Source organism: Anaerofustis sp. (genome assembly GCF_019420015.1).
In the GTDB taxonomy this organism is placed as follows: domain Bacteria; phylum Bacillota; class Clostridia; order Eubacteriales; family Anaerofustaceae; genus Anaerofustis.
This window is the reverse complement of sequence record NZ_JAHZIA010000008.1, coordinates 87,332-141,165: the sequence shown is the minus strand read 5'-3', so window position 1 is coordinate 141,165 and position 53,834 is coordinate 87,332. Positions and strand designations below refer to the sequence as shown.

The 53,834-nt window shown below is 33.3% G+C and carries 59 protein-coding genes; 37 read left to right on the top strand and 22 right to left on the bottom strand.

Going from position 1 to position 53,834, the window contains the following annotated elements; translation table 11 throughout:
* The 3 genes from QZ357_RS09810 to groL form a co-directional block, all read left to right on the top strand.
* On the top strand, positions 1-147 hold a 147-nt coding region (locus tag QZ357_RS09810; protein WP_366934112.1), incomplete at its 5' end, for an alanine racemase C-terminal domain-containing protein.
* 252 nt (positions 148-399) lie between these two features.
* A complete protein-coding gene (gene groES / locus QZ357_RS02100) occupies positions 400-684 on the top strand; it encodes a co-chaperone GroES (protein ID WP_290771268.1) in 285 nt (94 codons plus the stop codon).
* Between the two features lie 29 nt (positions 685-713).
* Positions 714-2,327 (top strand): chaperonin GroEL, encoded by a 1,614-nt coding sequence (groL, locus tag QZ357_RS02095; protein ID WP_290771266.1) that lies wholly within the window; start codon positions 714-716, stop codon positions 2,325-2,327.
* 103 nt (positions 2,328-2,430) lie between these two features.
* Here the strand turns inward: groL and QZ357_RS02090 are convergent, their stop codons facing one another.
* Positions 2,431-3,294, bottom strand: coding sequence for a putative manganese transporter (locus tag QZ357_RS02090; RefSeq protein ID WP_290771264.1), 864 nt, complete (start codon positions 3,292-3,294; stop codon positions 2,431-2,433).
* Positions 3,295-3,490: 196 nt separating this feature from the next.
* On the opposite strand from QZ357_RS02090, the gene nadA reads away from it, so the two are divergent.
* Genes nadA through QZ357_RS02070 form a run of 4 tightly spaced genes read left to right on the top strand, consistent with a single transcriptional unit; the run spans position 3,491 to position 7,066 of the window.
* On the top strand, positions 3,491-4,399 hold the full coding sequence (nadA, locus tag QZ357_RS02085) for a quinolinate synthase NadA (protein ID WP_290771262.1): 909 nt from the start codon (positions 3,491-3,493) through the stop codon (positions 4,397-4,399).
* Between the two features lie 15 nt (positions 4,400-4,414).
* The gene (locus QZ357_RS02080) at positions 4,415-5,722 is read left to right on the top strand and encodes an L-aspartate oxidase (RefSeq protein WP_290771260.1); all 1,308 of its coding nucleotides are present in this window, start codon (positions 4,415-4,417) and stop codon (positions 5,720-5,722) included.
* Positions 5,694-6,548, top strand: a complete 855-nt coding sequence (gene nadC, locus QZ357_RS02075) for a carboxylating nicotinate-nucleotide diphosphorylase (protein ID WP_290771258.1) — start codon at positions 5,694-5,696, stop codon at positions 6,546-6,548. Before QZ357_RS02080 ends, nadC begins: the two co-directional genes overlap by 29 nt.
* An 11-nt stretch (positions 6,549-6,559) precedes the next feature.
* Positions 6,560-7,066 (top strand): transcription repressor NadR, encoded by a 507-nt coding sequence (locus QZ357_RS02070; protein ID WP_290771257.1) that lies wholly within the window; start codon positions 6,560-6,562, stop codon positions 7,064-7,066.
* A gap of 24 nt (positions 7,067-7,090) precedes the next feature.
* On the opposite strand, the gene QZ357_RS02065 is transcribed toward QZ357_RS02070, so the two are convergent.
* From QZ357_RS02065 to thiS, 5 genes are read right to left on the bottom strand one after another with little or no spacing between them, the layout of a single operon-like run.
* Complete coding sequence (locus QZ357_RS02065; RefSeq protein WP_290771256.1) at positions 7,091-7,660, bottom strand: thiamine phosphate synthase; 570 nt, start codon at positions 7,658-7,660, stop codon at positions 7,091-7,093.
* The gene (thiH, locus tag QZ357_RS02060) at positions 7,644-8,819 is read right to left on the bottom strand and encodes a 2-iminoacetate synthase ThiH (RefSeq protein ID WP_290771254.1); all 1,176 of its coding nucleotides are present in this window, start codon (positions 8,817-8,819) and stop codon (positions 7,644-7,646) included. Before thiH ends, QZ357_RS02065 begins: the two co-directional genes overlap by 17 nt.
* A gap of 11 nt (positions 8,820-8,830) precedes the next feature.
* Positions 8,831-9,607, bottom strand: a complete 777-nt coding sequence (locus QZ357_RS02055) for a thiazole synthase (RefSeq protein WP_290771252.1) — start codon at positions 9,605-9,607, stop codon at positions 8,831-8,833.
* 16 nt (positions 9,608-9,623) lie between these two features.
* Positions 9,624-10,259, bottom strand: coding sequence for a sulfur carrier protein ThiS adenylyltransferase ThiF (gene thiF, locus QZ357_RS02050; protein WP_290771250.1), 636 nt, complete (start codon positions 10,257-10,259; stop codon positions 9,624-9,626).
* A 5-nt stretch (positions 10,260-10,264) separates the two neighbouring features.
* Positions 10,265-10,459 (bottom strand): sulfur carrier protein ThiS, encoded by a 195-nt coding sequence (gene thiS, locus QZ357_RS02045; protein ID WP_290771247.1) that lies wholly within the window; start codon positions 10,457-10,459, stop codon positions 10,265-10,267.
* A 234-nt stretch (positions 10,460-10,693) separates the two neighbouring features.
* Here thiS and QZ357_RS02040 point away from each other — a divergent pair, with 234 nt between their 5' ends.
* Together QZ357_RS02040 and ftsH are read left to right on the top strand one after the other, a co-directional pair.
* On the top strand, positions 10,694-11,119 hold the full coding sequence (locus tag QZ357_RS02040) for a MarR family transcriptional regulator (protein WP_290771245.1): 426 nt from the start codon (positions 10,694-10,696) through the stop codon (positions 11,117-11,119).
* Between the two features lie 19 nt (positions 11,120-11,138).
* On the top strand, positions 11,139-12,956 hold the full coding sequence (gene ftsH, locus QZ357_RS02035) for an ATP-dependent zinc metalloprotease FtsH (RefSeq protein WP_290771243.1): 1,818 nt from the start codon (positions 11,139-11,141) through the stop codon (positions 12,954-12,956).
* A 42-nt stretch (positions 12,957-12,998) separates the two neighbouring features.
* On the opposite strand, the gene QZ357_RS02030 is transcribed toward ftsH, so the two are convergent.
* Both QZ357_RS02030 and mtaB read right to left on the bottom strand, forming a co-directional pair.
* On the bottom strand, positions 12,999-13,880 hold the full coding sequence (locus QZ357_RS02030; RefSeq protein WP_290771241.1) for a PHP domain-containing protein: 882 nt from the start codon (positions 13,878-13,880) through the stop codon (positions 12,999-13,001).
* Complete coding sequence (gene mtaB / locus QZ357_RS02025) at positions 13,877-15,160, bottom strand: tRNA (N(6)-L-threonylcarbamoyladenosine(37)-C(2))-methylthiotransferase MtaB (protein ID WP_290771239.1); 1,284 nt, start codon at positions 15,158-15,160, stop codon at positions 13,877-13,879. The genes QZ357_RS02030 and mtaB overlap by 4 nt, the downstream gene beginning before the upstream one ends.
* A 246-nt stretch (positions 15,161-15,406) precedes the next feature.
* Here mtaB and QZ357_RS02020 point away from each other — a divergent pair, with 246 nt between their 5' ends.
* A complete protein-coding gene (locus QZ357_RS02020; RefSeq protein ID WP_366934106.1) occupies positions 15,407-16,450 on the top strand; it encodes a zinc-binding dehydrogenase in 1,044 nt (347 codons plus the stop codon).
* A 51-nt stretch (positions 16,451-16,501) separates the two neighbouring features.
* Here QZ357_RS02020 and QZ357_RS02015 read toward each other — a convergent pair whose 3' ends face one another.
* From QZ357_RS02015 to QZ357_RS02005, 3 genes are all read right to left on the bottom strand, one after another.
* On the bottom strand, positions 16,502-16,930 hold the full coding sequence (locus QZ357_RS02015; protein WP_290771237.1) for a hypothetical protein: 429 nt from the start codon (positions 16,928-16,930) through the stop codon (positions 16,502-16,504).
* Positions 16,931-17,200: 270 nt separating this feature from the next.
* A complete protein-coding gene (locus tag QZ357_RS02010; RefSeq protein ID WP_290771235.1) occupies positions 17,201-17,446 on the bottom strand; it encodes a glutaredoxin domain-containing protein in 246 nt (81 codons plus the stop codon).
* Positions 17,447-17,464: 18 nt separating this feature from the next.
* Complete coding sequence (locus tag QZ357_RS02005; protein WP_290771233.1) at positions 17,465-18,646, bottom strand: iron-containing alcohol dehydrogenase; 1,182 nt, start codon at positions 18,644-18,646, stop codon at positions 17,465-17,467.
* A gap of 308 nt (positions 18,647-18,954) precedes the next feature.
* Between QZ357_RS02005 and QZ357_RS02000 the strand changes: the two genes are divergently transcribed.
* The 13 genes from QZ357_RS02000 to srtB all read left to right on the top strand — a co-directional run bounded on the left by QZ357_RS02000 (position 18,955) and on the right by srtB (position 30,116).
* A complete protein-coding gene (locus QZ357_RS02000; RefSeq protein ID WP_290771230.1) occupies positions 18,955-19,182 on the top strand; it encodes an acyl carrier protein in 228 nt (75 codons plus the stop codon).
* A gap of 156 nt (positions 19,183-19,338) precedes the next feature.
* The gene (locus QZ357_RS01995; RefSeq protein WP_290771228.1) at positions 19,339-19,782 is read left to right on the top strand and encodes a biotin/lipoyl-containing protein; all 444 of its coding nucleotides are present in this window, start codon (positions 19,339-19,341) and stop codon (positions 19,780-19,782) included.
* The gene (locus QZ357_RS01990) at positions 19,783-21,153 is read left to right on the top strand and encodes an acetyl-CoA carboxylase biotin carboxylase subunit (protein ID WP_290771226.1); all 1,371 of its coding nucleotides are present in this window, start codon (positions 19,783-19,785) and stop codon (positions 21,151-21,153) included.
* Positions 21,137-22,009: an acetyl-CoA carboxylase, carboxyltransferase subunit beta gene (gene accD / locus QZ357_RS01985; protein WP_290771224.1), complete on the top strand. Its 873-nt coding sequence runs from the start codon at positions 21,137-21,139 to the stop codon at positions 22,007-22,009. Before QZ357_RS01990 ends, accD begins: the two co-directional genes overlap by 17 nt.
* Positions 22,009-22,932 (top strand): acetyl-CoA carboxylase carboxyltransferase subunit alpha, encoded by a 924-nt coding sequence (locus QZ357_RS01980; protein ID WP_290771222.1) that lies wholly within the window; start codon positions 22,009-22,011, stop codon positions 22,930-22,932. Before accD ends, QZ357_RS01980 begins: the two co-directional genes overlap by 1 nt.
* Positions 22,933-22,934: 2 nt before the next feature.
* Positions 22,935-23,903: a beta-ketoacyl-ACP synthase III gene (locus QZ357_RS01975; RefSeq protein WP_290771220.1), complete on the top strand. Its 969-nt coding sequence runs from the start codon at positions 22,935-22,937 to the stop codon at positions 23,901-23,903.
* 9 nt (positions 23,904-23,912) lie between these two features.
* Positions 23,913-24,857 (top strand): DUF561 domain-containing protein, encoded by a 945-nt coding sequence (locus QZ357_RS01970; RefSeq protein ID WP_290771218.1) that lies wholly within the window; start codon positions 23,913-23,915, stop codon positions 24,855-24,857.
* A gap of 6 nt (positions 24,858-24,863) precedes the next feature.
* Positions 24,864-25,952, top strand: a complete 1,089-nt coding sequence (locus QZ357_RS01965) for a nitronate monooxygenase family protein (protein WP_290771216.1) — start codon at positions 24,864-24,866, stop codon at positions 25,950-25,952.
* On the top strand, positions 25,952-26,869 hold the full coding sequence (gene fabD, locus QZ357_RS01960) for an ACP S-malonyltransferase (protein ID WP_290771214.1): 918 nt from the start codon (positions 25,952-25,954) through the stop codon (positions 26,867-26,869). The genes QZ357_RS01965 and fabD overlap by 1 nt, the downstream gene beginning before the upstream one ends.
* Positions 26,869-27,612, top strand: coding sequence for a 3-oxoacyl-[acyl-carrier-protein] reductase (gene fabG, locus QZ357_RS01955; RefSeq protein ID WP_290771212.1), 744 nt, complete (start codon positions 26,869-26,871; stop codon positions 27,610-27,612). Before fabD ends, fabG begins: the two co-directional genes overlap by 1 nt.
* Positions 27,613-27,620: 8 nt before the next feature.
* Positions 27,621-28,856, top strand: coding sequence for a beta-ketoacyl-ACP synthase II (gene fabF, locus QZ357_RS01950; RefSeq protein WP_290771209.1), 1,236 nt, complete (start codon positions 27,621-27,623; stop codon positions 28,854-28,856).
* Position 28,857: 1 nt separating this feature from the next.
* On the top strand, positions 28,858-29,286 hold the full coding sequence (gene fabZ / locus QZ357_RS01945; RefSeq protein WP_290771207.1) for a 3-hydroxyacyl-ACP dehydratase FabZ: 429 nt from the start codon (positions 28,858-28,860) through the stop codon (positions 29,284-29,286).
* A gap of 74 nt (positions 29,287-29,360) precedes the next feature.
* Entirely contained in the window at positions 29,361-30,116 is a 756-nt protein-coding gene (gene srtB, locus QZ357_RS01940; protein ID WP_290771205.1) for a class B sortase, read from the top strand.
* Positions 30,117-30,157: 41 nt separating this feature from the next.
* Here srtB and QZ357_RS01935 read toward each other — a convergent pair whose 3' ends face one another.
* The 5 genes from QZ357_RS01935 to trxA all read right to left on the bottom strand — a co-directional run bounded on the left by QZ357_RS01935 (position 30,158) and on the right by trxA (position 32,428).
* Positions 30,158-30,601, bottom strand: a complete 444-nt coding sequence (locus QZ357_RS01935; protein ID WP_290771203.1) for a DUF523 domain-containing protein — start codon at positions 30,599-30,601, stop codon at positions 30,158-30,160.
* 52 nt (positions 30,602-30,653) lie between these two features.
* On the bottom strand, positions 30,654-31,097 hold the full coding sequence (locus tag QZ357_RS01930) for a GatB/YqeY domain-containing protein (protein WP_290771201.1): 444 nt from the start codon (positions 31,095-31,097) through the stop codon (positions 30,654-30,656).
* 16 nt (positions 31,098-31,113) lie between these two features.
* Complete coding sequence (rpsU, locus tag QZ357_RS01925) at positions 31,114-31,293, bottom strand: 30S ribosomal protein S21 (RefSeq protein WP_007050870.1); 180 nt, start codon at positions 31,291-31,293, stop codon at positions 31,114-31,116.
* A 183-nt stretch (positions 31,294-31,476) separates the two neighbouring features.
* Complete coding sequence (gene rbr, locus QZ357_RS01920) at positions 31,477-32,013, bottom strand: rubrerythrin (RefSeq protein ID WP_290771195.1); 537 nt, start codon at positions 32,011-32,013, stop codon at positions 31,477-31,479.
* 100 nt (positions 32,014-32,113) lie between these two features.
* A complete protein-coding gene (gene trxA, locus QZ357_RS01915; RefSeq protein WP_290771193.1) occupies positions 32,114-32,428 on the bottom strand; it encodes a thioredoxin in 315 nt (104 codons plus the stop codon).
* 189 nt (positions 32,429-32,617) lie between these two features.
* On the opposite strand from trxA, the gene QZ357_RS01910 reads away from it, so the two are divergent.
* The 12 genes from QZ357_RS01910 (at position 32,618) to secF (ending at position 44,902) form a co-directional block, all read left to right on the top strand.
* Positions 32,618-33,280, top strand: coding sequence for a Crp/Fnr family transcriptional regulator (locus tag QZ357_RS01910; RefSeq protein ID WP_290771191.1), 663 nt, complete (start codon positions 32,618-32,620; stop codon positions 33,278-33,280).
* Between the two features lie 57 nt (positions 33,281-33,337).
* The gene (locus QZ357_RS01905) at positions 33,338-34,099 is read left to right on the top strand and encodes an SDR family oxidoreductase (protein ID WP_290771189.1); all 762 of its coding nucleotides are present in this window, start codon (positions 33,338-33,340) and stop codon (positions 34,097-34,099) included.
* A 207-nt stretch (positions 34,100-34,306) separates the two neighbouring features.
* Entirely contained in the window at positions 34,307-35,347 is a 1,041-nt protein-coding gene (hrcA, locus tag QZ357_RS01900; RefSeq protein ID WP_290771187.1) for a heat-inducible transcriptional repressor HrcA, read from the top strand.
* A 9-nt stretch (positions 35,348-35,356) separates the two neighbouring features.
* On the top strand, positions 35,357-35,950 hold the full coding sequence (gene grpE / locus QZ357_RS01895) for a nucleotide exchange factor GrpE (RefSeq protein ID WP_290771185.1): 594 nt from the start codon (positions 35,357-35,359) through the stop codon (positions 35,948-35,950).
* A gap of 23 nt (positions 35,951-35,973) precedes the next feature.
* Complete coding sequence (dnaK, locus tag QZ357_RS01890; protein WP_290771183.1) at positions 35,974-37,830, top strand: molecular chaperone DnaK; 1,857 nt, start codon at positions 35,974-35,976, stop codon at positions 37,828-37,830.
* Between the two features lie 71 nt (positions 37,831-37,901).
* Positions 37,902-39,041, top strand: a complete 1,140-nt coding sequence (gene dnaJ / locus QZ357_RS01885; RefSeq protein ID WP_290771181.1) for a molecular chaperone DnaJ — start codon at positions 37,902-37,904, stop codon at positions 39,039-39,041.
* A gap of 244 nt (positions 39,042-39,285) precedes the next feature.
* A complete protein-coding gene (locus tag QZ357_RS01880) occupies positions 39,286-40,440 on the top strand; it encodes a cysteine desulfurase family protein (protein WP_290771179.1) in 1,155 nt (384 codons plus the stop codon).
* 14 nt (positions 40,441-40,454) lie between these two features.
* Positions 40,455-40,832 carry an iron-sulfur cluster assembly scaffold protein gene (locus tag QZ357_RS01875; protein WP_290771177.1) on the top strand — a complete coding sequence of 126 codons (378 nt, stop codon included), beginning with the start codon at positions 40,455-40,457 and terminating at the stop codon, positions 40,830-40,832.
* 67 nt (positions 40,833-40,899) lie between these two features.
* Entirely contained in the window at positions 40,900-41,034 is a 135-nt protein-coding gene (gene scfA / locus QZ357_RS01870) for a six-cysteine ranthipeptide SCIFF (protein ID WP_083781768.1), read from the top strand.
* A 62-nt stretch (positions 41,035-41,096) separates the two neighbouring features.
* Positions 41,097-42,461, top strand: a complete 1,365-nt coding sequence (scfB, locus tag QZ357_RS01865) for a thioether cross-link-forming SCIFF peptide maturase (RefSeq protein WP_290771173.1) — start codon at positions 41,097-41,099, stop codon at positions 42,459-42,461.
* A 55-nt stretch (positions 42,462-42,516) separates the two neighbouring features.
* Positions 42,517-43,803, top strand: coding sequence for a protein translocase subunit SecD (secD, locus tag QZ357_RS01860; protein ID WP_290771170.1), 1,287 nt, complete (start codon positions 42,517-42,519; stop codon positions 43,801-43,803).
* Positions 43,796-44,902 carry a protein translocase subunit SecF gene (secF, locus tag QZ357_RS01855; RefSeq protein WP_290771168.1) on the top strand — a complete coding sequence of 369 codons (1,107 nt, stop codon included), beginning with the start codon at positions 43,796-43,798 and terminating at the stop codon, positions 44,900-44,902. Before secD ends, secF begins: the two co-directional genes overlap by 8 nt.
* A 96-nt stretch (positions 44,903-44,998) precedes the next feature.
* On the opposite strand, the gene QZ357_RS01850 is transcribed toward secF, so the two are convergent.
* From QZ357_RS01850 to QZ357_RS01840, 3 genes are read right to left on the bottom strand one after another with little or no spacing between them, the layout of a single operon-like run.
* Positions 44,999-46,843: a heavy metal translocating P-type ATPase gene (locus QZ357_RS01850; protein ID WP_290771166.1), complete on the bottom strand. Its 1,845-nt coding sequence runs from the start codon at positions 46,841-46,843 to the stop codon at positions 44,999-45,001.
* A gap of 26 nt (positions 46,844-46,869) precedes the next feature.
* Positions 46,870-47,085, bottom strand: a complete 216-nt coding sequence (locus QZ357_RS01845) for a cation transporter (RefSeq protein WP_290771164.1) — start codon at positions 47,083-47,085, stop codon at positions 46,870-46,872.
* A 22-nt stretch (positions 47,086-47,107) separates the two neighbouring features.
* Positions 47,108-47,464 carry a metalloregulator ArsR/SmtB family transcription factor gene (locus tag QZ357_RS01840; protein ID WP_290771161.1) on the bottom strand — a complete coding sequence of 119 codons (357 nt, stop codon included), beginning with the start codon at positions 47,462-47,464 and terminating at the stop codon, positions 47,108-47,110.
* 554 nt (positions 47,465-48,018) lie between these two features.
* Here QZ357_RS01840 and QZ357_RS01835 point away from each other — a divergent pair.
* Entirely contained in the window at positions 48,019-49,386 is a 1,368-nt protein-coding gene (locus QZ357_RS01835) for a TrpB-like pyridoxal phosphate-dependent enzyme (RefSeq protein WP_290771159.1), read from the top strand.
* Between the two features lie 62 nt (positions 49,387-49,448).
* Here the strand turns inward: QZ357_RS01835 and QZ357_RS01830 are convergent, their stop codons facing one another.
* The 3 genes from QZ357_RS01830 to QZ357_RS01820 form a co-directional block, all read right to left on the bottom strand.
* The gene (locus QZ357_RS01830) at positions 49,449-49,913 is read right to left on the bottom strand and encodes a hypothetical protein (protein ID WP_290771157.1); all 465 of its coding nucleotides are present in this window, start codon (positions 49,911-49,913) and stop codon (positions 49,449-49,451) included.
* Positions 49,914-49,973: 60 nt separating this feature from the next.
* Positions 49,974-51,284 (bottom strand): DUF308 domain-containing protein, encoded by a 1,311-nt coding sequence (locus tag QZ357_RS01825; protein WP_290771155.1) that lies wholly within the window; start codon positions 51,282-51,284, stop codon positions 49,974-49,976.
* Between the two features lie 262 nt (positions 51,285-51,546).
* Positions 51,547-52,080 carry a DJ-1/PfpI family protein gene (locus QZ357_RS01820; protein WP_290771153.1) on the bottom strand — a complete coding sequence of 178 codons (534 nt, stop codon included), beginning with the start codon at positions 52,078-52,080 and terminating at the stop codon, positions 51,547-51,549.
* A 250-nt stretch (positions 52,081-52,330) separates the two neighbouring features.
* Between QZ357_RS01820 and QZ357_RS01815 the strand changes: the two genes are divergently transcribed.
* On the top strand, positions 52,331-53,834 hold a 1,504-nt coding region (locus tag QZ357_RS01815), incomplete at its 3' end, for a sigma-54-dependent transcriptional regulator (protein ID WP_290771151.1).

Here is a 53,834-nt window from a genome sequence, read left to right as displayed (position 1 = left end):
GGTGATGATGTTGAATTGTTTGGTGAAAATATAGATGTTTCAGACTTAGCAGATTTGTGCGGTACTATTCCATATGAACTCCTTTGTTGTATAAATAAAAGAGTAAAAAGAGAATATATATTAGACGGGAAAAAGAAAGATTTTTAATCTTTCTTTTTTTGAATGGTATTATGTTATTCTGTTTTAAGAGGTACTGTTTATTTGTATTATGATACGGATATTTATTTTTATGGTATTTTGAGCAAATTAATAATTTTTAAATATAATCAATTTTTTTATAAAATAGTATTGACAATAAATGTAAGTGTGCTAAAATACTATTAGCACTCAAGATAGTCGAGTGCTAACGAAAAATGATTGTAACTATTAAATATAATTCTTAGGAGGAGTGAGTAAGAAATGAAATTACAACCACTTGGCGACAAAGTCGTAATCAAAGTAAAAGAAGAAGAAAATAAAACAGCTACAGGTATTATTTTACCTGATACAGCAAAAGAAAAACCTGTTATGGGTGAAGTTATAGCTGTAGGATCTGGTGAAATCGTAGACGGAAAGAAAGTAGCTTTAGATGTAAAAGAAGGTGATACGGTTATTTATTCTAAATATGCCGGTTCTGAAGTTAAACTTGAAGGTGAAGAATATCTTATTATAAGACAAAGCGAAATTTTAGCTATAGTTAAATAATTGAGAGTGAAAAGGAAAGGTGATATAAAATGGCAAAAGAAATTAAACATGGTACAGAAGCAAGAGAAGGTTTAAAAGCCGGAGTTGATAAATTAGCGAATACTGTAAAAGTAACCCTTGGACCAAGAGGAAGAAACGTTGTTTTAGGTAAGAGTTTCGGTTCTCCTATTATTACCAATGACGGTGTTACGATTGCAAGAGAAATAGAACTTGAAGATCAATTTGAAAATATGGGTGCACAACTTGTAAAAGAAGTTGCGACAAATACAAACGATGCTGCCGGAGACGGTACAACAACCGCTACTATCCTTACACAGGCAATTATAAGTGAAGGACTTAAGAATGTAGCAGCAGGTGCAAATCCTATGGTACTTAAAAAAGGTATCGAAAAAGCAGTTGATAAATTTGTTGAAGAACTTAAGAAAATTTCAAAACCTGTTGAAGGTAAAAAGGCTATTGCTCAAGTTGCGGCAAACTCTTCAGCTGATGAAACCGTTGGAGAACTTATTTCAGAAGCAATGGAAAAAGTAGGTAATGACGGTGTTATTACAATCGAAGAAGGAAAGTCAATGAAAGTTGAACTTGAATTTACTGAAGGTATGCAATTTGACAGAGGTTATTTATCTGCATATATGGCTACGGATGTAGAAAAAATGGAATGTGTATATGATAAACCATATATACTATTAACTGATAAAAAAATCAGCAATATGCAAGAAATTTTACCTGTTTTAACAGAATTGCAACAAGCAGGCGGCAGCTTATTGATTATTGCAGATGATATTGAAGGAGAAGCGCTTTCAACTCTAATCGTTAATAAATTAAGAGGCGTAATTAACTGTGTTGCTGTTAAAGCTCCTGGATTTGGAGATAGAAGAAAAGCTATGCTTGATGATTTGGCTATACTTACAGGCGGTACAGTTATAAGTGAAGATCTTGGTATGGATCTTAAATCTACAACACTTGATATGCTAGGAAGAGCAAGCCAAGTAAGGGTTGACAAAGAAAATACCATTATTGTTGAAGGTCAAGGTGATGCTGATAAGATTGAAGACAGAAGAAACCAAATTAAGGCTCAAATTCCTGAAACAACTTCAGAATACGATAAAGAAAAATTACAAGAAAGACTTGCAAAACTTTCAGGTGGTGTAGCCGTAATTCAAGTAGGTGCTGCTACAGAAACAGAAATGAAAGAAAAGAAATACAGAATAGAAGACGCTTTGAATGCTACAAGAGCCGCTGTGGAAGAAGGTATCGTTCCTGGAGGCGGAAGCGCTATGATTGCTACAATTCCTGCTTTGGATGAATTGGTTGAATCTCTTGAAGGAGATGAAAAAACAGGGGCCGCCATCATAAGAAAGGCTGTAGAAACACCTTTAAGACAAATTGCTTATAATGCAGGTGTAGAAGGAAGTGTAGTTGTTGATAAATTATTAAATGAAGAAAAAGGCAAAGGTTTCGATGCTTACAACTTTGAATATAAAGATATGGTTGAAGCCGGTATTGTTGACCCAACAAAAGTTGCAAGATCTGCAATGCAAAATGCTGCAAGTGTAAGTGCTATGTTCCTTACAACAGAAGCCAGTGTTGCTGATATTAAATCTGAAGACAACGCTCCTCAAATGACACCTCCTATGATGTAGTTTTTAATAAAAAATAAAAACCTCTTTGAAAATTCAAAGAGGTTTTTTTGTTAAGAATATTTTTTATGGCATTGTTAAAGTATGTTTTTATTTTGCATTTTATTTATAATTTATACCATAAGTTAAAAAGATCGATAAATATTCCGCATAATACTCCTATTGTGTAAAGTATAAATACTATTTTGATATTTTCTTTCTTATCTTTATTTACCTTGAAAAGCACGAGAAGCCCCACTCCTGCACTTATAAGAAGTCCTGATATCATTGCACCGAAACCTATACCTCCGTTTAGATATAAATCTGTTATTATTACAGAACCCGCACAGTTTGGTATAAGCCCGACGATACCCGATAATAATGAACCGATAACGGGTTTATTTAATATGAATGTCGAAAGGCTGTCTTCTCCTATAAATTCTATAAATATATTTAATATAAATGTAAAGACAAAAATGAATATAAAAATATTTAGTGTATGTTTTGCTGCGGATATTAAAAAACTTTCTTCTTGTTTGCAATCGTCATGCATATGGTTGTCGCTGTGTCCCATATGCATGTTTTTATCTATATATGTCTTTTTGAAAAGCAAGTCTATTATAATACCAAAAAACATTCCGATTACTACTTTTATCAACAATATTTTTAGTATTAAAGATAATGGTGCGTTGTTTGCTATTAGAATCGGAAGCATTTCATCGGAAGTGGATAGGTATATTGATATCAATGTTCCAAGTGTAATAATTCTTCCTGCATAAAAATTTGAGGCTACCGTTGAAAATCCGCATTGGGGAATTACCCCTAGTATACTTCCGAAAATAGGACCGAGAAATCCTGATTTTTCTATTATATGTACAAATTTATCGCTTGTTTTATGTTCAATGAATTCCAATATAATGTACGTTAAAAGTAAGAATGGAAATATCTTTATGCTATCTATAAAGGCATGTTCCAAAGAATGAATGAGCATGTTTTCCTCCTTATATCATATTAAGTTAGGTTACAGTAACTAACTGATATTAATACATTTTATCATAATTGTGTGAAATAAAAGTAAAAATATTTGAATTTAATAAATATTTTCATTTACAATATTTTTGACAACTGTCTTGTCATATGTCAAGTTTAGTGATATAATTATTTTCAAATTCTTTAAGGAGAAAAATATGAACGATATTGTAAAAAGAATAAATGAGTTGAAAAAAGAGAAGAATGCCGTAATTCTCGCTCATTATTATGTAGAAGACGAGATTCAGGAAATAGCGGATTATGTCGGAGATTCTTTTTATCTTGCTAAGATAGCTACTACTGTAAAAGAAGATACGATTGTATTTTGTGGAGTTTCTTTTATGGGAGAAAGCGCGAAGATATTAAATCCAAAGAAGAAAGTTTTAATGCCGGATGCTTCTGCCGATTGTCCTATGGCTCATATGGCAAGTATAGAGAAAATTCAGGAAATAAAGAAGCTTTATGAGGATGTTTCTGTTGTTTGCTATGTAAATTCCAGTGCAAAATTGAAGTCTTATTCTGATGTTTGTGTAACTTCTTCAAATGCGTTAAAGATAGTTAAAAATATTTCAAGTAAAAATATTTTCTTTATTCCCGATGAAAATTTGGGACGATATGTGGCAGGGAAATTGCCTGAAAAAAACTTTATTTTTAATGACGGATATTGCCCTATTCATAAAGATATGACAAAGAAAAATCTTCTTAGGGTAAAAGAAAAATATCCGAATGCAAAAGTAATGGTTCATCCTGAATGTACAGACGATGTTTTGAAGTTAGCAGATTATATAGGTAGTACCTCAGGAATTATAGATTATGCCACTGAAAGCGATGAAAAGGAATTTATTGTTGTAACCGAACTGGGTGTATTATATGAACTTAGATGTAAAAATCCAAATAAGAAATTTTATGATTTGGGTATCGGACAATGTTGCCCGGATATGAAAAAAATAACATTGGAAAAGGTGCTTAATTCATTGGTTAATAACGAGTCTGAAGTAATATTGGATAAAGAACTTATGAAAAAAGCATATATACCTTTAAAGAGAATGCTTGAGATGGGGAAATAATTCAGGGTTTAAAATATGAAAGTTAAGACGGATATCATAATTGTGGGAAGCGGCGCTGCAGGATTGTTTACTGCCCTCAATCTTCCCAAAGATAAAAAAGTAATTGTCATAACAAAAGATAAAGCGGAGAACAGTGATTCTTTTCTTGCACAAGGCGGTATGTGTGTATTAAAAGACGAAAAAGATTATTCAAGTTATTTTGAAGATACAATGAGAGCCGGACATTATGAAAATGATAAAAAGGCCGTAGAGATAATGATTAAATCATCTCCGGATATTTTAAATGACTTGGAAGATTTTGGTGTTATTTTTCAAAAGCAAAAGGATGGGTATGTTTATACCAAAGAGGGAGCACACTCTTCCGCAAGAATTTTGTTTCATGAGGATATAACAGGAAAAGAAATCACTTCCAAATTACTTGATGAAGCAAAAAAAAGAGATAATATCGACATTATGGAACATTTTACCATGGTGGATATTATAAAAAAAGAAAACGTGTGTTATGGCGTTGTAGCAAAGGACAAAAAAGGTGATATTATTACGTTTATTGCTGACTATACTGTTTTTGCATGCGGTGGAATAGGCGGACTTTATGATAATTCAACTAATTTTCCTCATATTACTGCAGACGCAGTGGCCATTGCGCTGAATAATAATATAAAGACAAAGAATTTGGATTATATACAAATACATCCAACCACTCTTTATTCGAAGAAAAAGGGCAGGAGATTTCTAATCTCCGAATCGGTAAGAGGTGAAGGTGCAATTCTTTTAAATAAGAATAAAGAACGTTTTGCAAATGAACTTTTGCCAAGGGATATTCTTACAAAGAAAATACTTGAGCAGATGAAGAAAGATAATACCGAGTATGTATGGTTATCTTTTGCTCCGATTGATGAAAAGGATATAAAAGCGCATTTCCCGAATATTTATAGGCATTGTCTTGAAGAAGGATTTGATGTTACTAAAGAGTGCATTCCAGTTGTTCCTTCTCAGCATTATTTTATGGGTGGTATTGAAGTTGATTATAATTCAAAAACCTCTATGGAACATTTATATGCGGTAGGGGAAACGAGCTGTAACGGTGTTCACGGAAAGAACAGGCTCGCCAGCAACTCTTTGCTCGAAAGTTTGGTATTCGCAAAGAGAGCGGCAAAAGATATAATTCTTACTTGTGAACAATTACCTAAATTAAATTTTAGTGTTAATTTGGATAAATATGAAGATTTTGCTTGTTTAAAGAATTCTTACAAGGAAATTGTTTTGGAAGAAATTGAAAGGGGTAAAAATCATTATGAACAATCAAAATACAGTAAAGCTTAATATGGATAACTTGATAATGCAGGCGCTAAGAGAAGATATAACAAGTGAAGATATTACGACAAATGCCGTTATGAGAGAATATAAAAAAGGTGAAGTAGAACTTATATGTAAGGAAGATGGTGTTATAGCTGGACTCGAGGTATTTAAAAGAACTTTTGAACTATTGGATGATAATACCGAAGTTGAATTTTATGTTAAAGACGGTGACACTGTGAAAAACAGACAGGTTATGGGTATTGTAAGAGGTGATATAAGAGTACTTCTTTCCGGGGAGAGAACTGCACTTAATTACCTTCAGAGAATGAGTGGAATAGCTACTTATACAGCTGAGGTTGTAAAGTTATTAAATGGTAGTAAAACGAAACTTCTCGATACAAGAAAAACCACTCCGAATATGAGAGTGTTTGAAAAATACGCAGTAAAAGTCGGTGGCGGATATAATCACAGATATAACTTATCCGACGGAATACTGTTAAAAGATAACCATATAGCTGCTGCGGGCGGAGTAAAAGAAGCTGTTGAAATGGCAAAAGAATATGCACCTTTCGTAAGGAAAATAGAAGTTGAAGTGGAAACGCTGGATATGTTGGAAGAAGCTTTGGAAGCCGGTGCTGATATTATTATGCTCGATAACATGTGCAAAGAAGATATGCAAAAAGCGGTAAGTATGTGTAAAGGCAGAGCTGTTACTGAGTGTTCGGGTAATGTAACAAAGGAAAATATAAAGTTATTGACGGATATAGGTGTTGATTATATTTCTAGCGGAGCTTTGACTCATTCTTCAAAAATTCTTGATATATCTATGAAAAATTTACATGCGGTGTAAGGAAGTCGAGAATGGATGCAAAGAGTAGAAGAAAAGAAATATTAAATATAATCAGATATAATATGGAACCTGTTTCCGGAAGTGCTTTGGCTGAAAAGTTGAAAGTAAGCAGACAGGTTATTGTTCAGGATATTGCACTTCTGAGAGCTGAAAATAACGATATTATTTCTACACACAGAGGTTATATTATAAACGGAAAAAAGAACTGTCAAAGAGTATTTAAAGTTTATCACAGTGATGATGAGATTATAGATGAGTTAAATACTATTGTGGATTTGGGTGCGAAAGTTGTTGATGTGTTTGTAAATCATAAAGTTTACGGCAGGCTTATGGCAAAACTTGATGTTTCTTCCAGAAGAGATGTAATGAACTTTGTCGACGGGATAAATCAGGGGAAATCAAAACCGCTTAAGAATACAACTTCAAATTATCATTATCATACCGTAGAGGCTGAAAGTGAAGATATTCTAGATTTGGTTCATAAAGCTTTAAAAGAAAATAAATATTTGGTTGAATAAAAAGGAATGCATACGCATTCCTTTTTATATATTTCCTTTCATAAATTCGGACATGATACATACTCCGTCTGCACCTGCCGATAATGTTTTTTCTATGTTGTTTTTATTTATTCCTCCAATTGCATAAACGGGTATATTTGATGTATCTTTAATATCTTTTAAAAAATCCAGGCCTCGTCCTTTAAGTCCTTTTTTGCAGTCTGTTTCGAATATATGCCCTGCGGTTATGTATGAAGCACCGAGCATCATTGCTTTTTTTGCTTCTTCTTTTGAATGTACCGATATCCCTACAGTATTAAAGTATTTTAATTGTGATTTGTTCTCTTCTGCTTTCTGTAAGGGAAGGTGTATTTTCTTTATTCCCAATTCCATTGCTGCATTTATAAAATTATGAAGTATTAATTCCGTATTGTTTTTATTGGTGATTTTGATGATATTTTCTGCCAGATGTAGATAATCTTTTTCGCTCATATCTTTTTCTCTCAATATTATGGATTTAGGATGTTTTTTGCAAATTTGATTTATCCGCTTTTCAAAATTGATGTTACAGATTTTTCTGTTTGTAATGCAAATAATATTATGATATGTATACATATTCATTCATTACGGGTTGAAGCCCTTTATCCTTTATGGAATTTATTACTTCATCAAGGCTTCTGTTGTCACAAATTTCAAATTGATCGTCACCTTTTTCTTGTACATCGTCAGTATGGCTTCCTATACCGGTACTTACCCCTGCGGATATCTTTGTTGCACACATCCCTATAACGTTATCTCTGAATCCTTTTCTTTCTCTTGTTGATATGGTAAGTCCCGCAAAAGGCATAAAAAGTCTGTATGCGCACATAACTTGCAAAAGTTGTGTTTCATGTACATCTTTAGGGTTTATTTTATCATTGTTTATTATAGGTCTGAGTCTTGGGCATGAAAAAGATATTTCTGCATGTGGGTATTTTCTTTGTAGGTAATATGCATGTAGTCCCGTTGCCAGTGCGTCTTTTCTAAAATCATCTAATCCCAGCAGTGCAGCGAATGCTACACCTCTCATTCCTCCTCTTATGGCTCTTTCCTGTGCATTAAACCTATACGGGAATATTCTTTTATGCCCCATTAGATGCAGCGTTTCATATTTGTCGGAATTATATGTTTCCTGGAATACTGTAACAAAATCAGCCCCGTGTTCATGTAGGTATCTATATTCATCGGTATTCATCGGATAAACTTCTACCCCGACGTTTTTAAAATATTTTTTTGCTATTTCACAGGATTTGGCTATGTATTTTACATCGGACATCTTTCTGCTTTCTCCGGTAAGTATCAGTATTTCTTCTATTCCTGTTTTACTTATTGCTTCCATTTCTTTTTTTATGTCTTCATAAGGAAGTTTTGCTCTTTTTATTTTGTTGTAGCAATTAAATCCGCAGTATATACAGTAGTTTTCACAGTAATTTGATATGTATATTGGTGTAAACAGGTAAACAGAGTTTCCAAAATGTTTGCTTGTTTCTCTTTTTGCTGCTTTAGCAATATCTTCAAGAAAAGGTAAGGCAGCCGGAGATAATAGTGCTTTGAAATCATCTATATCTTTTTCGTCTTTTCCAAGGGCTCTTATAACATCATCTTCGGTAAATATATCAAAGTTTGTGTTATTCATTTCTTTTATGACCTTATTCATGATGTCAGAAGGAATTTGCTCCATTCCTTCCATATATTCCATATGATTTACTTTTCGCATTTCGTTAATGTTCTTCATTTTATTGTCTCCTAGTCTCTTAAAAATCCTGTTAAAGGAGATGAAGACACTGCTCCTTCTTCTATAACTCTGCCGAGACCTGCAAGATATGCATTTCGTCCCGCATTTATTGCTTCCTTAAAAGCTCTTGCCATAAGAGGGATATTTTTTGCCGTTGCGATTGCTGTATTTACCATTACAGCATCTGCTCCCATTTCCATTACCTCACAGGCTTCACTGGGCTTTCCAAGTCCTGCGTCTACTATAATAGGGCGGTCTATTTCGTTTATTAATATGTTTATAAATGCCTTTGTTGAAAGCCCTTTATTAGAGCCTATCGGTGCAGCCAAAGGCATAATACATGAGGCTCCCGCATTAACCATATCTCTTGCTGCATTTAAATCCGGGTACATATAAGGCATTACTGTAAATCCATCTTTTGCGAGTTCTTCGGTGGCTTTAATTGTTTCGTAATTATCCGGAAGAAGATATTTGGATTCGTGTATTACTTCTACTTTTATGAAGTCTCCACAGCCTAATTCTCTCGCCAGTTTTGCAATTCGTACCGCCTCTTTTGCATTTCTTGCGCCGGAAGTGTTTGGAAGTAAAGTAATTTCTTTTGGAATAAAATCTAAAATATTTTCTCCTTTTTCTGTGTTTGCTCTTCTTAACGCCAATGTTATAATTTCGGCATCTGCATGTTTTATTGCCGCATCTATTAAATTTAAATCGTATTTGCCTGAACCCAGTATAAATCTTGAATTGAATTCTTTGTTTCCTATTTTAAGAGTGTCTTTTGTGTCTTTCATTTCTATCTCCTTTAATTTAAACTTCTTCATATCCCAAAATCAGCCGTATTACCATATTTGCTTCATGTCCTGCACATATGTTTACTCTTGGGGACATAAGTCCCATACCCTCATCAATATCACTCGTTTCATCTCCGCAGATGTATAAATTTTTCATTTTTCTTTTCGTCTGTATCAAATTGGAGCTTTTGTAGCCTGCCATTCCGTTTCCTGAAATTATTTTTTTTTCGTTATTTTGTGATAAAAACGTATTTACAAACATGGCTTTTGTTTCTGCTTTATCAAATGCTTCACAGATTATATCGTCGTCTTTGAATATTTGTGTGGCATTTTTTTCTGTTATTTTTATATTATCTGTTTTTATGTTAAGGTATGGATTTATTTCTTTTAAAATATTTTCTGTTGCAGTTGTCTTATCCATACCAAGGTGCTTTATGTAGTAGTTTTGTCTGTTTAAATTGCTTAAATCCACTTTATCAAAATCAACGATATGAATATTCCCGATCCCGCTTCTTGCAAGCATTGCAGCTATGTTTGAGCCAAGGCCTCCAAGCCCTGCTATACCTACCTTTGCATCTTTTAATTTTTGGTGAATTTCATTTGTGAATCTTAAATCCATTATTTTGTTTATATCGTTTTTTGTTGGTATCATTTTTATCAGCCGCCTCCGACAAAGTTTACTATTTCTATTTTATCGTTTTCTTTTACAATTACATTGTCAAAATCTTTTTTGCTTATTATTTCTTCATTTATTTCAACTGCAATTTTTTTTATGTCGTATTTTAGGATTGAAAGCAGTTCTTTTAAAGAAATATTTTCGAAGTTTAAGATTTCTCCGTTTACTTTTATCATATTGCCTCCTTTATTGTCGTTGGTTTTGGATTTTAATAAAAAAATACCACAAGAAAAAACTACACCCGTGGTGGTGTACCCCTTCTTGTGGTAATCACAATCTATTATAAATTATAATAATCAATGTTATTTTTGTCAATTAAAATTACATTAGAATTCTTGAAAATCATTGACTTTGAATATTGTTTTTAATAAAATTATGTAGCATATTACATAATTGAAAGGGGATATGAAATGGATAATATAGAATTTTATTTCAAACGAATAAATGACGCTATGATATCCCGCATAAACAACGAATTAAAAGAGTTGGATTTGACTTTTTCTCAAATGGAAGTACTGCAATATTTATGCGAGAGAGGGGATAAAGAGGTTTTTCAAAAAGATATAGAAAAATACCTAAATCTGACTCATCCCACGGTAATAGGTATACTTAAAAGGCTTCAATCAAAAGATCTCATAGTTATTGAGATAAGCAATAAGGATAAAAGAAAAAGAAAAATTATACCTACAGATAAAGTTATGTGTTTAAAAGAAAAAATGTATAAGAAGAAAGAGGAAACGGAAAAATATGTAAAAAGTTTTTATACGGATGAAGAAGTAAAGGAACTGGAAAGATTATTGAAAAAATTATGCGACAATATTATATGTGATACATAAAAAATTAAGGAGAATATAAATGAATAAAATGGATAAAGGCACAAAACGAACGTTTTCTGTGTATGCGATTTTACTAGTAGTAATTATAGTAATGAATACTGTAATTATTCCGATGATGAGTTCCAGAAGGGTAAAAGAAGTAGGATACAGTACTTTTATATCTATGACGGAACAGAAAAAAATAGATCAGGTGGAAATAACATCAAATAAAATACTATTTACGGATAAATCAAATCCGCAAAATGTTTATAAAACAGGAATAGTAAATGACGCGGGACTTGTAGACAGACTCCAGGCAAGCGGTGCAAAATTCGGAAGTGAAATAGTTGAAAAAAATTCTGCTTTTACAAATTTTTTGATATGGTTTATTCTTCCTATAGTGATAATGTCTGTTTTCTTTAGTTTTATAAATAAGAAAATGGCCGGAAGAATGGGCCCCGGCGGTTTGAATACCATGCAGTTTGGTAAGAGTAATGCGAAGGTATATGTTAAGTCAACGGATGGTGTAAAATTTAATGATGTCGCAGGTGAAGATGAGGCGAAAGAGGCTTTGACGGAAATAGTTGATTTCCTTCACAACCCCGGCAGATATCAGCAAATAGGAGCCAAAATACCAAAGGGAGCTTTGCTTGTAGGACCTCCCGGAACAGGTAAAACATTGCTTGCAAAGGCAGTTGCAGGAGAGGCAAATGTTCCTTTCTTTTCTATTTCTGGTTCGGATTTTGTCGAAATGTTTGTCGGTATGGGGGCTGCAAAAGTAAGAGACTTGTTTAAGCAGGCAAATGAAAAGGCTCCTTGTATTGTATTTATAGACGAAATTGATACAATAGGTAAAAAGAGAGGAAATGCGAATATAGGCGGGAATGACGAGAGAGAACAAACCCTTAATCAGTTACTTACCGAAATGGACGGTTTTGACTCGTCGAAAGGAGTAATTATTTTGGCTGCGTCAAACAGGCCGGATTCTCTTGATCCTGCATTATTAAGACCCGGAAGATTTGATAGGAGAATTCCGGTTGAGCTTCCTGATTTAAAAGGAAGAGAAGAAATATTAAAAGTCCATGCAAAAAATATAAAGCTTGCAAAGGATGTGGATTTTTCCATTATAGCCAGAACTGCGGCAGGTGCAAGCGGTGCAGAACTTGCCAATATGATAAATGAAGCTGCTCTTCATGCCGTAAGAAACGGACGTAAAGAGGTGACACAACAAGATTTGGAAGAAAGTATAGAGACGGTTATAGCCGGATACCAGAAAAAGAATAAGGTTCTTTCTGATAAAGAAAAACTCATTGTATCTTATCATGAAGTTGGGCATGCTTTGGTTGCGGCTAAACAAACAAATTCTGCTCCTGTAACAAAGATAACCATAATACCGAGAACATCGGGTGCTCTTGGGTATACTCTTCAGGTTGACGAGGGTGAACATAATTTGATGAGCAAAGAAGAAATTGAAAATAAAATTGCTACATTCACCGGAGGAAGAGTTGCAGAAGAGTTAATATTTAATTCTGTTACCACAGGTGCTTCCAACGATATTGAACAGGCAACAAAGCTTGCGAGAGCAATGATTACAAGGTTTGGTATGAGTGATGAATTCGGTATGGTTGCGTTGGAAACTGAAAGTAATGCTTATCTTGGCGGAGATACTTCGCTTATCTGTTCAAACGATACTGCAACCGTTATTGATAAGAAAGTTGTGGAGTTGGTAAATGAACAATATGCAAAAGCAAAACAAATATTAAGCGACAATATAATGAAGCTTCACGAAATTGCAAAGTTTCTTTATGATAAAGAAACCATAACAGGTGAAGAATTTATGAAAATACTGAATGAATAAATAAAGACCGTGATAAATCACGGTCTTTATTTTTAATGAGGATTAAATTTGTTGTAAATTTTTTGAGTATTTGTATATATTATTTATTGCTTGTTCATTATTGTCCGTTTGTACACAGCCCAGTTCGTTTTTAGGTTTGAAACTTCCGTGGAAATCGCTTCCGCATGTATAGAATAAATTATTTTTTATTGCATAATTTTTATATGTATCTGTCTGTTTTTTTGTGTGAGATGTATAGTAAGCTTCTATTCCTTTAATACCATACTCCTTAAGTTCATCCAAAATATGTAGGTCTTTTTTAATGTCAACTCCTGGATGTGCGATTACTGCAACTCCTCCTGCATTATTGATTATCTTTATTAAGTGCTTACTGTCAGGCATATATGTAGGTGCATATAATTCCTTTCCGACCCCAAAAGCTTCTCTGGATAAAGTTATTATGTTTTCTATGTTATTTTCGAGTCCGTGAACAAGTCTATGATTTCTGTTTTCGTCATTTATTAATATTGCATGTATATATGCTGATAAAAGAGGGATATCTCCTGTGGCATAACTAAATACATCATCTTCTTTTATTTTAAGTCCTTTGCTTCTGATTAAGTCTATTTGTTTTTTTATCCCTTCTTTTCTTCCTGTCCATATTTTTTCTATCTCTTCGTTTAATTCTTTATTGTTAATATCAATTCCGTATCCGAGCATATGAAGTAGTTTGCCTTTATGATATACGAATATTTCCGTTGCGGGTATAAATGTAATATCTTTGTTTTTTGAATAGTCCAACCCGTTTTTTACATTTGCTATGCTTTCGTGATCTGCTGCTGCAATATATTTAAGTCCTTTTGATATTGACATATCAATTATATTTTCTATACTTACTTCTCCGTCGGCGCTTGCATTTGAGTGTATGTGTAAATCTATTTTCATAATATTTCGCCTTTCAAGTGGGTATCGTTTTTACCGGTGATTTTTACCTTTACGATTTTATTGAATATATCTTTTTCACTTTCTAATTCGACATATATATAGTTTTCGCTGTAGCCTTCGTATTTTTTATTTTGCAGTTTTTTTTCTATAAGAACATATTGTGTGGTTCCTATCATTTTATCTAAAAATTCTGCTCTTTTTTTCTCCATAATTTCTTTAAGTTCTTTTGCCCTTTTGCTTTTTATGTCTTTGCTTATTTGATTTGGCATTGTACTTGCGGGGGTTCCGTGTTTTGGGGAGTAAGGGAAAATATGCACATAGGAAAAGCCGATTTCTTTTGTGAATTCTTTGGTTATATTGAAATCTTCTTCTGTTTCGCCAGGGAATCCGACTATTATGTCTGTGGTTATTCCCGGATTTTTAAAGTATTTTCTTACTCTTTTTACTATGTTTATATATTCTTGTGTGGTATATTTTCTGTTCATTTCTTTTAATGTTTTGTCGCATCCGCTTTGAAGAGAAATGTGAAAATGGGGACAGAAGGATTTAAGCTTGCTTAATCTATTTAGGAATTCTTCGCTTAATAATTTAGGTTCCAATGACCCTAGTCTTAATCTTTCGATTTTGTTTTCTTTATCGATGATTTCCATTAGATCTATTAAGTTTTCTCCAGTATCCGCTTTATATGAAGCTATGTGTATACCTGTTATTACAACTTCTTTATATCCTTTTTTACTTAGAGCGTCTATTTGTGATAATACTTTTTTGACACTTGCATTTTTTAAAATACCTCTTGCATATGGGATTATACAATAAGAGCAAAACATATTACATCCGTCCTGCACCTTTAAAAACGCTCTGGTTTTACCTTCGTAGGTTGTTATACCAACTTTATCGAATTCTTCATTGTCGTTTTCTATGTTATATATTTTATTTTTTTGTTTTATGAAGTCATTTATATAATCGATTATTTTTTCTCTATGATGTGTTCCGCATATTATGTCTGCGCTGTCAACTTTTTTTGCTTCTTCAAAGTTGCTTTGTGCAAAGCATCCTGTAAGAACAACTATTGCATCTTCATTTTGTTTTTTCAGTCTTCTTACTATTTGTTTGCTTTTTCTTTCGCTTTCATTTGTAACTGCACAGGTATTGATTACATAAACATCAGCTTTTTTATCTGCATCCGTTATTTCGTATCCGTTTTGTTTGAATAATTCCGTCATCGCCTGTGTATCATAACTGTTTACTCTACATCCCAATGTATAAAATGCTGCTTTCAAATGTATAGTCTCCTTTTGGCATCAATTTGTTTTATTATAACATAAAATCGTTAAGGTTATTTTATTAGATATATAAAAGTTTTTATTTGGTTTATTTGCAGCTTTTGAAGAATATATCGTTACATGTGACATTTGTAACGCTATGTGTAAAAATATTATTACAAAAGTGTTAAAAATTGTTGACTATTTTATTTTTAGTGTTATAATGTAATCAATGAGAAACGATTGATAAGGAGAAATTTAGAAATGAGCAAAATGAAAAGAGCTGTTGTATACGGACCTGAAGATTTAAGAATCGAAGAAATTGATATTCCTGTTCCTGGTCCCGGAGATGTTGTTATTAAAAATGAAATTTCACTTACATGCGGTACTGATGTAAAAAGTTATAAAAGAGGATATCCTCTTATGACTCCACCTTTCCCTCTTGGACATGAGTCAAGCGGTACGGTTTATGCCGTAGGGGAAAATGTAACAAAATTTAAGGTGGGAGACAGAGTGGTATCACATAACTCTGCTCCTTGCAATGAATGCTATTATTGTAAAAAAGGCCTTCATTCTATGTGTGAAGATTTAACATTGAACAATAAAAACAATAGTGCGTTTGCACAATATTTATTAATTCCGGAAAGAATAGTAAATCAAAATATGTTCCATATTCCGGATGAAATGAGTTATAAACAAGCTGCATTGTTGGAACCTTTTGCATGTGCTGTTTACGGTACAGCAAATGTACCTGTTGAACAAGGTGACTATGTTGTTGTTAACGGATGCGGTCCAATCGGATTGATGTTTGTCAGACTTTTATATTTAAAAGGTGCGAGAGTTATTGCTTGTGATATGAGTGAAACAAGACTTGAAATGGCAAAGAAATTAGGTGCGTATGACCTTGTAAATATCAGCAAAGTGGATGATCAAATAGAAGCCGTTAAAGCTTTGACTCCAAATTCTAGAGGTGTTGACGTTGCCGTTGAAGCTACAGGACTTGCAAAAGTATGGGAACTTGCAATTCAAATGGCAAGACCGGGTGGATTTGTTCTTTGCTTCGGAGGTACAAAAGCCGGCGATACAGTAACAATAGATACCAAATTACTTCATTATAGCCAAATTACTATAAAGGGTGTATTCCATACAACTCCATTATATGTAAATCAAGCATTTGAGTTACTTAAAATGCATGTAATAGATGAAAAAGACTTTGTTCAAAATGAATATAAGCTTGATGATATAGAAAAAGCTCTTATTGAACATTCGAAGGGCGGAGTTATCAAAAACTTCATTACATATAATTAAAGCCTATTTGTTTCTTTTTAAGACCACAAGATTTTCTTGTGGTCTTTTATATTATATTTTTTTGCTGTTGTAGGTAAAAATCTTTTCAAGTATTTCCAATGATTTTTTATGATGTGCGTGAATTGTTTGATAAGTAAGAGATAAATCTTCTGATATTTTTGTCCATGGTTCGTAATTTAAATAATGCTTTTTTAAGATCAATTTATCTAATTCATTTTCAAGGTTGTCAATTATATTCGATACGTCAATTTTATGCTTATATAGCGTATTAATTTCACAGATGAGTTTTTCTTTGTAGGCTATGAGGTTTATTATACTGTTTGTTTTTAGATCTTGATTTGTTTTATTTTTTATTCCTGTGTTGTTTATTATCGGAGAAATTCTGTCTATGTACATTTCACATTCTTCAATTTGAGTTTGGGTGTATGCTATTTTTTCACGCATTAAATATGGTTTGGATAATTTCTTTTTTATATCCATATGCTCCTCCTTGATTTTGAATATTATTTTATAAAAATAAAAAGAACCTATATAAATAAAATAAGTTTATAATTTATATAAGTTCTTAATATTTTACCATTCTATATAATCTTCTTTCATTCTAATGTTAGCATAAAGTCAATATAAAAATATATAAAGTTAAATAATTTTTTTAACTTTGTCAAATTTTGTTAAAATTTGTATTAATTTTCTATCAATAAAAATAAATTTTTTTGTCATAAAATAAAAAGAGACCGAAAAAGCCTCTTTTTATTTTTCAATAAACTCTTTTGTTGTTAAATATTTTTGTAAATCATCGTATCCGCCGATAAATTCTTCACCGAAAAATATTTGAGGAACTGTTCTGTGGTGTGTTTTTTTTACGAGTTCTGTTAATTCCTCACTGCCAAATTCCAATATTCTTTCTTCGAAATCAATTCCTTTTTGAGTAAGAAGTTCTTTTGCCATTTTACAGTAAGGGCATGTTTTTGTTGTATAAATTGTTACTCTTGACATTATATGTTATTCTCCTTTTTAATAGCTTATATCCAGTATTTCTTCCATTTCACTGTCTGATAATTTTACCGGGTTTGTTCTTTGTTTTGCATACTCAAGTATCTTCCAAAAGTCGTCTTTATCTATGCCAAATTCAGAGAGTTTTGGTATGTTCATTTCTTCATTCCATTGTTTAAGAGTATCAACAACCGCTCTGAAGAATACTTCGTGGCGTTGTGGGGAATATGTTGCGTCCATCAGATATGCTCCGATTTTTGCATATTTGTATGCGGCAGGATTATTTGGCTCAAAATCTTTTATTTTTTGAAGGTTTACAACCGTTGCACCATGGAGCAAACTTGCACAAATAGCTCCGTGGGGAATGTTGTCGTAAAGTCCTCCGATTACTCCTGCAAATCCGTGTATGGTTGTAAGTCCCGAGTTTGCCATGCATATACCGGATAATAAAGATGCATATGAAACATCACTTCTTGCATCCAGGTCTTCTGGATTATTATATGCATTAAGCAGACTTTCACACATTCTTTTTAATCCTTTTTCTGCCAGCATGTCGGTAAAAGTATTGGAATTGGTTGATATATATGCTTCAAGAAGCTGGCAAAATGCATCCAAACCGCTTTGCATTGTAACTTTTTTTGAACATTGAAGCGTAAGTATAGGGTCTACCAATGCAATATTTGGAACAAAGTTATCGTGTCGCAGAGATTTTTTGAAACTATATTCATTATCTTTTCCTTTTATTACGGCATTTTTTGTGGCTTCGCTTCCGGTTCCGCTCGTTGTGGGAACTGCTATAAAAGGAACTTTGTTTCCGCTTGGTTTTTTTGTTCCGACACCCTCAAGGTAATCTTTTATGCTTCCTTCTTCTTTAAGCATAGCACTTACCGCTTTTCCTGCATCAATTACGCTTCCTCCGCCTATACTGAGTATTACGTCGACATTCTTTTGTCTGTATTCACCGGCTAAATTATCAATAATTTCTACAGAAGGTTCATCTTTTATGGAATGTATTTCGTAACTTATGTTGTCTTTTTCAAAATTTTCTATTATTTTTTCAAACATTCCGGATGACTTTAAAGAAGTTTGTCCGCATAGGAATAAGACCTTATCTCCGTATTCCAGTATATATTTGTTTAAAGAATGTATTTTCCCTTCTCCAAAAATTATTTTGCTTGGGACAACTAAATTAAAACCGCTCATATTGCACCTCTCGATTATGTATATTTTAACATATTATCCATATTTTGCAAACATCAATGATATATTCATCATATTGTTTTAACATAAAGAAAGTGAAAAATATGTAAAATTTTAATTTATATTTAAACAAACAAATAAAAAAGTTCATAAATAATACCTTAATGATACAAGGTATTAATAAGATAGTAAAATCAATAAATTTTATTGTTTTTTTATATGATTTATATAAAAAACTATTTACTTTGAACTTTTTAGAGTATATAATACGTAAATACTTTGAATATCAAAGAATTTAGGAGGATAGTATTATGTTAGAAGATATAAAACAAGTATTGGTTGATGCTCTTGACATTGACGAAAATTTAATAACACCTGATGCGAGATTAAAAGAGGATTTGGATATAGATTCTTTGGCAGCGGTAGAATTGTCATTGGAGCTTGAAACAGAATTTGACGTTCAAATAGAAGACGAAGAACTTGAAAAACTTGTAACAGTACAGGATATTATTGATATTATAAAAGAAAAACAAGCATAAAAATATTGTATATTAAATCTAAATTGGGCTTAACAGGCCCTTTTATATTATTTTATTAGAATTTATACGATAGATTACTTTGATAATCAAAATAAATATCGATTGATATAAAGAATTAATTTATTAAATTTTAGTTGAAATTTAAAGGAGAATATTTTGAATACAAAAGAAATAAAACAGGTTATTGATTTATTTGAAAATTCAAAAGTACATAAAATGGAAATAGAAGCGGGCGAAATGAAAATAAAGCTCGAAAAAGAAGATACAAAAGCAGCTTTTTCATCTTCTGCTGCACAAACAGATTTTCCTAAAAAAGGAGATATTGATTTAGCGGATAAGAGTGGAGATGAAAATGTTGAAAGGGGCAGATGGGTAAAAGCTCCTCTTGTTGGAACTTTTTATTCCAAACCCAATGAGAATTCCAGTACCTTTGTAAATGTGGGAGATAAAGTGAAAAAGGGAGATACTCTTTGTATAATAGAGGCCATGAAAGTTATGAACGAGGTAAAGGCTCCTTGTGAGGGAACTGTTATCGGTATAGAAAAACAAGATGGGGAAATGGTTCAGTTTGAAGATAATCTTATATGTATAGGTGATTAGATGATTAAGAAAATTTTAATTGCAAACAGAGGAGAAATTGCAGTAAGAATAATAAGAACATGTAAAGAAATGGGTATAAAAACCGTTGCGGTCTATTCTGTGGCTGATAAAGACGCTCTTCATGTGCAAATTGCCGATGAAGCGGTTTGTATAGGGCCTGCAAAGTCGGTGGACAGTTATCTTAATATGAGTAATATTATAGAAGCTGCATGTCAAAGCGGATGTGATGCAATCCATCCCGGTTTCGGGTTTTTAAGCGAAAACCCGACTTTTGCCAGACTTGTAGAAGGTTGTGGACTTGTTTTTATAGGACCTAATCCGGAAACAATAGAAAAACTCGGAAATAAAAGCAAAGCAAGAGAGATAATGATTGAAGCGGGCGTTCCCGTTGTACCCGGTTCCAAAGAAGTTGTACCGAGTGTTACCGAAGGAATAAAACTGGCAAAAGAGATTACTTATCCCGTTATAATAAAAGCCAGCAATGGCGGAGGGGGCAGAGGGATGAGGATTGTAAGAAAAGAGGGGGATTTTGAGGAGAGTTTTAACAGTGCATCTGCCGAAGCCAAGGCTTGCTTTGGGGACGGTGATGTGTATCTGGAAAAGTATATCGAAAGTCCCAAGCATATAGAAATACAGCTTATAGGTGATAAGTACGGAAATGTTATTCATTTATTTGAAAGGGATTGTTCTTTTCAAAGAAGAAATCAAAAACTTATAGAAGAAGCGCCGTGTCATATATTAAAAGAAGAAATCAGGAAATCCATGATACAGGACGCAATAAAAGCATGCAAATATGTTGGATATGATAATGTCGGAACAATCGAATTTCTTTTGGATAAAAGCGGCAAGTATTATTTTATGGAAATGAATACCAGGATTCAGGTTGAACATCCTATTACTGAGATGATAAGCGCTGTAGATATAGTAAAGCAGCAGATAAAGATTGCAAGTGGACAGAAACTGTCTTTAAGGCAGGAAGATATAAAGCAAAACGGGTATGCCATTGAATGCAGAATAAATGCTGAAGATGTTGAGAGGTATTTTACGCCTTCTGGCGGAAAGATAAAATTTCTGCATCTTCCCGGAGGGCGTGGTATAAGAATAGACAGCGCAGTTTATACGGGATATGAGATACCGCCGTTTTATGATTCGATGATTTTGAAGTTGATTGCATTTGCACCGACAAGGCTTGAATGCATAAAAAAGATGAGAGTAGCGTTGGAAGAATTGATAATAGACGGAGTAAAAACAAATATCGAGTTTCATTATTTGGTGCTTCATAACAAGAGGTTTATAGAAGGCAATTATGATACAGGTTTTTTTGACGAATTTTTAAAGGAGTTGGAGGAACAAAGTGGAGAACTTATTTAAGAAAAGACAAGAAAGACTTGAGCTTTTTAAATCCAGAAGAATAAAGAAATCAAATGAAACAATACGCAAAGAAGTTCCTGAAAATCTTGTGAAAAACTGTGAGATATGTCATAAGAATACTCCTTATGAAGAAATGATGAAAAATTTTTATGTTTGCCCTAATTGCGGTCATCATTTAAAAATAAGTGCAAGAGAAAGAATAAGGCAGCTTACCGATAATAGAACTTTTAGAGAGATTGATAAGAATCTTGAAAGCATAAATACTGAAGATTTCCCGGGGTACACACAAAAATTGGATAAAAGCAAAAAGAGTACGGGGCTTCATGAAGCTGTTATTACAGGTATAGGAAAAATAAACGGAGAAAGAGTTGCAATGGCTGTAATGGACAGCAACTTTATGATGGGAAGTATGGGGCAAGTTGTTGGTGAAAAGATTACCAGAATAACGGAATACGCCATGAAAAGAAATCTTCCTTTGCTTATAAGCTCTACCAGCGGCGGAGCCAGAATGCAGGAAGGAATTGTTTCTCTTATGCAGATGGCAAAAACGAGTATGGCATTAAAAAGATTTTCAGATGCAGGCGGATTTTATATATCTCTTATTACACATCCTACGACAGGTGGAGTAAGTGCCTCTTTTGCAATGCTTGGAGATATAATAATTGCAGAGCCGGATGCTCTTATCGGATTTGCGGGAAAAAGAGTGATTGAAAATACCATAAAAGAAACATTGCCAAAGGAATTTCAAAGAGCGGAATTTTTACTTGAAAAAGGTTTTGTGGATATGGTTGTAAACAGAAAAGACATGAAAAAGACCTTATATGATCTTATTGTCTTTCATAAAGGAGCTCAATAATGAATATAAGAGAATGTGAAATAAAAATAAGAGAACTTGAGGCAAAAAAAGCAGCACTTGAGCCTGCAAGCATGGATGAATATGACATTATAAACAAAGAGATATTAAAGTTAAAAAAGGAAGCTTACAATAATTTGGAGCCTTGGGATAGGGTGTACCTTGCCAGACATCAAGACAGACCAAAAGCAACGGATTACATATCATTGTTATTTGAAAATTTTTATGAACTCCACGGTGACAGATTATTTGCCGATGACAAAGCTTTGATAGGTGGAATAGGAATGTTTAATGGGGTTCCCGTTACTGTTCTGGCTCAGGCAAAAGGCAAGACTTTGGAAGAAAATCTAAAAAGAAATTTCGGCATGATGAACCCCGAGGGATATAGAAAGGCTATGAGGCTTGCAAAAGAAGCCGAAAAGTTTCACAGGCCTATAATAAATATTGTTGATACGGCAGGTGCATATCCCGGGAAAGGTGCAGAAGAAAGAGGGCAGGCGGAAGCAATTGCAAAATGTCTTTACGAGTTTTCTAATATAAAAACTCCCGTTATCAGTATAGTTATTTCCGAAGGCGGCAGCGGTGGCGCTTTGGCGCTTAGTGTTGCTGACAGAATAGTTATGCTTGAAAATGCAATATATTCTGTTTTATCGCCTGAAGGATTTGCCAGTATTTTGTGGAAAGATGAAAGCAGAGCTGAAGAAGCCAGCAGGTATATGAAGCTTACCTCTTTTGACTTATATGAAAAAGGGGTCATAGATCATATAATAAAAGAACCTCTTGGAGGTGCTCAAAACGGGCTTGAGTATGTAGCTGCACAAGTGGCAGTATATATAAAAAAAGAATTGTCTGAGCTTATTAATAAAAAAGACAGGCAATTAATCAGAGAAAGATATTTAAAATATCGAAAAATAGGAATGATTTGATTATGAAAAACAGGAAAATTATCGGGTATGGTTATTATGTTCCTGAGAATTTAATAACAAACCACGATCTTGAAAATACAGTAGATACAAGTGATGAATGGATAAAGAGTCGTTCGGGTATTAGGAGCCGATACATAAGTACAAATGAGAATACGAGTGATATAGCTTATAATGCGGCTGTGAAAGCAATAGACGATGCGGGCATTGATAAGGGGGATATAGACTTAATTGTATGTGCCACATGTACCCCTGATAATATGACACCTTCAACAGCGTGTTTGATTCAGGAGAGATTGGGGCTTAATGATAAACATGTTATGGCGTTTGATATAAGTGCTGCATGCAGCGGATTTTTGTATTCATTGCAGATAGCTTCATTTATGTTAAGTGAGTATAAATGTGCACTTGTAATAGGTGCGGAGACGCTAAGTAAGTTTATAGATTGGACCGATCGAAGTACGTGCGTTCTTTTCGGTGACGGAGCTGGTGCTGTAATCATGAGAAAAGAGAAAACGGAAAACAATATGTATTATTATGCTAACGCCGAGGGTGACAGTGAAGGTAAGTTAAAAATAAAAGGTGTGGATTTAAAATCTTTGTTGAAAAACGAGCCGAGAATTACCGGACAAATAGAAATGGCAGGAAACGATGTTTTTCGTTTTGCCGTGAGGGCTATGAGTGAAGCATTGAGTGAAGCCTTAAATAAGGCAAATAAATCAATTGAAGATATTGACCTTTTTATTCCTCATCAGGCGAACTACAGAATTATAAAACATGTTATTAAAAAGTTGAATATTGATGAAAAAAAAGTATACATAAATTTAGATAAGTATGGAAATACATCGGCAGCAAGTGTTGCAATAGCACTTGCAGAAGCAAAAGAAAAAGGATTAATCAGAGAAGGAGCAAAAATTGTTTTGATTGGCTTTGGAGCAGGATTTACGTATGCTTCCGGTTATATCGAAATGTAGGTAATAGTTATGACAATGTTAAATAAAATTTTAGATATAAAATATCCGATTATACAAGGTGCTATGGCCAATATTGCAACTGCGGAATTTGCCGCAAGCGTCAGTAATGCTGGCGGACTCGGGATAATTGCAACCGGGGCAATGACATGTTCACAGGCAAGAGATGAAATAAGAAAATGTAAAAAGTTAACCGATAAACCTTTTGGAGTTAATGTTATGATGATGAATCCTGAAACGGATGATATTATGAATATGATATGTGAAGAAAAGGTTTGTGTTGTAACAACTGGGGCAGGGAATCCCGGTAAGTATGTGGAAATGTTAAAAAAAGCCGGCACAAAAGTCTTTCCGATAACCCCGAGTGTGGCACTTGCGAAGAGACTTGAAAGAGCTGGTGTTGACGGAATAATTGCGGAAGGCGGAGAGTCTGGAGGACATGTGGGAGAGCAGACAACCATGAGTCTTGTGCCTCAAGTTGTGGATGCAGTAAGCATTCCCGTAATTGCCGCGGGGGGAATAGCGGATGCAAGAGGCTTTAATGCCGCTCTAGCCCTTGGCGCAGTCGGAGTACAGGTAGGAACATGTCTTTTGGCGACAGAGGAATGTCCTATTCATGAAAATTATAAAAAGGCAGTTTTGAAAGCTAAGGATACGGATACGATTGTTACCGGAAAGAGTCTGGGGGCGCCAGTGAGAGTTCTTAAAAACAGAATGAGCAGACAATATGTAAAGATTGAATCTGAAGCCGGGAGCAGAGAAGAGCTTGAGAAACTTACTTTAGGCGGACTTCGAAGAGCTGTGTTTGACGGTGATACCGTAACGGGATCTGTTATGATGGGACAGGTTGCGGGGATGGTAAATGAGGTTCGTACAATAGAAGAAGTTTTAATTGATATTGTCGAAAATTCAAAAAAAGAACTTGAAATCTTAATAGATAAACATAAGGAGTTATGATTATAAATGTTAAAAGAAGTAAAAATAAAAGATAAAATACTAAAAGTTCCCATTATACAAGGAGGTATGGGGGTTGGAGTATCTTTATCGTCATTAGCCGGCAGTGTTATGAAAGAAGGGGCTATGGGTGTTTTAAGTGCTGCGCATCCGGGATACAGAAAAGAAGATTTTAACAAAAATTCGTTAAAGTGTAACATTGACGCTATTATGGAAGAATCAAAAAAGGCAAGGGCAATAAGTGGCCGAAAAGGTTTACTTGGAATAAATATTATGGTTGCAAGTAAAGATTATGCAGAGTATGTAAAGGCAGCCGTAAAGGCTAAAGTTGATGCCATAATTTCAGGTGCCGGACTACCTTTGGATCTTCCAAAGCTTGTGAGTGATAAAAGTATATTGCTCGCTCCCATCGTTTCTAGCGGACGGGCTATAAGGCTTATTTTGAAAAGGTGGGATAAGCGACATAAAACCGTGCCGGATTTTGTGGTAATAGAAGGAAGTGAAGCCGGAGGGCATCTTGGATTTAAAAGAAATGATTTATTGGACGGTACGTGTGAAAGTCTTAGTAAGATTTTATCTGACGTAAAAAAAGAACTTGCTCCTTTTGAAAAAGAATATTCCAAGAATATTCCTGTTTTTGTTGCAGGGGGAATATTTACGGGGAGCGACATTGCCAATTATTTGCAATTGGGAGCCGATGGAGTACAAATGGGTACGAGATTTATTGCAACAGAAGAATGTGATGCAAGCAGAGCATTTAAGGATATGGTCATTAATTGTAAAAAAGAGGATATTGCTATTGTAAAAAGTCCTACAGGGTTTCCGGGAAGAGGAATAATGAATTCCTTCATGAGGGAAGTGGAGAAGAGAGGAAATATATGTATGTCTTCATGTTATAACTGTTTGTCGTTATGTAACCCTCAGGATACCCCTTATTGTATTTCTCAGGCTCTTATACAATCCGTAAAAGGGAATGTAGAAAAAGGACTTGTTTTTGTAGGGAGTAATGCTTATAGGATAAATGAAATGACTACAGTTCATAATCTTATAAGTGAGCTTTTAAAGGAAGCAAATCAAAAACTAAAGGAGAATATTTAATGAAAATAGGATTTTTATTTGCGGGACAGGGAAGTCAGAATGTAGGTATGGGTAAGGATTTGTATGATAATTACATTGAAGCCAGGGAAGTTTTTGACAGTGTTTCTCTCGATTTTGATGTAAAAGATTTATGTTTTAACGGACCTAAGGAGCAGCTTGATGATACTGCGTATTCTCAAAGTGCAATACTTGTTACATCAATTGCTATAGCAAATGTAATAAAATCAAAAGGTATTGTTCCGAGTTATGTATGTGGATTGTCTTTAGGCGAGTATTCTGCTCTTTGCTTTAGTAAGGCATTTTCGTTGAATGATGCTGTGAATTTAGTAAGGCAAAGAGGAATAATAATGTCAAATGCTCTCCCAAAGGGTACATCTAAGATGGTTGCTGTTATGAATTTTGATAAAGATGTAATCAAACAAGTTTGTACAGAAGCAGAAGACGAAGGTGTATGTGAAGTTGCCAATTATAATTCTCCTGCTCAGACTGTTATAACCGGTGAAATAAAAGCAGTGGATAAAGCCTGTGAAATATTAAAGGAAAAAGGTGCGAGAAGACTTATTCCTCTTAATGTAAGCGGTGCTTTTCATTCTTCTTTACTTGAGGATGCATCAAAAGAGTTAAAGAAAGTATTGGATGGTGTTCGTGTAGAAACACCTGAAATTCCTGTGGTATACAATGTGACAGGTAAAACATATGACGGAGACATAAAAGAGATACTTGTTAAACAGATAAAATCAAGTGTGCATTTTATGCAGATGGTTGAATATATGATAGACAATGGAGTAGAAGCTTTTGTTGAAATAGGTCCGGGAAAGGTTTTGAAGGGGTTTGTGAGAAAAATAAACAAGTCTATTCCTGTTTACAGTGTTGAAGATAAAAAATCACTTGAAGAAATGTTAGGAGCGTTAAAATAATGGATAAAAAAACAGCAGTAGTAACAGGTGCAAGCAGGGGGATAGGAAGAGCTATTGCCATTTTGTTTGCAAAAGAAGGATACAATGTGGTAATAAATTATAACGGAAATAAAGAAAAAGCAGAAGAAGTTATGGCAGAATGTAAAAAGTTTGGGGCAGATGCAATTACTATTAAAGCCAATGTTGCGGATTTTAAAGAAAGTGAAGAGTTGATAAAAAAATCGGTTGAAACCTTTGGAAGAGTGGATGTATTGGTGAATAATTCCGGTATAACAAGAGACAATTTGCTTTTGAGGATGAAAGAAGAAGATTTTGACAGTGTAATTGATGTAAATTTAAAAGGTACATTTAATACTATAAAAAACGTTACAAGACAGATGATGAAACAAAAAAGCGGAAGTATAATTAACATGTCAAGCGTTGTTGGAATATCGGGAAATGCAGGGCAGGCAAATTACGCAGCCAGTAAAGCAGGGGTAATAGGTCTTACTAAATCTGTTGCGAAAGAACTTGCATCCAGAGGTATTCGTGTGAATGCCATTGCTCCCGGATTTATCGAAACCGATATGACAGAGGAACTAAACGAAAAGACAAAAGAAGAAATATTAAATAATATACCTTTACATGATACAGGCAAAAGTGAAGATGTTGCAAACCTTGCGATTTTCTTGGCTTCTGATAAGAGCAGATACATAACAGGACAAGTTATTCATGTTGACGGTGGAATGTTAATGCAAATATAGGAGGAATGATGAAAAGAAGAGTTGTTATAAGCGGTTTGGGAGTGGTTTCTCCTATAGGAAATGATGTAAAAACAATGTGGAACGGAATAAAAGAGGGGAAGTGCGGTATCGATAAAATAACGCATTTTGATACAAGTGATTACAGAGTTAAGCTTGCAGGTGAAGTTAAAGATTTGGATATGGAAAAATATCTTAAAAAGCGAGAAATAAAATTTAATGACAGATTTACCAGCTTTGCTCGTATAGCTGCAATGCAGGCAATGGATGACAGTAAAATAGATCTCGAAAAAGTGAATAAAAATCGTTTTGGAGTTATAATTGCAAGCGGTATAGGCGGTATAGAAACTATAGAAAATGCACAAATCAATATGGAGAAAAGAGGACCTTCAAAAGTTTCGCCTTATTTTATACCGATGTGCCTTATAAATCTTGCAGCAGGAAATGTTGCAATTGATTTTGGCCTTAAAGGGCATTGTTCTTCAACTGTTACGGCTTGTGCCGCAGCAAGCAATGCAATAGGAGAGGCTTTTCATAAGATAAAAGACGGTTATGAAGATTTGATGCTTGCAGGAGGAAGCGAAGCTTCTATAACTCCTCTTGCCATGGCTGGATTTATGTCTATGAGAGCACTTCATGAAGGTGATGATAAAAAAAGAGCGAGTATTCCTTTTGATAAAGACAGAAGTGGATTTGTTATGGGTGAAGGGGCAGGTATATTACTTCTTGAAGAGTACGAACATGCAAAAAAAAGAGGTGCAAAAATATATGCGGAGATAGTAGGGTACGGAGCTACCTGTGATGCTTTTCATGTAACGGCTCCTATAGATGACGGAAGCGGCGGAGCGAGAGCCATGACAGAAGCGATGTCTGATGCGAACATAAAACCTGATTCTATTGATTATATAAACGCTCACGGAACAAGTACTCCTTTAAATGACAAGACAGAAACCCTTGCCGTTAAAACTGCGTTTAAAGAGCATGCTTCAAACGTAAAGATATCTTCAACAAAGTCAAATACAGGACATCTTCTTGGGGCATCGGGTGCCGTGGAAGCGATAATTTCGGTGAAGGCTATAGAAGAAGGTTTTGTACCCGCAACCATAAATTATAAAAACAAAGATGAAGATTGTGATTTAAATATAGTTCCAAATAAAGGAATAGAAGAAAACATAGAATACGCCATGAGCAATTCTTTGGGATTCGGAGGTCATAATGCTTCATTAATATTTAAGAAGGTGCACTGATATGATATACAATTCAAATGATATACAAAAAATTATTCCTCACAGATATCCTTTTTTGCTTGTGGATACAATAGAAGAAATCATAGATGATAGTGTAATTATAGGAAAGAAATGCATCAGCGCAAATGAGATGCAGTTTATGGGGCATTTCCCTGAGAAACATGTTATGCCAGGCGTTCTTATGATTGAGGCCTTGGCTCAGACGGGAGCGGTTTTACTTTTGTCAAAAGAAGAAAATAAAGGAAAAATAGCCGTTCTTGCCGGTGTAAATGAAATGCGTTTTAAAAGGCAGGTTATTCCGGGAGATGTTCTTACTTTGAAAGTTGAGCTTACAAAGATGAAGGCTGGGATTGGTTTTGCCAATGCTACTGCTATGGTCGGAGAAGAAATTGCAGTAAAAGGTGAAATTATGTTTGCGGTCGATAAATAAAAGAGAGGAAATCTCTCTTTTTTATTGCAGTAAATGTATTGCATAAAAGTTTAATAAAATATATAATGTTTACTATGAAACAAAGAAAAGTAAAAGTAATAAAAAAAAGAAAACCAAATAAAAATAACAGTAAAAAAAATATATTTTTATATTGTCTAATAGGGATATTCAGTATAACGCTGGTATTTTCTGCATATCAGATTTACAGTATAATGTCAGAATACAATAAAGGCAGCAATACATACGATACGATAGTCAGCGTTGCGAAAAAGGACAGAGAAATAGACTTTGATAAACTTAAGAGTATGAATGAAGATGTAGTAGGTTGGATTTATTCCAAAGATACTGTGATAGATTATCCTGTTGTTCAAGGCAGTGACAATGATTATTATTTATCTCATCTTTTTGATAAAACAACGAACTCCAGTGGTGCTGTATTCTTGGATTATAATAAAAAGCCGGATTTTACAAGCAGTAACAGTATTCTTTATGCTCACAATATGAAAAACGGAAGCATGTTTGCGAGTTTAATGGGCTATAAGGATCAGGCATATTATGATTCGCACAAGACTATGGAGCTTTATACCCCTAATCAGAATTATGAGATAGAAGTGGTTTATGGCTTTGTTATAGATGCATATAAATGGGATGATAATGGTTTTGCGTTGGATGAAAATCTCGATAATTTGCTCTTGCATGCAAAGTCAAATTCAACATTTAACAGTGGAAAAAGTATAAATAAACAAGATAAAGTAATAACTTTATCTACGTGTTCTTATGAGATGGAAGAAGGACGCTATGTTTTAATCGGTAAACTTATAAAAAAATAAAAAACGTCTGTAAAGACGTTCTTTTATTACAAGATAATAAATTATAATATATTATCGATTTCTTTTTCGTTTATTACTTCAATTTTGTTTTTTAGTAATAAATCTGCACTGATGCCTTTTCCTTCAATTAATGTTCCTTCAAATTTTCCGTTGTATATATATTTATTCCCGCATGAAGGTGAATTTGCTTTTAATAAAGCTAATTTTATATTGTTTTCTTTTGCTTTTTTTAAAATTTTTAATGCACCAAGACGAAAATTTGATGTAACACATTTCCCTGATTTGGTGTAAACTTCTCCTTTTAATATTTCGCTTGGTTCTCTTGGGGTTGTAAGTCCTCCAAGTTCTTCGGGGCAAACTAAAATAACGTTGAATTTCCTTTTTATTTTATCTATTATATCATCATTGATTTTGTTATTTTTTCCGTTATATTTACAGTTTTTGCCGAATAAACATGCCGAAACTAAGATATTTTCTTTTTTCATTTTACTAAACCTCAATATAAAAATAAGGAGTGATATTCACTCCTTAAATTGATTAACTAAGTAGTTCTCTGGCTATTTCATTAACAAGCTTGCCGTCAGCCTTACCTTTTATTTTAGGCATTACTTCACTCATTATTTTACCCATGTCTTTAACGCTTTTTGCTCCTACCTTTTCCACAGCATTCTCAACTATGCTTTTAACTTCTTCTTTTGAAAGTTGTTTTGGTAGATATTTCATTAAAACATTAAGTTCAGCCTTTGTTTCTTCTACAAGATCTTCTCTTCCTGCTTTTTCAAATTCACTAAGAGCATCTTTTCTTTGTTTTACTTGTTTAGATACCACATCTATTATTTCTTCATCTCCAAGTTCGACTTTATTATCTTTTTCGATCTGAAGAATTGCGGCTCTAACCATTGTAACTGTAGATTTTGTTATATTGTCTTTTTCTTTCATGGCTTTTTTTAAATCGCCAAGCAAAGTTTCTTTAAGTGACATATAAAACACTTCCTAATTATCTTTTATTTTTTTTCTTTCTGGCTGCTTCAGCTTTTTTCTTTCTTTTTACACTTGGCTTTTCATAGTGTTCTCTTTTTCTTATTTCAGACATAACACCTGCCATTGCAGTCTTTTTCTTAAATCTTTTTAAAGCGCTTTCTAATGATTCGCCTTCTCTTAATCTAACTTCTGACATTTCTTCAACCCTCCCCTCTGCCGTGGGTCATCACATTTGTAGTCAACATAGATTATTATAAAAAAATAAGCAAGATATGTCAATAAAAATAACTATTTTACTTAAAAAAGAAATATGATATCAGTTATATTATTTTTATACATATAATAAAAAAGAACATCTGTATCGATGTTCTTTTCTTTGTTAGTAATTTTGCTTTTTGATAAAGAAATAAGATTTAGGATGATTGCACACAGGGCATACTTCAGGAGCTTCTTTTGCTATTACTAAATGACCGCAATTTCCGCATTCCCATATAACTTCTTCTTCTTTTTTGAAAACTTTATTTTCTTGTACGTTGCTACATAAAGCTCTGTATCTTTCTTCGTGAGATTTTTCGATTTTAGCAACACCTTCAAATGCTACTGCAATATCTTCGAATCCTTCTTCTCTTGCCTCTTTTGCAAATGTGGCATACATATCTGTCCATTCGTAATTTTCACCTTCAGCTGCATCAATCAGATTTTCTTCTGTAGTTCCGATTCCGTGGATTAATTTAAACCAAAGTTTTGCATGTTCTTTTTCGTTGTTTGCTGTGTCTTCAAAGAATTCGGCAATTTGATTAAATCCGTCTTTTCTTGCTTTGCTTGCGTAGTAAGTGTATTTGTTTCTTGCTTCACTTTCTCCTGCAAAAGCTGTTTTTAAATTTTCGAGTGTTTTTGTTCCGTCTAATTTTCCCATATCATTAACCTCCTTCTATTGATATTATTTATATTATATCACACGACAAATCATAATGTAATATTTTGTGATTATATTAATTTAATTTTAATGTAATATGTTATTTTACTGAGTTGATTAGTTCTATAAGTTCGTTTTTAGAAAGTCTTCCCTGTGATCTTTCAACCTGTTTTCCGTTTTTGTACATTATTAATGTAGGTATTGACATTACTTTGTTTTTCATTGCAAGCATTCTTTCTTCATCAACATTTACTTTACATATTTTTACGTCATTCATCTCTTCGCTTACTTCATCGATTATCGGCGAAAATGCCTGACAAGGACCACACCATGGAGCCCAAAAGTCTACTACCACTAATTTATCATCATTGATTTCATTTTTAAATGTTTTATTTGTTAAATTTATTGTACTCATTTTTATTACCTCTTTTTCTTGTTTTTCTATATAATATCTTTTTTTATAATAAAACACTGTGACGAAGTCACATATAAAACAGTTTTTTATAAAAGATGTTGACTTTTTATATTTACATTAAATAAAATAGTATAAAATGAATATGATGAAAGGTTTTTTATATATAATAAATAACCGGCAGGTATTGGTATGAGTAGTGAAAATCCATCAATAGAAAAATTCATTCCTGTTTGGGACAGGCTTGAAGATAATGATAAAAAAATAATTATTGATAATGTAGTATATAAAAATTATAAGAAAGGTGATATTGTTCACGGAGGATCGGAAAATTGTACAGGACTTGTTTTTGTAACGAAGGGAAAGTTAAGAGCGTATATTGTCTTTGAAAACGGGAAAGAAATAAGCCTTTATTATCTTTTACAAAGAGATGTATGTTTAATGTCTGCTTCATGTGTTATGAAAGATATTGACTTTGATATAACCGTGGAGGCAATGGAAGATACTTCTGTGATTATTATACCTACTTTCATTTATGATATGGTTGAGAAAAAGTCTGCGCCTATGGCGAATTACGTAAATACATTAATGGCTTCTCGTTTTTCTGATATAATATGGCTTTTGGAGCAGGTAATGGTTAAGAGGTTTGATTTAAGACTTGCGGAGTTTTTATTGTTTCATATGAAAGATAATAGAGTTGATATGACTCATGAGCAAATTGCAAATCATTTGGGTAGTGCAAGAGAGGTGGTAAGCAGGATGCTAAAACATTTTCTTTCAGATGGATTCATTCGATTATACAGAGGTGGCATTGAGATTATAAATGAAGATGGGTTGTATAATCTTTGTAGTTGATAAAAAATAATTTATATTATTTAAATTTATATATAAACAAGTTTAAGGAGAAAAAATATGTTACAAATTGATTTGACGGGTAAAAAAGCTTTTGTGACCGGAGGAAGCAGAGGAGTCGGTAAGGCAATATGTCTTGCATTTGCCGATTGCGGGGCAGATGTTGCTTTTACGTATTTGTCTCGTGAAGAAGCTGCAAAAGAAGTTGTAAAAGAGATTGAGGGTAAGGGTAGAGAAGCTTATTGTTATCAATGCGATGTTGGTAATTTTGAACAGATGAAAAAAACATTAAATGATGTTTCGCAAAAGTTCGGAAAGTTGGATATAATCGTAAATAATGCAGGCGGTTCAAAAGTTGTTGAAATTGATGAATTGACACCGGATTATTTGGATACAGTCTTAAAATCCAATTTATACGGCTCATTTTATTCAATTATGGCAGGAGGGTTGGCGCTTATGAGAAATGCTTCAGGTGGAAGTATTATCAATATAGGTTCCTCAGCTATGTATTCTGGTATGGGCGGAGGCCCTCAGTATTCGGCTTCCAAAGCAGGGCTAATGGGACTTACAAGATATATGGCAGTACAGTACGGATGTGAAAATATAAGGTGTAATACACTTGCTATATCACTCATTAAAACGGAAATGTTAAATAAGTTTGATGAAGAAATGACAAAGAAAAAAATAGCAACTGTTCCGGTGGGAAGGTTAGGCGAACCTGAAGATGTTGCATATATGGCAGCATTTTTGGCAAGTGATATGGGAACGTACATAAGTGGAGAAGTAATTCTTATGGACGGTGCAAGAACATATGCAAAATAGATAAAAAGACTCGTATAACGAGTCTTTTTTACATTATAAATTTATGGTTTTAAGTTTGATTTATAATAGAATGAATTCATTATTAAAAAATAATTAAAAATTGAAAATAAATTTTATAATCTATTGACAAAGTATAATCTTGGTGTTATATTTATGACAGTGTTAGCACTCATATAAAAAGAGTGCTAATAAGAAGGAGAAAGGAAAATGAACTGGGACGACAGAAAATTTAATATTTTAAATGCTATCATCCATGATTATATTAAAACGGCAGAGCCTGTAGGTTCCAGAACCCTCGAGAAAAAATATAATCTGGGTGTTTCGTCTGCTACTATAAGAAATGAGATGTCTGACCTGGAAGATATGGGTTTTTTGATTAAGCCACATACTTCTGCGGGAAGAATTCCTTCTACGACGGCATATAGATTATATGTTGATAACTTTATGAAAAAAAGTGATTTGGACAGTCAAATCAGGGAAACCGTGAGAGCAGAATATGAGAATTACATGCTTGAGCTTAATAAAACAATAGAGAAGACTCTCAATATTCTTACTCAAATGACTAATTACACTTCATTGGTTATGGCTCCCAGATTATCGTCTTTAAATGTAAAAGATGTAAAACTTGTTTATATAGAAGAAGACAGAGTTATGCTTATAGTCGTAACTAAAGAAGGATTGATAAAAAATGCGGAAATAAGACTTAATGCTACGGTTAGCTTTGATGAACTCGAAAGGATTAACAATGCTCTTATTACAATTATAAAAAACAGACCCGCAAACGAAGCTGCAGAACTTTTAAGTAGTGTCGTAAAGGGGTTGTCTGAAAGTGAAAACAGAATTTTATCAGAGATTATGCCTGTTTTCAGGTCTTTGGTTGAGAAAACTCATTCATCTAAGATATATTCAAAAGGTGTAAGCAAAATTTTAAACTATCCGGAGTTTGGAGATTTGGAGAGAGCTAAACATTTTATAGATTCGGTAAACAGCAAAGAGGCTCTTGAAAGTGCAATATCTGTTGATGAAGATGATGGTGAAGATATTCATATAGTAATAGGAAGTGAAAATAAAGTTGAGGATTTCAGTGATTGTTCAATAATAACCGCTAATTATAAGCTAAACGGCAAGACTATAGGAACGATTGGGGTAATCGGACCTACGAGAATGAATTATGATTATGCCGTTTCGACACTTGATGTTTTGAGTGATGAGCTTACAAAACATATTTCAAAAATTTTTAAAAAGTGAGGTAGCTGAATGAGTAATGATAATATAAAAGATATAAATGAACTTAGAAAAGAAAAAGAAGAAAAAGAAAAGAAAAAAAATATGAAAGATGAAACAAAAGAAGTGAAAAAAGAAAAAAATACAGAAGAAAAAAAAGTTGATGATAAAAAAGAAGAGGTGAAGAGCGAAAGTTTTGAGGATAAGTACAATAAACTTAATGAAAGCTATTTAAGAATTCTTGCCGATTTTGATAATTATAAAAAAAGAGCGGCAAAGGATAAAGAAGCCATGATTATCTATTCTACATCAAAGTTTGCCGAAGGTTTGTTTCCTATAATAGATAATTTTAAGAGAGCTTTGGATAGTGAGGAAAATAAAGAAAGTGGTTTTTATGAAGGTGTCAACATGATATTCACTCAGTTAAGCGAGCTTTTGAAAAGTGAGGGGATTGAAGTTATACAAGCTTTAGATGATAAATTTGATCCTAATAAGCATAATGCGGTTGCAGTGGATAAAGTTGATGATAAGGAAGACAATATCGTGCTTGAAGTATTTCAGGACGGATATATATATAAAGAAAAAGTCTTAAGACCAAGTATGGTCAAGGTAAATAAGTTAAAATAGATTATGTAAAGGAGAGATTTAAAATGAGTAAAGAAAAAATTATAGGTATCGACTTAGGTACTACAAATTCATGTGTATCAGTATTGGAAGGTGGAGAAGCCGTAGTAATTGCCAATGCGGAAGGTGCAAGAACAACTCCTTCTGTAGTTGCATTTACAAATGACGGTGAAAGATTAATCGGTCAGGTTGCAAAAAACCAAGCCGTAACAAATCCCGATAAAACAGTTGCTTCAATTAAGAGACATATGGGAAGCGATTATAAAGTGGACATTGAAGGAAAACAATATACTCCACAAGAAATTTCAGCATTTATATTGCAAAAACTAAAGAAAGATGCTGAAAGTTATTTAGGTCAAACAGTTTCAAAGGCTGTAATCACCGTTCCTGCGTACTTCTCTGATGCGCAAAGACAAGCTACCAAAGATGCAGGTAAGATTGCAGGTTTGGAAGTATTAAGAATTATAAACGAACCTACAGCCGCAGCTCTTGCTTATGGACTTGAAAAAGAAGAAAATCAAACGGTTATGATTTTCGATCTTGGTGGAGGAACATTTGATGTTTCTATCTTAGAACTTGCAGATGGTGTTTTTGAAGTTAAAGCAACAAACGGTAATAACCACTTAGGTGGAGATGACTTTGATAACAAGATCATAAATTATTTAATTGATGAATTTAAGAAATCAAACGGTATAGACTTAAGCGGCGATAAGATGGCTATGCAAAGATTAAAAGAAAGTGCTGAAAAAGCGAAAATAGAACTTTCAAGCAAAACAACCGCACAAATAAATATTCCGTTTATTACAATGGATGCTGCAGGTCCTAAACATTTAGATGTTACATTGACAAGAGCTAAGTTTGATGAGCTTACTGCAGACCTTGTTGAAGCTACTATGGAACCTGTAAGAAAAGCTATTGCAGATTCAGGTTTATCTTCAAGCGCTATAAATAAAGTAGTATTGGTTGGTGGTTCTACAAGAATTCCTGCAGTACAGGAAGCTGTTAAGAAAATTACAGGCAAAGATGCCGATAAAGGTATAAATCCAGACGAATGTGTTGCTATTGGTGCAGCTATTCAAGGTGGGGTTCTTGCAGGGGATGTTCAAGATGTATTACTTCTTGATGTAACTCCTTTATCTCTTGGTATTGAAACACTGGGCGGTGTATTTACGAAATTGATAGAAAGAAATACAACTATTCCTACAAAGAAAAGTCAAGTATTTTCTACAGCGGCTGACGGACAAACAGCTGTGGATATTCATGTTCTTCAAGGTGAAAGAGGGATGGCAAGCGGAAACAAAACTTTGGGACGTTTCCAATTAACAGGAATTCCTTCAGCTCCAAGAGGAGTGCCTCAAATTGAAGTAACATTTGATATTGATGCTAATGGTATTGTTAATGTTACGGCAAAAGATCTTGGAACAGGAAAAGAACAAAACGTCGTTATTCAATCGTCTTCTAATATGTCAAAAGAAGATATTGATAAAGCTGTAAAAGAAGCTGAACAATATGCAAACGAAGATAAAGCAAAAGAAGAAGAAATCAATATAAGAAATAATGCCGATGCAGCAGTATACAATGCTGAAAAAACTTTAAAAGATTTAGGGGACAAAGTATCTGAAAGTGAAAAATCTGGAGTAGAGGATGCAATTAAAGACCTTAAAGAAAAATTGGAAGGCAGTGATACTGAAGCTATTAAATCTGCAACAGAAAAATTAAGTGAAGCTTTATACCCAATTGCTGAAAAATTATACTCTGAACAAGCGGCTCAAAACGGTTCTGCGGCAGGCGCAAATACTGCAGGTGCTGAAAATACCGATAAAAAAGACGATGATAATGTTGTAGACGCAGATTATGAAGTTGTAGATGATGACGACAAATAATTAAACTGACTTCACCCTGCTTTTAATGTTTGCAGGGTGATTTTTCATAATAGATAAGGGAGTAAACAATAATGTCAAAAAGAGATTATTACGAGGTTTTAGGTATTGATAAAAGTGCCGGCGAAGACGAGATAAAAAAAGCTTACAGAAAGTTGGCAATGAAATATCATCCGGACAGAAACCCTGATAATAAAGAGGCAGAAGAAAAATTCAAAGAAATAAATGAAGCATATGAAGTTTTATCAGATGCCGATAAAAAAGCCAAATATGATCAGTTCGGACATGCAGCTTTTGATCCTAATATGGGTGGCGGTGCAGGTTTTGGAGGCGCCGGATTCGGTGGATTTGAGGATATGTTCGGTGATATTTTCGGTTCTATGTTTGGCGGTGGATTTTCTTCCGGAGCGTCAAGGCAGAATGTACGTCAAAAGGGCAGAGATTTAAGAGTAAATTTATCTTTATCATTTGAAGAAGCTGTATTTGGATGCAAAAAAGAAATTAAACTAAAAAGAACGGAAACCTGTGATACCTGTGCTGGTAAAGGTGCCGTTAACGATGCAGATATAAAAACTTGTGATAAATGTCATGGAACAGGTCAGGTAAGAGTAACTCAGCAAAGTTTATTCGGAACCGTTCAAACCGTTAAAACCTGTGATGAATGTCACGGAACGGGTAAGAAAATCGTAAAACCTTGTCCTAAATGTCATGGAGAGGGAAACGTGAAGAAGCAAAGAACTCTTTCAATAAGAATTCCTGCGGGAGTGGATACCGGAAGCGTTCTACCTCTTAGAGGAGAGGGTGAAGCTGGTAAAAACGGAGGTCCTAACGGAGATGTATATATTTATATTTCGGTTAGACCTCATGCAATATTTACAAGAGAAGACAATGACATTTACTGTGAAATACCTATTACTTTTGTTCAGGCCGCTTTAGGAGACAGTATAATGGTTCCTACTGTAGACGGTAAAGTTAAGCTTAAAATACCGGAAGGTACACAGTCTGGGCAAGTATTTAAATTAAAAGGTAAAGGTGTTCAAAATCCTAACGGGTTCGGAAAAGGAAATGAATATGTGGAAATAAAAGTTGAAGTCCCGAAGAATTTAACAGAGAAACAAAAATCAAAACTCAGAGAATTCGGGGATATGTCAAATGATAAAAATCATGAACAAAGTAAAAGTTTTTGGGATAAAGTAAAAGATAACTTTAAATAAAAGACCTCATATGAGGTCTTTTTTATTTAAACTTAGATAAGTATAGAGTTTATTTTTTAGTGGAGTCCATGTGGGACAGTGCTATTTTAGAAGTTTAATTTGTAATAACAATTTACAGAATATTGCAATCGTTTTATATTGATATAAATGAAAAAAAAATAAAAATTAACGATATTTTCTTGAAATATCGTTTTTTTTTACTTATTATATCCATACTACAATGGTAGGGAAGGAGATAAATATAATGAGAGTATATTTAGATAATGCTGCGACTACCAGACCTTATGATGATGTACGAGATATAATAAACGAATATAATGACAAATATTATGCCAATGCATCATCTCTCCATTCTTTTGGCAGAGATGCGAGGAAGGGAATAGAGTGGGCAAGAGAAGAGGTTGCGGATTTAATAAATGCTTCTGCAAGAGAAATAATTTTTACTTCCGGAGCAACGGAAAGTGACAATTGGGCCATCAGAGGAGCTGCATATCATAATATAAATAAAGGTAAACATATTATAACTTCATCCATAGAACATCATGCTGTTCTTCATACGTGTAAACAACTTGAGAAAGAAGGGTTTGAAGTTACTTATCTTCCTGTGGATGAGGATGGTAATATAAGTTTGAGAAATCTGAAAGATGCCATCAGAAAAGATACTATTTTGATAAGTATAATGGCAGCAAACAATGAGATAGGAACCATTGAACCTATCAAAGAAATAGGAGAAATAGCCAGAAAGAAAGGTATTTTATTCCATACAGATGCTGTTCAAGCAATAGGGAAGATGGATATTGATGTGGAAAAGATGAACATAGACTTGTTGTCAATGTCCGCACATAAAATTCACGGTCCCAAGGGGATAGGTTTTTTATATATTAACAAAAAAGTACGTATTGATATTTTTATGCAAGGCGGAGGACAAGAGAGAGCCCTAAGAGCCGGTACGTATAATGCCCCTTGTATTGCGGGAATGGGAAAAGCTGTGGAGATAACAAAGAGAGATATGGTTAAGGATATTGCATCTATGAAAGAATTAAGGGATTATTTCATAGATGATATTATGAAAAGCGTTCCCGACACCATATTGAACGGAAGCAGAGAGAGAAGGCTTTGCAATAATGTGAATTTTACTTTTAAAGGTATAGAAGGGGAAGCCTTTTTATATGCTCTTGATCTTAAGGGTATTGCTTGTTCGACAGGTTCGGCCTGCACTGCGGATTCGGGCAGTGAATCTCATGTGATTGATGCTTTAGGTGAAAATAATAAGTTTGAAATAGGTGCAAGTGTAAGATTTTCGTTAAGTAAATTTACTACAAAGGAAGAAATTGATTATACTATAAAAATATTAAAAGAAACAGTTGAAAAATTAAGGGCATTGAGTCCGTTTTATTAAGGAGGATATTAATTATGTATAACGATATTGTATTAGATCACTTTCAAAACCCAAGAAATGTTGGTGTTATAGAAGATGCAACTGTTGTTGCAAAAGAAGCCAGTCCGTCTTGCGGTGATACAACAGAATTTTTCTTGAAAATAGATGATAATGATGTGATTACGGATATTAAATTCAGGACTTTTGGATGCGCTGCCGCTATAGCCAGTGCAAGTATGTCAACTGAGCTTATAAAGGGAAAAACAGTTAAGGAAGCGAGAGAAATTACAAATAAAATGGTTGTTGAATCGTTAGGTGGGCTTCCTTCTGCAAAAGTGCATTGTTCGGTACTGGCAGAAGGTGTTATTAATAAGGCCTTGGATGATTATGAAGAAATGAAAAAGAACAAATAAACTAGGTTGTAAATACTGTTGCTTTATGATATAATTCTAGGAAGAAAATATTTTTCGGAGGATGAAAATGAAACATATTAAAAAAGTGAACGAAGTAAGAGAAGATAGAAAAAACAAAGGTTGCGGTGAATGTGCAACATCTTGTCAATCAGCATGCAAGACTTCTTGTACTGTTGGAAACCAACCTTGTGAAAATAAATAAGGAAAAAATAATAGAATAAAAAAAGCAACCTTAAGGTTGCCTTTTTTAAGTTAGAGGAAGATATGGGTATATATAAATATAAATTCAAAGATAAATATATAGTATTGGATGTAAACTCTTCGCTTGTATATGATGTGGATCAAATGACATATGATGTTTTGGATTATTATAAAAATAAAAGTGAAGATGAAATTACGGATATTTTAAAAAGCAAGTATGATGAAAATGAAATCAAAGAGGTAATCGGAGAAATAAAAGAGCTGGAAAATGAAAACAGGCTGTATACTCCGGAAAAAAAGGTAAACAGAAAACTTTACGAAAAGGGTATTGTAAAGGCTATGTGTTTGCATGTTTCGCATGATTGTAATCTTGCATGTAGATATTGCTTTGCTTCAGGTGGCAATTTCAATATGAAAAAAGAAGTAATGAATATTGAAACGGCAAAAAAAGCAATAGATTTTATTATTAACAATTCCGGAAACAAGGTTCATTTGGAAGTGGATTTCTTTGGAGGAGAGCCTCTTTTGAACTTTGATGTTGTTAAAGAAACTGTTGAATATGCAAAAGAAGAGGCAAAAAAACACGGTAAAATATTCAGGTTTACTTTGACTACCAATTGTGTTCTTTTAAACGATGAAATCATAGACTACATAAATAAAGAAATGTATAACGTCGTTTTGTCAATTGACGGAAGAAAAGAAATAAATGATTATACAAGACCTACCGCAAATGGTAAAGGAAGTTATGATTTGATAATAGAAAACATAAAGAAGGTTGCTAAATCAAGAGACGCACTTGGACTTGACTATTATATAAGGGGTACATATACAAAGCATAATTTGGATTTTTACAAAGATGTTGAACATTTTTCTGATTTGGGACTGAAACAACTTTCGGTTGAAAGTGTTGTTGCGGATGAGCATGAAGATTATGCAATAACAAAAGAAGATTTGCCTACAATTATGGAAAGTTATGATAAATTAACAGATATATACTTAAGTAGACTCGGAACCGATAAAGAATTCAGATTTTTCCATTTTAACGTAGATTTAGACGGTGGTAAATGTGAATATAAAAGGGTTTCCGGTTGCGGTGCGGGTTGTGAATATGTAGCGGTTACTCCTTTTGGGGATATTTATCCTTGTCATCAGTTTGTCGGCAATACAGATTTCGTAATGGGAAATTTAAATGACGGTATAACAAATGAGAATATAAGAAATGATTTTTACTCTTCAAATAGTGTTCTTGATAAAAAGGAATGTGAAGATTGTTTTTGTAAATATTTTTGCGGCGGTGGATGTCACGCCAACAGTTATAACTTCAATGGCAATATAAACGGCATATATGAAGTCGGATGTGATATTTTAAGAAAAAGAATAGAGTGTGCGATTTATATAAAATGTAAAGAAAAAGACCTTGTTGATTAGGTAATGTAAAAGAATTAAAATAAAAAAATGATTATAAGGATTAGGAGATGGGTATATGAAAAAGAAGAATGGGCTTAAGATGTTTCTTATCTTGGCCATTGTTGCTTTTTGTTATTATCTTTTTATGTTTGGTTTGCCGCTTAGTAACGTAATCGGTATTTATGATATAGAACCGATGAAAGACACGATTAACTATGGACTTGATTTAACGGGCGGAGTAAATGTGGTTTTACAGGCAAAAGAGAGTGATGGCAACAAAGTAACCGATGAAACTTTGGATAAAGCTGTTGAGACGATACGTACACGTATAGATTCTTTGGGGGTTAAAGAACCTACAATTTCAAAACAGGGTGATGACAAAATAAGAGTATCAATACCGGATGTAGAAGATCAAGAAGAGGCTCTTTCAATGATAGGGAAGACCGCAAAGCTTGAGTTTGTTGATCCTGACGGCAATGTTATTTTGGATGGCGGAAGTGTAAAAAGTGCCAAGTACGAAATTCAAAAAGCGAATAACTATGTAGAAGAGCCTGTTGTGTCTTTGGAATTTAATGAAGAAGGTGCAAAAGCTTTTGCTGAAGCTACTGAAAAGAATATCGGGAAAGTTATTTCCATAGAACTTGACGGGGAAAAGATATCCACTCCGACGGTACAAACGGCTATAACAGACGGTAAGTGTGTAATCACAGGAATGAAAGACGGAGAAGAGGCAACACAGCTTGCAACGCTTATAAAAGCAGGCTCATTGCCTGTTGATTTGGAAGCGGTTGAAGTCAGAACAATAGGACCTACTTTGGGGCAGGATTCATTAAGTAAGAGTCTGACTGCCGGGCTTATCGGCGTAGGAATTGTTTTCTTATTTATGATAGTAGTATATCTTCTTCCGGGAGTAGTTGCTGATATTTCTCTTGCTATATATATTATCATATATCTTATATTAATGTCTGGTCTCGGTGTTACTCTGACACTGCCTGGTATTGCAGGGATTATTCTTTCTATCGGTATGGCAGTAGACAGTAATGTAATTATATTTGAGAGAATGAAAGAGGAACTAAGAAGCGGGAAATCCATAAGAGGTGCTATAGATGCAGGATTTTCAAGAGCTCTTACTTCTATTATAGATGCGAATATCACAACAGTTATTGCTGGACTTGTTTTATTCTTCTTAGGTGCAGGAACAATAAAGGGTTTTGCTCTTACATTGATGGTCGGTGTTATGGTAAGTATGTTTACGGCAGTCTTTGTAACCAAAAAGCTGATGATTATGATTACATCTTTTAAGGGTTGTGACAATTTAAAATTATTCGGTATAAAAAGTATGGGAGGTAATAATAATGAATAATGGATTTAACATTAATTTTGCCAAACATGCAAAAAAATATATATGTATAGCTCTTGCTTTAATCGTGGTTTCTTTTGGAGCAATGCTTTTTAGAGGTCTTGATTTCGGTATAGATTTCAGAGGCGGTACTATCATAACCATTGAGCTTAATCAAAAGTTTGATGCCGATGAAATAAGAGATATAACGAATAAATATGACTCAAGAGCCGAAATAACCACTGCTGGGGATGAAGGCACTCAAGTTGTAATAAGTACAAGCAAATCTTTAAATAACGAGCAACGAAATATTTTGTTTGGTGAGTTTGAAAAGAAATATAATTTGGATAATGAAGACTTACTCTCTATAGATAACGTTGACGGCGTAATAGGAAATGAATTAAAGTCTATGGCTGTTAAGGCATGTATAATTGCCGTAATATGTATGCTTGTTTATATCACATTGCGTTTTGAGTTTTTGCAGGGTGTGTGTTCTGTTTTTTGTTTAATGCATGATATTATAATTGTTATAGGTGTATTTGCTGCTTTCCAGATACAGATAAATTCTTCATTTATAGCGGCATTGCTTACTATTTTAGGGTATTCGATTAACAGTACCATTGTTACATTCGACAGACTAAGAGAGAATACAGCTAAAGTAAAACCCGGTGATTATGCGACTTTGACGAATATGAGTATAAATCAGACTATTAAACGTTCAATAAATACATCCCTTACTACTATATTAGCAATAACTCCGTTATTGCTTTTAGGTACAACTTCTATTAAAGAATTTGTATTTCCTATGATTGTCGGATTTATTGCTGGAACTTTTTCTTCTGTGTGTGTTGCTGCTCCTTTATGGTATTTAATCAGAGAAAGACAAAAGTTGAAGGATCCTAAAAGTATTCATAGACCTGTTAAAAAGCAACCAAAGCCTATTAATCAGGATCTTATGGATGCGGATTTTCAAAATAGTGAATATGCTTATAATCAAAATTACGAACAAATCACTTATGAAGAAAAGAGTGAAGATGAGCTTTTAAAAGAGAAAGAAGAGAAAAAGGCAAGAAGAAAAGCCAGAAAAGAGCGAAAAAAAGGAAGAAAAAAAGGACAAAGATAGGTTATAAAAAATAAAAGACCCGAATTAATCGGGTCTTTTATTGAAATCATGGATAAATAATCAGTCAAAAGCAGATATAATTTATCTGCTTTTGTTTTATTCTTTGTATCTTAAAACTCTTATTGCATTTAAAATTGCTATTACGGCAACTCCGACATCTGCGAAAATAGCTTCCCACATTGTTGCCATTCCGAATGCTCCCAGTATCATAACACCTATTTTTACCGATAATGCTATTACAATATTTTGTTTGACAATACTCAGTGTTTTTTTTGATATTCTGTATCCTGTCATCAATTTACTTGGCTCGTCTGTCATTATTACTATGTCACTGGCTTCTATTGCAGCATCGCTGCCAAGTCCTCCCATTGCAACACCTATGTCTGCCATAGTAAGTACAGGTGCGTCATTTAATCCGTCTCCGACAAATACAAGTTTACCTTTTTCTGATTTTGTTTTCATTAAGTCTTTTACTTTATTTACTTTATCTATAGGTAAAAGTTGTGTATAAACTTCATCAATTCCTATTTCATTTGCAACATATTTTCCTATTTCCGTTTTATCACCGGTTAACATTACTGTTTTTTTGATTCCCGCATTTTTAAGTTCCCTAACTATCTGTTTTGAATCTTCTTTTATTTCATCCCTAAGTACAATGCTTCCGAGAAATTTATCGGCTTTGCTTATATACAAAACGGTTCCTATACTGTTTATTTCTTTTGCCTTTATATTATTTTTTGCCATTAAGTCGAATTTTCCGATTAATACTTCTTCGCCCTCTACTGTTGCTTTGACTCCGAATCCTGCAAGTTCTTGTACATCCGATACTTTTGAATTATCAATCTCTTTGCCGTATTCATTTTTCACTGAAAGAGCAATTGGATGGTTTGAAAATATTTCTGCGTATGCTGCTGTTTCGATTAATTCCTCTTTGGAAATATTATCTTCATTGTAAATTTCTTCTACTTTAAATACGCCTTTTGTAAGTGTACCGGTCTTGTCAAAAACCATAATTTCACTTTTTGAAAGAGCTTCCAGGTAGTTGCTTCCTTTTACAAGTACTCCGCTGCTGCTGGCTGCTCCAATGCCACCAAAGAATCCGAGAGGAATTGATATTACAAGAGCACAAGGACAAGATATAACCAAGAATATAAGAGCTCTGTATATCCAATCATTAAATGGTTGAGCTAAAAATATAGGTGGAAGTATCGCCAATGCTAGTGCACAAAATACAACTATAGGAGTATAATATTTTGCGAATACGGAAATAAAGTTTTCTGTATGAGATTTTTCACTGCTTGCGCTTTCTATCAGTTCAAGTATTTTTGCTGCAGTGGATTCGTCAAATTCTTTTGTTACTTTTACTTTTAAAATTCCGTTTAGATTTATGCATCCGCTTAGGATTTCATCATCTTCTTTTACTTCTATAGGTATGGATTCTCCCGTTAGTGCCGAAGTATCCAATGTTGAGTGTCCCTTTGTTATAATTCCGTCTAATGGTACTTTTTCTCCGGGTTTGATTATTATTTCATCTCCAGGTTTTATATTTTCAGGATCTACTTTTATTATTTTTCCGTCTTGTTCTATATTTGCATAATCCGGGCATATATCCATTAAATCTCCGATTGATTTTCTGGATTTATTTACGGCATAACTTTGGAACCATTCACCTACCTGATAAAAAATCATAACAGCCGCACCTTCAGCATAATCACTTAAAATGATTGAGCCTATGGATGCTATTGTCATCAAAAAATTTTCGTCGAAAACTTTACCTTTTAATATATTTTTAAAAGCTTTTAGTAAAACATCGTAACCTGCTATTATATAAGCAGAAAGGTAAAGAATCATTTGCGTGATTTCGTTTGTCAGTATGAAACCTGCTGCAAATAAGAATAATGCGGCTAAAATTTTGTACAACTTTTTTTTCTGTTTATCCATGACTGTAAGTCCTTTCTGTATCTTGATTATAATATTACAGCTTCCTCATCCACATTTTTTACTGCTTTTCTTGCTTGTTCCAGTATACTTTCGAATTTGTCGTCGTCTGCTTCAATGGTTAATTTTTGCAACATAAAATTAATGTTTGCTGTTTTGACTCCGTCAATTTTTCTTATTGCTTCTTCCATTTCCATTGCACAGTGAGCACAATCAATATTATTCATTTTTAGTTTCTTTTTCATTTTTTATTCTCCTTTTATTTTGTTATTCTTCTATATGTTCAATTCCTTGATTTAATATAGTCATTACATGTTGATCTGCCAAAGAATAGAATACTGTTTTGCCTTCTTTTCTGTTTTTTATGAGTTTTGCCTGTTTTAAATTCTTTAACTGATGAGATACTGCAGATTGGGTCATATTTAGTATATTTGCAATATCGCATACACACATTTCACTTACCAATAGTGCATTTAAAATTTTTATTCTGGTGCTGTCACCGAATACTTTGAATAATTCTGCCAAATTATAAAGTTCTTCTTCATTTGGCATTTTTTCGTGGACTTTTTTTACAATATCTTCGTGTATATGTTTAAGTTCACACATTTCAATATTTTTTTCCATAGTTTTATTAACTCCTTAATAATATATGAATATCTGTTCATATGTTATTATATTCAAATATATTCAAAAGTCAACATTTTTATAAAATAAATTTTTTGTTTTGATTTAAATTTGTCTAGAGTATTTTAATAAATTTATGAATATAATATATAAATACTCAATGTTATTTTATGGTTTAAATATAATTTATAAAATTTTCAAAATATTCTTGACTTTTTATTGTTTATACTTTAATATATATAAAAATTGAATCAATTATAAACCATATAGATGAGAGTAAGTAGTTGAATAATTATATTTTACAGAGAGTCGATGGTTGGTGTGAATCGATAAATATGTATTTAATGAATGGACTTATCTTGGGCAGTGAACAAATCATTTTGAGAGTATTTGCTGACGGGATCTCCGCCTGTTATAAAGGGAGCATATATGATAGTATATGATAAAGCGGCTTTTAGCAATTTGGGTGGTACCGCAGGAATTTAGTAATCTAACTCTTGTCCCTTAGTTTGGGATAAGAGTTTTTTTTATAAAATGAAAAAGGAGAAAAAAATATGAAAGAAAAAATACCGTACAAGATATATTTAACGGAAGAAGAGATGCCTAAGAAATGGTATAATGTAAAAGCGGATATGAAAGAGCAACATGAACCTTTTTTAAATCCGGCTACTGGAAAACCCGTAACGGCTGAGGAATTAAAGCCTATTTTTTGTGATGAGCTTATAGAACAGGAATTAGATACAACGACAAGATATTTTGATATTCCTGAAGAAATATTGGAATTTTATAAAATGTACAGACCTTCACCATTGGTAAGAGCATATTTTTTAGAAAAATATTTAGATACGCCTGCTCATATTTATTATAAATATGAAGGTACCAATACCTCAGGTTCTCACAAACTTAATACTGCAATTGCGCAAACTTATTATGCGAAAAAGCAAGGGGTAAAAGGGCTTACTACGGAAACAGGGGCAGGACAATGGGGAACTGCCATGTCTATGGCCTGTGCTTATTTTAATCTTCCTTTGAAAGTATTTATGGTTAAAGTTTCTTCTGAACAAAAGCCTTATAGAAAAGCCGTAATTCAGACATATGGAGGGGAGGTAATTCCTTCTCCGTCTGAAACAACCAATGTTGGAAGAAAAATTTTAGCTGAAAATCCGGGAACAGGCGGAAGTCTGGGGTGCGCTATATCAGAAGCGGTTGAAGAGGCCGTCAAGAATAATTACAAATATGTTTTAGGTTCTGTTTTAGATCATGTTGTTATGCATCAAAGTATTATCGGACTTGAAACGAAAGCGGCACTTGAGAAATATGATATCGAACCAGATATAATAATAGGTTGTGCCGGTGGTGGCTCAAATCTTGGAGGACTTATAGGGGTCTTTGCCGGAGATAAAATTCAGGGTAAAAATAATATACATTTTATCGCTGTTGAACCAAAATCTTGCCCTTCTATGACAAGAGGTAAATATGCTTATGATTTTTGTGATACTGGCAAAACAACGCCTTTGGCTAAAATGTATACCTTAGGCAGCGGATTCATTCCTTCTCCAAATCATGCAGGAGGGCTTAGGTATCATGGTATGAGTCCTGTGGTTTCTAAACTTTATCATGACGGTATTCTGGATGAAGCCAGAACTGTTGCTCAAAGTGATGTTTTCAAGGCTGCTACCGAATTTGCAAAAGTGGAAGGTATCTTGCCGGCTCCGGAATCATCTCATGCGATAAAAGTTGCAATGGATGAAGCTTTAAAATGCAAAGAAACCGGAGAAGAAAAGAATATTGTATTTGGACTTACAGGAACAGGGTATTTTGATATGTCTGCTTATATGCAGTACAATGAAGGTAAGATTACTGATCCTGAAATTACAGATGATATTTTAAGTAAAGGTTTTGACAGTTTGCCGAAATTATAAAAATAAGAGTTATGTTTGATGAAAATATTGACTATATATAAAAAAGCCCTTAAGGGGCTTTTTTATCTTAAATTTATAACCAGTTGACTGGAGTCTATGGTTTCATCGGTTCTGTATTTTATTGATTTGTTAAGTTTTACGGATATCTCGCTTTTGTTGTTGTTTTTGTTTTTTACCGATATTTTCTTTATTATTTTATTATGTTTGTAATCTGATATTCTTGCCGATTCTGCATTTACGTTGTCAAAAGATATTTTTATTTCTTTTTTGTTTTTTAAATAATGTATTGTATGGGTAGGGATTTTATCGGTGTCCTCAAAATCAATAATGACTTTTGTATCTCCTATTAAATCATTAATCCATATTTTTTTTATAGATGTATTATCCTTATCTTTCCCGCCTTTGAAAGTTTCGTCGGTTAAATAGTTGCTTTTTTCGTTTGTTTCATATTGTTTGATTGGATTGGAACAGGCAAAAAAGGTAGGAATAATTAAAATCATCAGGCATAATGTCAGTAATCTTTTCATATTTCCTCCTCACAGTTATTTATATTTATTTTCTGTAAAAAGGTCTGAAATATGCTTGGTTTATTTTACAATTCCTTTTGGATGATATGCGGTTTTAGTTATTACTATACTGTTTTTTCGTCTGAATTCTCTGTCGAAGTAATTATAATAAGCACCCGGAGAAATTATGCCGTTTAAGTTTAAAATATCGATTCCGGCTTGCCCCAATATAGAATCCGCAAATTTAACACAATTGGTATAAAATGTAAAATAATTCTTAAATTTACCTCTTTTTATTTTTCTGAACATCACATTATTTGATGTTGCAAGTTCACTTGCATAATCATCGTACGTTTTGTGTTTGTTTTTAAAATAATTGATAGGTGCCAGCCAACTGTATGAATTGGATATATGTTCGTCAAGTTTTAGTTTTACTTTTTCCGTTTGTTCTTCGGTTAATCTTAGTCCAAAATCAAATATTGTTTTTTCGTAATGTTCGTTACAAAATTTTATATAATTATCTTTATTGTCTATAAAAAACAGAACACCTTCTCCCATTGACGTTAGTAGTTTATATGAGGATTCGTCATAGTTTCCGTATGAAATGACATAGCCGTTAAATACTATATCCACATGACCGAACATGCCCGTACCGTTTTCTTTTACATGTATTAATACATCAAGGTTTGGGCTTAAGCCTACTTGATTTTTGTTTAAATTTAAATTTATGTTCGCTTTATTATCTTTGTCGTTGTTAATTAGGTCTGTTATTTTGTTTAAAGAGTTTTTTAATATGTTCATTGTAAATAAAACAGGTAATCTTACCGCAAATTTTCTTATAACTTTATTTGCATAGGATTTGGGTATTTCTTCGTCTATAAAGTCTGTAAATATCGTTATTCCGTAAAATATAAGATAAAGCCCTGTAAGTTTACTTATAATCAATGTTTTTACATAGAAATTCATTGTAAAAGTTAATATTGTTATGATAAAAAATATTATTGATTTAATAAGTGCAAATATTGAAAAGTATACATTGTTTTTTTTATTTTGATAAAATGTAATTAAATATATAATCCCCAGGCATGTTGAATAGAATATTACGAAAGCGGGAAAAATTATTAATATTAATTTAGGCTTTACAATAGATAAAATTCCCTGAATAAATATTGCACTGTCTCCGAGTAAAGACAGAATATTTCTTTGTTCTTTGTCCTTTATATAAAAGGAGTAAAATTTAGAAAGAGATGTATATATTAATATTGTTCCTGCAACTATAGGAAACCATTCCAAAAAGTTATCTGTTCTAAAAAAAATATAAAGTCCCAATGCAGTAAGTAACACCGATGATATAAATAAGTTTATTGCTGAAATATTTTTCTTAAAATTCATTTTATCTCCTTTTGGTTATGTTGTTTTCTTATTTTATCATCTTATTTGTTCTTTTGTTATATTATATAAAAAATTTAAGATTTTATTAAGATTTTCATCAATAACTATTTTATCCTAAATTCTATCATTTTAGTTATTTATATATTGTTAAATGAAATATTTTTATAAGTTAAGAATTTTATATTTTAAATATATGTGTACATATGATTTTTATATGATATAGCCTAGATATTTAATAAAAAGGCTTCCTTTCGGAAGCTTTTTAATAATATATTTCTTCTTTTATTTCTTTTTCTTTTTGCTCTCCCATTAAAGCTTTTAATATTGCAAAACCGAAGTCTATACTCGCTGCTGCACTTCTTCCGGTTATAATGTTTTTGTCCGTTACAACATATTCATCAACATATGTTCCTTTGAAGTCATCATTCATAGAAGTAAAACATGTGTATTTTTTGTTTTCTAAGTATCCTGCTCTTCCTAGAATTGTAGGACCTGCACAAATTGCACATATATATTTGTTTTTTTCATTAAATGATTTTATTAAATTTTGAACTTCATCGCTTGCTTCTATTGCTACATACTCAGGACCTCCCGGAAGAATTAATGCACTGTATCCTTCTTCTTTTATCTTTGAAAATGGTTTTAATTTCGTACAGGTAAGTCCGAATCTTCCGGTAGCGTCTTTATCCAAGAGTGAATATATGTCTACTTCGATTCCGCCTCTTCTTAGGATAGCGTATGTTCCTATAGCTTCTACTTCTTCAAATCCGTCTGTGATTATCATACAAACTTTCATTATATTTCTCCTTTGATGATTGTTATTATTTATATTATATCATTTTATTTTGTTTTTATGGGTTTTAAATATGATAAAACAAGAAAAATATCATTTTATCGTTATTTGTTTAAAGAGTGTAAAATATAGTATTTATTCGTTAGAAAATATCTTTTGTTTTGTATATTTATTTTATCTATTTGATTTTTTATACTAAAGTGTGTATGATTAATTTACACAGTGTTTAAATATATTGATATGAGAGGGCGATATGAATCGAAAAGAACTTGTATACAACTTATTAAATGAAAAACAAAAAAATTTTTTAAGTGTTTGTGATGTAAAAGATTTGGGTTTGGATGCAACGTACATATCTAATTTGTTGAATATTGACAGAAGTAATGTTAGCAGATATCTCAATGAATTGGCTAAAGAAGATAAAATCATAAAAATCGAGGGAAGGCCTGTTAAATTTGTGGATAAAGATACATTTTTAAAATGGGAAGCAAGCTGTCAAAATACGGATAATAATATTGATTTGACCGACCCTTTTTCCTCATTGATAGGTTCAAATTCCTCTCTAAAACCCTGTATAGAGCAGGCGAAATCTGCTGTATTGTATCCGCCAAGAGGGTTGCATACCCTTCTTACAGGTTCTACCGGAACAGGAAAAAGTACATTTGCGGAAAGAATATATGAATATGCAGTTCAAATGAATACGATTGAGGATAGTAAAAAATTCGTTGTATTTAATTGTGCTGAATATGCGGAAAACCCTCAACTTGTTATGTCTCAATTATTTGGGCACGTAAAAGGCTCTTTTACAGGAGCGGATAACGATAAAAAAGGATTGATTGATGAGGCTGACGGAGGAGTCCTTTTGCTTGATGAAATACACAGACTTTCTCCGGAATGTCAAGAATTATTGTTTATGCTTATGGATAAACATGTATTTAGAAGACTGGGAGAAACAGGTACTACCAGAAAAGCCGATGTTCTTATACTAGGTGCAACCACGGAAGATATAAATACATCTTTACTTCAGACTTTTATAAGAAGAATGCCTGTTACTATTAATCTCCCATCTTTAAAAGAAAGGCATCTTTCTGAAAGACTGCAACTTATTGAAAGTATGTTTGAATATGAGCAAAATAATATAGATGTACCTGTGAGAGTTCATAAAGATGCTCTTATAGCTTTGTTATTATATGAATGCAAAGGCAATGTGGGGCAGTTGAAAGCGGATATTCAACTTTTATGTGCAAGAGGTTTTTTGGAATATAAAATAAATCGCAGCGAATATGTTCAAATTGATGTTAATATTTTACCTGAACATATTCAAAAAGGGCTTTTATTAAAAAACAATAAAAATGATTTGATTGAGTTTTTAAAAGAATCGGAAGATTATCATTATTTTAATAAAGGAAATGTTTTGGTTGACAATAATGATAGTTTTCGATTAGTCGAACATATCAATGACAGGTATAACGATTATATAAAAATGGGAAGAAGCAACCGAGAGATAAGCAGCATTATCAATTCCGATTTGGAAATGTATTTTAAAGAGATATTTGACAAGTATAAAATTGACGAAGACAATATGCATAAAGAAAACCTTCTAAAACTCGTAGATATGAAAGTATTGGATACATGTGAGGATGCCATACAGTTTGCGGAGATGAAGCTTGGACGTGAGTTATCCGAGAGGATAAAAGTAGGTATGATCATGCATATCAATTCTATGTTGACAAGGCTTTCTTCGGGGGCTGGAATAA

Coding starts and splice junctions, on each gene's coding strand:
- groES (WP_290771268.1), top strand. CDS start 400: ATGAAATTACAACCACTTGGCGACAAAGTCGTAATCAAAGTAAAAGAA.
- groL (WP_290771266.1), top strand. CDS start 714: ATGGCAAAAGAAATTAAACATGGTACAGAAGCAAGAGAAGGTTTAAAA.
- QZ357_RS02090 (WP_290771264.1), bottom strand. CDS start 3,294: ATGCTCATTCATTCTTTGGAACATGCCTTTATAGATAGCATAAAGATA.
- nadA (WP_290771262.1), top strand. CDS start 3,491: ATGAACGATATTGTAAAAAGAATAAATGAGTTGAAAAAAGAGAAGAAT.
- QZ357_RS02080 (WP_290771260.1), top strand. CDS start 4,415: ATGAAAGTTAAGACGGATATCATAATTGTGGGAAGCGGCGCTGCAGGA.
- nadC (WP_290771258.1), top strand. CDS start 5,694: ATGAACAATCAAAATACAGTAAAGCTTAATATGGATAACTTGATAATG.
- QZ357_RS02070 (WP_290771257.1), top strand. CDS start 6,560: ATGGATGCAAAGAGTAGAAGAAAAGAAATATTAAATATAATCAGATAT.
- QZ357_RS02065 (WP_290771256.1), bottom strand. CDS start 7,660: ATGTATACATATCATAATATTATTTGCATTACAAACAGAAAAATCTGT.
- thiH (WP_290771254.1), bottom strand. CDS start 8,819: ATGAAGAACATTAACGAAATGCGAAAAGTAAATCATATGGAATATATG.
- QZ357_RS02055 (WP_290771252.1), bottom strand. CDS start 9,607: ATGAAAGACACAAAAGACACTCTTAAAATAGGAAACAAAGAATTCAAT.
- thiF (WP_290771250.1), bottom strand. CDS start 10,259: ATGATACCAACAAAAAACGATATAAACAAAATAATGGATTTAAGATTC.
- thiS (WP_290771247.1), bottom strand. CDS start 10,459: ATGATAAAAGTAAACGGAGAAATCTTAAACTTCGAAAATATTTCTTTA.
- QZ357_RS02040 (WP_290771245.1), top strand. CDS start 10,694: ATGGATAATATAGAATTTTATTTCAAACGAATAAATGACGCTATGATA.
- ftsH (WP_290771243.1), top strand. CDS start 11,139: ATGAATAAAATGGATAAAGGCACAAAACGAACGTTTTCTGTGTATGCG.
- QZ357_RS02030 (WP_290771241.1), bottom strand. CDS start 13,880: ATGAAAATAGATTTACACATACACTCAAATGCAAGCGCCGACGGAGAA.
- QZ357_RS02020 (WP_366934106.1), top strand. CDS start 15,407: ATGAGCAAAATGAAAAGAGCTGTTGTATACGGACCTGAAGATTTAAGA.
- QZ357_RS02015 (WP_290771237.1), bottom strand. CDS start 16,930: ATGGATATAAAAAAGAAATTATCCAAACCATATTTAATGCGTGAAAAA.
- QZ357_RS02010 (WP_290771235.1), bottom strand. CDS start 17,446: ATGTCAAGAGTAACAATTTATACAACAAAAACATGCCCTTACTGTAAA.
- QZ357_RS02005 (WP_290771233.1), bottom strand. CDS start 18,646: ATGAGCGGTTTTAATTTAGTTGTCCCAAGCAAAATAATTTTTGGAGAA.
- QZ357_RS02000 (WP_290771230.1), top strand. CDS start 18,955: ATGTTAGAAGATATAAAACAAGTATTGGTTGATGCTCTTGACATTGAC.
- QZ357_RS01990 (WP_290771226.1), top strand. CDS start 19,783: ATGATTAAGAAAATTTTAATTGCAAACAGAGGAGAAATTGCAGTAAGA.
- QZ357_RS01980 (WP_290771222.1), top strand. CDS start 22,009: ATGAATATAAGAGAATGTGAAATAAAAATAAGAGAACTTGAGGCAAAA.
- QZ357_RS01975 (WP_290771220.1), top strand. CDS start 22,935: ATGAAAAACAGGAAAATTATCGGGTATGGTTATTATGTTCCTGAGAAT.
- QZ357_RS01970 (WP_290771218.1), top strand. CDS start 23,913: ATGACAATGTTAAATAAAATTTTAGATATAAAATATCCGATTATACAA.
- QZ357_RS01965 (WP_290771216.1), top strand. CDS start 24,864: ATGTTAAAAGAAGTAAAAATAAAAGATAAAATACTAAAAGTTCCCATT.
- fabD (WP_290771214.1), top strand. CDS start 25,952: ATGAAAATAGGATTTTTATTTGCGGGACAGGGAAGTCAGAATGTAGGT.
- fabG (WP_290771212.1), top strand. CDS start 26,869: ATGGATAAAAAAACAGCAGTAGTAACAGGTGCAAGCAGGGGGATAGGA.
- fabF (WP_290771209.1), top strand. CDS start 27,621: ATGAAAAGAAGAGTTGTTATAAGCGGTTTGGGAGTGGTTTCTCCTATA.
- fabZ (WP_290771207.1), top strand. CDS start 28,858: ATGATATACAATTCAAATGATATACAAAAAATTATTCCTCACAGATAT.
- srtB (WP_290771205.1), top strand. CDS start 29,361: ATGAAACAAAGAAAAGTAAAAGTAATAAAAAAAAGAAAACCAAATAAA.
- QZ357_RS01935 (WP_290771203.1), bottom strand. CDS start 30,601: ATGAAAAAAGAAAATATCTTAGTTTCGGCATGTTTATTCGGCAAAAAC.
- QZ357_RS01930 (WP_290771201.1), bottom strand. CDS start 31,097: ATGTCACTTAAAGAAACTTTGCTTGGCGATTTAAAAAAAGCCATGAAA.
- rpsU (WP_007050870.1), bottom strand. CDS start 31,293: ATGTCAGAAGTTAGATTAAGAGAAGGCGAATCATTAGAAAGCGCTTTA.
- rbr (WP_290771195.1), bottom strand. CDS start 32,013: ATGGGAAAATTAGACGGAACAAAAACACTCGAAAATTTAAAAACAGCT.
- trxA (WP_290771193.1), bottom strand. CDS start 32,428: ATGAGTACAATAAATTTAACAAATAAAACATTTAAAAATGAAATCAAT.
- QZ357_RS01910 (WP_290771191.1), top strand. CDS start 32,618: ATGAGTAGTGAAAATCCATCAATAGAAAAATTCATTCCTGTTTGGGAC.
- QZ357_RS01905 (WP_290771189.1), top strand. CDS start 33,338: ATGTTACAAATTGATTTGACGGGTAAAAAAGCTTTTGTGACCGGAGGA.
- hrcA (WP_290771187.1), top strand. CDS start 34,307: ATGAACTGGGACGACAGAAAATTTAATATTTTAAATGCTATCATCCAT.
- grpE (WP_290771185.1), top strand. CDS start 35,357: ATGAGTAATGATAATATAAAAGATATAAATGAACTTAGAAAAGAAAAA.
- dnaK (WP_290771183.1), top strand. CDS start 35,974: ATGAGTAAAGAAAAAATTATAGGTATCGACTTAGGTACTACAAATTCA.
- dnaJ (WP_290771181.1), top strand. CDS start 37,902: ATGTCAAAAAGAGATTATTACGAGGTTTTAGGTATTGATAAAAGTGCC.
- QZ357_RS01880 (WP_290771179.1), top strand. CDS start 39,286: ATGAGAGTATATTTAGATAATGCTGCGACTACCAGACCTTATGATGAT.
- QZ357_RS01875 (WP_290771177.1), top strand. CDS start 40,455: ATGTATAACGATATTGTATTAGATCACTTTCAAAACCCAAGAAATGTT.
- scfA (WP_083781768.1), top strand. CDS start 40,900: ATGAAACATATTAAAAAAGTGAACGAAGTAAGAGAAGATAGAAAAAAC.
- scfB (WP_290771173.1), top strand. CDS start 41,097: ATGGGTATATATAAATATAAATTCAAAGATAAATATATAGTATTGGAT.
- secD (WP_290771170.1), top strand. CDS start 42,517: ATGAAAAAGAAGAATGGGCTTAAGATGTTTCTTATCTTGGCCATTGTT.
- secF (WP_290771168.1), top strand. CDS start 43,796: ATGAATAATGGATTTAACATTAATTTTGCCAAACATGCAAAAAAATAT.
- QZ357_RS01850 (WP_290771166.1), bottom strand. CDS start 46,843: ATGGATAAACAGAAAAAAAAGTTGTACAAAATTTTAGCCGCATTATTC.
- QZ357_RS01845 (WP_290771164.1), bottom strand. CDS start 47,085: ATGAAAAAGAAACTAAAAATGAATAATATTGATTGTGCTCACTGTGCA.
- QZ357_RS01840 (WP_290771161.1), bottom strand. CDS start 47,464: ATGGAAAAAAATATTGAAATGTGTGAACTTAAACATATACACGAAGAT.
- QZ357_RS01835 (WP_290771159.1), top strand. CDS start 48,019: ATGAAAGAAAAAATACCGTACAAGATATATTTAACGGAAGAAGAGATG.
- QZ357_RS01830 (WP_290771157.1), bottom strand. CDS start 49,913: ATGAAAAGATTACTGACATTATGCCTGATGATTTTAATTATTCCTACC.
- QZ357_RS01825 (WP_290771155.1), bottom strand. CDS start 51,284: ATGAATTTTAAGAAAAATATTTCAGCAATAAACTTATTTATATCATCG.
- QZ357_RS01820 (WP_290771153.1), bottom strand. CDS start 52,080: ATGAAAGTTTGTATGATAATCACAGACGGATTTGAAGAAGTAGAAGCT.